General features: G+C 58.0%; 44 protein-coding genes. 20 read left to right on the forward strand and 24 right to left on the reverse strand.

Translation table 11 applies throughout. From position 1 onward, the window contains the following. The first annotated feature begins 243 nt into the window (after positions 1-243). Complete coding sequence (locus tag B3759_RS02675; RefSeq protein ID WP_291363383.1) at positions 244-1,143, forward strand: hypothetical protein; 900 nt, start codon at positions 244-246, stop codon at positions 1,141-1,143. 138 nt (positions 1,144-1,281) lie between these two features. On the opposite strand, the gene B3759_RS02680 is transcribed toward B3759_RS02675, so the two are convergent. Then, positions 1,282-5,475, reverse strand: coding sequence for a translocation/assembly module TamB domain-containing protein (locus tag B3759_RS02680; protein WP_291363385.1), 4,194 nt, complete (start codon positions 5,473-5,475; stop codon positions 1,282-1,284). Continuing rightward, complete coding sequence (locus B3759_RS02685; protein WP_291363387.1) at positions 5,475-7,529, reverse strand: autotransporter assembly complex protein TamA; 2,055 nt, start codon at positions 7,527-7,529, stop codon at positions 5,475-5,477. The genes B3759_RS02680 and B3759_RS02685 overlap by 1 nt, the downstream gene beginning before the upstream one ends. A gap of 173 nt (positions 7,530-7,702) precedes the next feature. On the opposite strand from B3759_RS02685, the gene B3759_RS02690 reads away from it, so the two are divergent. The 5 genes from B3759_RS02690 to B3759_RS02710 all read left to right on the forward strand — a co-directional run bounded on the left by B3759_RS02690 (position 7,703) and on the right by B3759_RS02710 (position 13,061). Next, positions 7,703-8,761, forward strand: a complete 1,059-nt coding sequence (locus tag B3759_RS02690; RefSeq protein WP_291363389.1) for a lysophospholipid acyltransferase family protein — start codon at positions 7,703-7,705, stop codon at positions 8,759-8,761. A 311-nt stretch (positions 8,762-9,072) separates the two neighbouring features. Continuing rightward, complete coding sequence (gene miaB / locus B3759_RS02695) at positions 9,073-10,413, forward strand: tRNA (N6-isopentenyl adenosine(37)-C2)-methylthiotransferase MiaB (protein ID WP_291363482.1); 1,341 nt, start codon at positions 9,073-9,075, stop codon at positions 10,411-10,413. A 68-nt stretch (positions 10,414-10,481) separates the two neighbouring features. Next, entirely contained in the window at positions 10,482-11,561 is a 1,080-nt protein-coding gene (locus B3759_RS02700) for a PhoH family protein (protein ID WP_291363484.1), read from the forward strand. After that, positions 11,542-12,135 (forward strand): rRNA maturation RNase YbeY, encoded by a 594-nt coding sequence (gene ybeY, locus B3759_RS02705; protein ID WP_291363391.1) that lies wholly within the window; start codon positions 11,542-11,544, stop codon positions 12,133-12,135. The genes B3759_RS02700 and ybeY overlap by 20 nt, the downstream gene beginning before the upstream one ends. Continuing rightward, the gene (locus B3759_RS02710) at positions 12,132-13,061 is read left to right on the forward strand and encodes a hemolysin family protein (protein ID WP_291363393.1); all 930 of its coding nucleotides are present in this window, start codon (positions 12,132-12,134) and stop codon (positions 13,059-13,061) included. Before ybeY ends, B3759_RS02710 begins: the two co-directional genes overlap by 4 nt. Before the next feature lie 97 nt (positions 13,062-13,158). Here B3759_RS02710 and B3759_RS02715 read toward each other — a convergent pair whose 3' ends face one another. The 8 genes from B3759_RS02715 to mutM all read right to left on the reverse strand — a co-directional run bounded on the left by B3759_RS02715 (position 13,159) and on the right by mutM (position 22,661). Further along, positions 13,159-13,821 carry a hypothetical protein gene (locus tag B3759_RS02715; RefSeq protein WP_291363395.1) on the reverse strand — a complete coding sequence of 221 codons (663 nt, stop codon included), beginning with the start codon at positions 13,819-13,821 and terminating at the stop codon, positions 13,159-13,161. Between the two features lie 138 nt (positions 13,822-13,959). Beyond that, positions 13,960-14,304 carry a hypothetical protein gene (locus B3759_RS02720; protein WP_291363486.1) on the reverse strand — a complete coding sequence of 115 codons (345 nt, stop codon included), beginning with the start codon at positions 14,302-14,304 and terminating at the stop codon, positions 13,960-13,962. Positions 14,305-14,374: 70 nt separating this feature from the next. Further along, a complete protein-coding gene (gene gyrB, locus B3759_RS02725) occupies positions 14,375-16,816 on the reverse strand; it encodes a DNA topoisomerase (ATP-hydrolyzing) subunit B (RefSeq protein WP_291363397.1) in 2,442 nt (813 codons plus the stop codon). Between the two features lie 138 nt (positions 16,817-16,954). Next, complete coding sequence (recF, locus tag B3759_RS02730) at positions 16,955-18,091, reverse strand: DNA replication/repair protein RecF (RefSeq protein WP_291363399.1); 1,137 nt, start codon at positions 18,089-18,091, stop codon at positions 16,955-16,957. Positions 18,092-18,122: 31 nt separating this feature from the next. Then, positions 18,123-19,247 carry a DNA polymerase III subunit beta gene (gene dnaN, locus B3759_RS02735; RefSeq protein WP_232878151.1) on the reverse strand — a complete coding sequence of 375 codons (1,125 nt, stop codon included), beginning with the start codon at positions 19,245-19,247 and terminating at the stop codon, positions 18,123-18,125. A 152-nt stretch (positions 19,248-19,399) separates the two neighbouring features. Continuing rightward, a complete protein-coding gene (dnaA, locus tag B3759_RS02740; RefSeq protein ID WP_232091972.1) occupies positions 19,400-20,809 on the reverse strand; it encodes a chromosomal replication initiator protein DnaA in 1,410 nt (469 codons plus the stop codon). Positions 20,810-21,353: 544 nt separating this feature from the next. After that, positions 21,354-21,623 carry a 30S ribosomal protein S20 gene (gene rpsT, locus B3759_RS02745; protein ID WP_010666416.1) on the reverse strand — a complete coding sequence of 90 codons (270 nt, stop codon included), beginning with the start codon at positions 21,621-21,623 and terminating at the stop codon, positions 21,354-21,356. 102 nt (positions 21,624-21,725) lie between these two features. Next, positions 21,726-22,661: a bifunctional DNA-formamidopyrimidine glycosylase/DNA-(apurinic or apyrimidinic site) lyase gene (mutM, locus tag B3759_RS02750; RefSeq protein WP_291363489.1), complete on the reverse strand. Its 936-nt coding sequence runs from the start codon at positions 22,659-22,661 to the stop codon at positions 21,726-21,728. Positions 22,662-22,689: 28 nt separating this feature from the next. Here mutM and B3759_RS02755 point away from each other — a divergent pair, with 28 nt between their 5' ends. From B3759_RS02755 to B3759_RS02775, 5 genes are all read left to right on the forward strand, one after another. Then, positions 22,690-23,484 carry a class I SAM-dependent methyltransferase gene (locus B3759_RS02755; protein WP_291363404.1) on the forward strand — a complete coding sequence of 265 codons (795 nt, stop codon included), beginning with the start codon at positions 22,690-22,692 and terminating at the stop codon, positions 23,482-23,484. Between the two features lie 3 nt (positions 23,485-23,487). Beyond that, entirely contained in the window at positions 23,488-24,900 is a 1,413-nt protein-coding gene (locus B3759_RS02760) for a bifunctional phosphopantothenoylcysteine decarboxylase/phosphopantothenate synthase (protein WP_291363406.1), read from the forward strand. 13 nt (positions 24,901-24,913) lie between these two features. Next, positions 24,914-25,405 carry a dUTP diphosphatase gene (gene dut / locus B3759_RS02765; RefSeq protein ID WP_408736439.1) on the forward strand — a complete coding sequence of 164 codons (492 nt, stop codon included), beginning with the start codon at positions 24,914-24,916 and terminating at the stop codon, positions 25,403-25,405. Positions 25,406-25,465: 60 nt separating this feature from the next. Next, positions 25,466-27,193, forward strand: a complete 1,728-nt coding sequence (locus B3759_RS02770) for an ABC transporter permease subunit (RefSeq protein ID WP_291363408.1) — start codon at positions 25,466-25,468, stop codon at positions 27,191-27,193. A 97-nt stretch (positions 27,194-27,290) separates the two neighbouring features. Beyond that, positions 27,291-28,664, forward strand: a complete 1,374-nt coding sequence (locus tag B3759_RS02775; RefSeq protein WP_291363410.1) for a nitrate/sulfonate/bicarbonate ABC transporter ATP-binding protein — start codon at positions 27,291-27,293, stop codon at positions 28,662-28,664. Positions 28,665-28,787: 123 nt separating this feature from the next. Here B3759_RS02775 and B3759_RS02780 read toward each other — a convergent pair whose 3' ends face one another. From B3759_RS02780 to B3759_RS02795, 4 genes are all read right to left on the reverse strand, one after another. Beyond that, positions 28,788-29,579, reverse strand: coding sequence for a class I SAM-dependent methyltransferase (locus B3759_RS02780; protein ID WP_291363412.1), 792 nt, complete (start codon positions 29,577-29,579; stop codon positions 28,788-28,790). Positions 29,580-29,641: 62 nt separating this feature from the next. Next, positions 29,642-32,386 carry a M16 family metallopeptidase gene (locus B3759_RS02785; RefSeq protein WP_291363414.1) on the reverse strand — a complete coding sequence of 915 codons (2,745 nt, stop codon included), beginning with the start codon at positions 32,384-32,386 and terminating at the stop codon, positions 29,642-29,644. 137 nt (positions 32,387-32,523) lie between these two features. Further along, on the reverse strand, positions 32,524-33,357 hold the full coding sequence (locus B3759_RS02790) for an SDR family NAD(P)-dependent oxidoreductase (RefSeq protein WP_291363416.1): 834 nt from the start codon (positions 33,355-33,357) through the stop codon (positions 32,524-32,526). A gap of 46 nt (positions 33,358-33,403) precedes the next feature. Continuing rightward, positions 33,404-35,824: a mechanosensitive ion channel family protein gene (locus B3759_RS02795; RefSeq protein ID WP_291363418.1), complete on the reverse strand. Its 2,421-nt coding sequence runs from the start codon at positions 35,822-35,824 to the stop codon at positions 33,404-33,406. 236 nt (positions 35,825-36,060) lie between these two features. On the opposite strand from B3759_RS02795, the gene B3759_RS02800 reads away from it, so the two are divergent. Then, entirely contained in the window at positions 36,061-38,004 is a 1,944-nt protein-coding gene (locus tag B3759_RS02800; RefSeq protein ID WP_291363420.1) for an OPT family oligopeptide transporter, read from the forward strand. A 22-nt stretch (positions 38,005-38,026) separates the two neighbouring features. Here the strand turns inward: B3759_RS02800 and B3759_RS02805 are convergent, their stop codons facing one another. Both B3759_RS02805 and B3759_RS02810 read right to left on the reverse strand, forming a co-directional pair. Then, positions 38,027-38,515: a pilus assembly protein gene (locus tag B3759_RS02805; RefSeq protein ID WP_291363422.1), complete on the reverse strand. Its 489-nt coding sequence runs from the start codon at positions 38,513-38,515 to the stop codon at positions 38,027-38,029. 59 nt (positions 38,516-38,574) lie between these two features. Then, positions 38,575-39,165, reverse strand: coding sequence for a TadE/TadG family type IV pilus assembly protein (locus B3759_RS02810; RefSeq protein WP_291363424.1), 591 nt, complete (start codon positions 39,163-39,165; stop codon positions 38,575-38,577). A 153-nt stretch (positions 39,166-39,318) separates the two neighbouring features. On the opposite strand from B3759_RS02810, the gene B3759_RS02815 reads away from it, so the two are divergent. From B3759_RS02815 to B3759_RS02825, 3 genes are all read left to right on the forward strand, one after another. Beyond that, positions 39,319-41,736, forward strand: a complete 2,418-nt coding sequence (locus B3759_RS02815; RefSeq protein ID WP_291363426.1) for a heavy metal translocating P-type ATPase — start codon at positions 39,319-39,321, stop codon at positions 41,734-41,736. Between the two features lie 96 nt (positions 41,737-41,832). Further along, complete coding sequence (locus B3759_RS02820) at positions 41,833-42,042, forward strand: heavy-metal-associated domain-containing protein (RefSeq protein WP_291363428.1); 210 nt, start codon at positions 41,833-41,835, stop codon at positions 42,040-42,042. Positions 42,043-42,200: 158 nt separating this feature from the next. Then, on the forward strand, positions 42,201-42,521 hold the full coding sequence (locus B3759_RS02825) for a hypothetical protein (RefSeq protein WP_291363430.1): 321 nt from the start codon (positions 42,201-42,203) through the stop codon (positions 42,519-42,521). Positions 42,522-42,527: 6 nt separating this feature from the next. On the opposite strand, the gene B3759_RS02830 is transcribed toward B3759_RS02825, so the two are convergent. Continuing rightward, positions 42,528-43,073, reverse strand: coding sequence for an HNH endonuclease (locus B3759_RS02830; protein ID WP_291363491.1), 546 nt, complete (start codon positions 43,071-43,073; stop codon positions 42,528-42,530). 218 nt (positions 43,074-43,291) lie between these two features. Between B3759_RS02830 and gluQRS the strand changes: the two genes are divergently transcribed. The 4 genes from gluQRS (at position 43,292) to B3759_RS02850 (ending at position 48,289) form a co-directional block, all read left to right on the forward strand. Further along, positions 43,292-44,170 (forward strand): tRNA glutamyl-Q(34) synthetase GluQRS, encoded by an 879-nt coding sequence (gene gluQRS / locus B3759_RS02835; protein ID WP_291363432.1) that lies wholly within the window; start codon positions 43,292-43,294, stop codon positions 44,168-44,170. Between the two features lie 105 nt (positions 44,171-44,275). Next, positions 44,276-45,583 (forward strand): glycoside hydrolase family 68 protein, encoded by a 1,308-nt coding sequence (locus tag B3759_RS02840; RefSeq protein WP_291363434.1) that lies wholly within the window; start codon positions 44,276-44,278, stop codon positions 45,581-45,583. A 265-nt stretch (positions 45,584-45,848) separates the two neighbouring features. Beyond that, positions 45,849-47,051 (forward strand): pyridoxal phosphate-dependent aminotransferase, encoded by a 1,203-nt coding sequence (locus B3759_RS02845; protein WP_010666436.1) that lies wholly within the window; start codon positions 45,849-45,851, stop codon positions 47,049-47,051. A gap of 17 nt (positions 47,052-47,068) precedes the next feature. Next, the gene (locus tag B3759_RS02850; protein WP_291363437.1) at positions 47,069-48,289 is read left to right on the forward strand and encodes a pyridoxal phosphate-dependent aminotransferase; all 1,221 of its coding nucleotides are present in this window, start codon (positions 47,069-47,071) and stop codon (positions 48,287-48,289) included. A 111-nt stretch (positions 48,290-48,400) separates the two neighbouring features. On the opposite strand, the gene B3759_RS02855 is transcribed toward B3759_RS02850, so the two are convergent. Then, the gene (locus tag B3759_RS02855; protein WP_291363439.1) at positions 48,401-50,005 is read right to left on the reverse strand and encodes a B12-binding domain-containing radical SAM protein; all 1,605 of its coding nucleotides are present in this window, start codon (positions 50,003-50,005) and stop codon (positions 48,401-48,403) included. A gap of 396 nt (positions 50,006-50,401) precedes the next feature. Further along, entirely contained in the window at positions 50,402-51,244 is an 843-nt protein-coding gene (locus B3759_RS02860) for a 2OG-Fe(II) oxygenase (protein ID WP_291363441.1), read from the reverse strand. A gap of 187 nt (positions 51,245-51,431) precedes the next feature. Here B3759_RS02860 and B3759_RS02865 point away from each other — a divergent pair, with 187 nt between their 5' ends. Continuing rightward, complete coding sequence (locus B3759_RS02865) at positions 51,432-53,114, forward strand: M3 family oligoendopeptidase (protein WP_291363492.1); 1,683 nt, start codon at positions 51,432-51,434, stop codon at positions 53,112-53,114. Positions 53,115-53,173: 59 nt separating this feature from the next. On the opposite strand, the gene B3759_RS02870 is transcribed toward B3759_RS02865, so the two are convergent. The 5 genes from B3759_RS02870 to rpsD form a co-directional block, all read right to left on the reverse strand. Further along, entirely contained in the window at positions 53,174-54,037 is an 864-nt protein-coding gene (locus tag B3759_RS02870; protein ID WP_291363443.1) for a DUF3108 domain-containing protein, read from the reverse strand. Positions 54,038-54,092: 55 nt separating this feature from the next. Then, complete coding sequence (locus B3759_RS02875; protein ID WP_291363445.1) at positions 54,093-54,902, reverse strand: IclR family transcriptional regulator; 810 nt, start codon at positions 54,900-54,902, stop codon at positions 54,093-54,095. Between the two features lie 155 nt (positions 54,903-55,057). Then, complete coding sequence (locus tag B3759_RS02880) at positions 55,058-55,231, reverse strand: hypothetical protein (RefSeq protein WP_291363447.1); 174 nt, start codon at positions 55,229-55,231, stop codon at positions 55,058-55,060. Positions 55,232-55,294: 63 nt separating this feature from the next. Further along, entirely contained in the window at positions 55,295-56,857 is a 1,563-nt protein-coding gene (locus tag B3759_RS02885; protein WP_291363449.1) for a peptide chain release factor 3, read from the reverse strand. 111 nt (positions 56,858-56,968) lie between these two features. Next, a complete protein-coding gene (gene rpsD, locus B3759_RS02890) occupies positions 56,969-57,586 on the reverse strand; it encodes a 30S ribosomal protein S4 (RefSeq protein ID WP_010666343.1) in 618 nt (205 codons plus the stop codon). Positions 57,587-57,671 lie beyond the last annotated feature (85 nt).

The raw sequence follows: 57,671 nt of genomic DNA on the forward strand, positions 1-57,671 counted from the left end.
AGCGACTTTTTCAACAGAATTGTCTCATTGCAGTCATAAATGCTCACTAGAATCCCTCCTTGTAGCGGACATAAGAAGCACAATCGAATTGAGCCTAAGAACGCCTATCATGCGATCACATCATTATCCTAAATGGCTCTTGTCCGTATTTCTATGGATTGACTGAAAATGGCCATTGTATTGTAATATGAATAACATCACCTTTCAAAAGTTTCTTATATATTGGATATATTGGAATTTTATATGTCCCTTCAGGCCTACGAAGACGAACAAAATAAAAAATTAGCTTTTAAAGGCATTGTTGATAATATACTTTACCAATACGGCCTTGGAATTACGGTTGATATAAATAATATTCATGCAATGTCTACGTTTTTTATTGAACTATCTTATGTTAATGATTTATCAAATGCCATTTTTGAATATATGTTTCAGAAAGAGACAGCTTTCATTACTGTGGACCATTATACCTCGCCTGAGGGATTTCGTGGTATCCTATCAAGCGAAGAACTGCGTTTGCACTCAGTAACAAAACGTCTTGGCCAAGGTGAATTAGACGAGTTTGCAAAATTTCATAATCTTAACGGATATCTTAGCCCCAGCACAAACGGTAAAGTATATGCCGAGCTTGCAGACGACCTTTTTTATACTTCATTCACAACAAGTTTAAACAAAGACAAACCATACTTATGGCGTTGCTTTGCCAAGCAGGGTACAGGCGTTCGCCTAACTTTTGAAGTCAAAGGGGGGCGGGCTGATCTTAGGCACATAAATTACAATAATAAAAACACCACAATATTAAAAGAAATCAATTATGCTTTGACGGACGCGGGACTTCCTCCTTTTACTCCATGGGGAATATCAAGGCTTGGAGCTTTTTATTTGCCCCCTACGTTACAAAATGAAGAAGAGGTTAGACTATTACTAAAGCGGTGGGACGCTTCTGCACCGAGCGGCGTTGTTGGTTCGTCTCCGAACTCTTATTGGCCGATTCCAATTGATGTGTCTAACAATTGTGCTGACATTAAATTGGTCGCAATAACGTTCGGACCAAAGGCCGATGTCGCAGATTTCACTTCATTAGTTAGCAATTCAAAATTTGCTAACGTTTCATGCGCTACAGCCAAATCAGACTCGGACTGATCACGATATTCAGGTAATTTTATTATTGTCGGCGCGGGGGTTTGCTAAATTTTCCTATCCTCATGATAGGCAGCTTCAAACAGTGTTTTTTCGATAACTGACTTTCGGCTTTCCCCCACAAGCCTACCCCTCCCCCCCTCAATACCGATACTGCCACAACACGCCCACACTACTCCCCGGATCGTTTTCCGGCGTGGTAAAGCCAGTCACGTTTCCGCCCGTGCCCACCGTTGTATTGAGTTTCAGGTGCTTGGTCAGATCGACCTGCACCTGCGCCTGCGTGCCGCTGCCGGAGGTCGCCTGCTTGGCGCCAACATAGACGCCTTTCATCACATACTTGCCCGCCTCGACACTAGCGCCGCCATTGCCGACGCCTGAGCCACCACCAATGGCGAGACGATCCAGACCGAGGGTTTTGCGGACGGTTCCGAGCGGGTCAAAACCTGCGCCGCCCGCAAGCGTCGCCAGAGCCGCGCCAAGTTCCGCCATCTGCGTGGTGGAGAGCGAATGCGCATCCGTTCCGAACAGAAGCATCGCCAGAACCTGATCCTGTGGCAGGGACGGAATGGATTCAAAGGTGATCTTCGGATCGCTGGCGTACCCGCCCACCTTCAGCATGGCCGTCTGGCCGCTGACACTGCGTTCCGCGACAAAGTCCAGCGTCGGGTCAAGTTTGTGGGTCACGCCCGTGCCATCAAACCCGACACGCCCTTTTGTAAAGTTCAGCGTAATACCACCAAGACTGAACAGGCCGCGCTTCATGTTGAAGCCGCCCTCCACAACTGGCTGCGCTGCCGTTCCCTTCACGCTCAGAAGTCCGGCCATTTCCGCATCCAGACCGTGACCGCGCACAAAGAACTCGCCCGGCGAAGTCAGTTTCAGATCCAGACCGATAACGCGTTCCGTGGCTTTCTTGTCGGTTTCCGGTGGCTTGTCGCCGGGACGGATCACGTTCAACGTGGCGACCGAACTCGGCATGGAGTTGGGAATATTGATTTCCACATGCGGCAACTTGACGTTTCCTACCACGTCGATGCGCGTGTCGGCCTGCCCCTTGACGTTAATGTCGGCATCCATGAGGGCCGTTAGTAGATCGCTGGCAATCGGCTGTGCCTTGTTCGCAGTCAGATGCAGATCGACCGGCATACCGGGCGCGAATACGCCAACCGTGCCGTTCAGAGCCATCGTGCCCTTGCCTGCCTGCGCAATGAAGGACTGGATGACCAGCCGATCATTTTCAGCCAGCACGTTTGCTTCGATATCCGAAAGATGCAGCCCCTGCGAGAAGTCCTGAATATCACCTTTGTGCAACGTCAGTGAGCCGCGAGCCGCCGGACGTGCAGCGGTGCCACCCACGATCATATCGAAATTGACCATCCCCAGCGCCTGTCGTCCGCTTGCGCCCAGCATGCCGTTAGCGAGGGACAGATCCAGATTGCCGCGCGTGTGCAGGTTGATCGGCCCAGTGCTGGATGTCGGCACGGTGCCGTCCGCTGACAGATTGACCTTCGGACCGGCGCTGGCATGGGCGTTCAGGCGTGCGGTCGTGCCTGCCAGATCAGCCGTCGCGGCGATTTCGGCGGGCGGCAGCGAAGCCGCGTCACCGGACAACATCCTCAGACCATGCCCGTCGAGACGAACGTTACCGCGAGGAGCCGCGAGCGTTCCCGTCACCTTGGCATCGGCGGACAAGGTGCCGGTTGCGTGCAGCGTTGGCGCGAAAGGCTTGGCCAACGCAGGTGTCACGTTCCTGATTGTTGCTGTCAGATTCAGCGCGGGTTTAGCTGTGCCGGCAATATCGATGCTGGCCGGAGCCACGCCGGGAGGCGCGACCGTGGCGCGAAGGCGGTCAACACCCAATGTCTTACCGTAAGAAACCTTGACAGGCGCTTCAAGTTTCAGGGATTCGCCCTTGGCGTTCGCCGTCAGACGGCTGACGCGCACACTCTGTTCCGGAAGATTGGCCACAGCCGCCAGATCGAGGGCTGCCGGAGCACCATACAGTTCAGAAAACTTCCCGTTTGCATCAACAGCAATCGCGTTCTGTGGTCCCTTGACCGTCGCCCGCAGACCGCCCGCAATGGAGGGCGCTGCAACCTTGTCGAGTTGCAAGGACAGGTCCGCACTGGGCGAGCCTTCGGGATCATTGACGAACCCGGTCAGCTTCAGCGCTCCGATACGGTAAGGGGCCATCGCCACATCGCCGGTGACGTTGATCGCGGCTTTCAGCGGGCTATTGTCAGTCGCCGCCGTGCTTTTCAGCGAGGCCGCAAGGGTGCCGCTGACAGGCTGGCCGATCAGGTTCTTCAGATCCGCCAGTCTGGCGACTTTCAGATCAAACGTGCCTAGCGGGATCTTGCGCTTGGAGGGCAGTTCCAGCGCGCCATCTCCATGCACGCTGTTCCAGTCCAGCTTGGTGATTTTCAAAGTGCGATTGCCGTCCTTGTCCTGTGTTGCGGAAAGGTCCGCTTTCAGAGGCGCTTTATCGAGCGTTCCTCCCGCAGTCAGATGCGCTGTTGGCGCGGAAGGCAGATGGTCGGCGTCAAGGTCGAGCGTGATCGGTCCACGCGGCATCGTGGCCGTGCCGAAGTCGCTGGCGAGATGCGCTTTTGCTGAAAGATCATCCGTCGGACCGGATGCGTCGAGATCAAGTTTCGCTGTACCACGCAGCATCTTTGCTGCTGCGGATAGATCTGTCAGCGACAGGCTGGCCTGCGCGGCCTCCAGCGTGGTCTTGCTGTCCTTTGTGTTCGCTGTGGCGTTCGCCGTCAGATGCAACGTGCGTCCATCGAGAGTGAACGTATCGAGATGAACGGTCTGCCCGTCATCCTTTTTGGTGAGGGTCGCGTGAGCCGCCAGCTTGCCGGTCGGACCGATCAGACCGACCGCCTGTTCCAGCCCTTTGAGGGCGGCAATATTACCAGTCAGAGCCACTGTCGTGGTGTCGCCGGAAGCCTCCGGCAACGCGAAGTTGGCCGCAAGGTCGGCATGACCTTCCAGCTTCTGTCCACCCACTGCCGCGAGAGGAGCAAGATCAGGCAGGTTCAGGGTCGCATTGCCCTTGATGGCTGGCTTCGTGTCGGACTGTGCGTTGAGCTGAAGCAGCGGGTGCGACAACGCCAGCACAACCGGCGCTGTCGGGTTGTTGGGGGCGTATCTGGCGTCCAGTTGCAAGGGCGCGCTTGCCAGCAAGGTCGGAGAACTGCCGGGAATGCGCAGTCCGGACGCCGTCGCATGCAGATGCAACTGATCGAGCGTCTCGCCCTGCCCCATCCCGTCGAAATTCACATCAAGCGCCCCGACCTGCGCGCCACCTGCCGCAAGCTGCTTCACGGACAGCGTTCCGGTTCCGGCGGGCGCGGTATAGGGACCACTCAGTTTTGCAGCGAGAGCGATGGACTGCCAGCCGATGCTATTGCTGAGCGACATGGCGGGCGCATTGAGAGCGGCGGCAACATCAGCCGTATTGGCGACGAGGTTGAGTTTACCCTTCACCGTGCTGGTGATGCTTCCAGCCTGTGCGCCGAAATCGAGAGCGGCAGCCTCCGTGGGACCAGCCAGATGCAGGGTCAGGGAGACGGGCGTGACCTCCGGCATCTTGCTCAGTCCTGCAACAATACCGTCCTTGCCGTCCTGCGCGGTCAGATCGAGCGTCAGGGCGCGTGACTGGGTTTTGGCCGCAACCTTCAACGCCCCGTCTGCATCGAGGCGTTTCAGATCGACGAGAATATCAGCCCTCGGAAGATCCTTGAGGGACAAGCCGTTGATCAGCGCATCCAGTTCCGGGGCGGCGGCATGACCCTGCAGGGAGAAGGCAGCCGACAGTCCGGCGACGGGGGCGCCAATCTCGATCCGTTTGGCGTCCACTGCCTTGATGTCGATCCCGAGACCGGTCTTTGTGGGGCCGCTGGAGGGCGTCGCCGGTTTGGAGGTGTCACTGACTGGCAGACGCGGCAGGGCCAGCCGGTCGCAGCTGAGCAGATCAACATGCACCGTGCGACCAACCATGCGGAGCGGTGACCAGTTTAGACGCAGATTCTCGATGGTGAGCCAGACGCCTTTTGTATCCCGCAACTCGATATGTGCGATTTTCAGGGCGTCTGGAAAGCGCCCGCTCAGGCCCGTCACAACAACGGTATTGCCCGTCAGCGACGCCGCTTCCCGTTCGATGAAGTGACGCCCCGGATCAATATTCGCACCGACAAGCACAACACCGACGACCAGCACGGCGAGCCCTGCGACCGAGGCGGCGGCAATCCCGCTTCCTCTGGCGATACGACGACCAAGGGAACGACGCGGCTTATGGGGAGTATCAGGTGTCGTTTCGGACATCAGAAGGTTTCTCCCAGACCGATATAGAGTTCCCACTTGTCGCCGCGCGGCTGACGGTTAAGCGGCACCGCGATATCGAGACGCACCGGTCCGATGGGCGTGAAATACCGCGCGCCCGCACCCGCGCCGACGCGCACCTTGCCGGTAAAGGGCGCGCTGCCCGATCCCACCTGTCCGGCGTCCATGAAAGCCGCTGCGCCCCAGCTTTTGAAAAACCGCTGACGAAACTCGACTGTTCCGGCATCCAGCGATGTGCCGCCGATCGCATATTTGGAATGAGGAAACTGCGGCCCGACACCCTGATACCGGAAGCCGCGGATGGTCGCCGTGCCACCGCCATAGAGCCGCTGATCGGGCGGAATGTCGTAAGTGGATGCTCCCTGCACGCTGCCGACAATTCCCCTGAACGCGAACACACTTCGGCCCGGCTGTGTCAGCCCCAGTCTTGCAAGATCGAAATAGGTCGAGGCGTTGGCCTGTAGCAGGGCGAAGAAACGAGTGCCGTGGTTGAAGGAGGCGGAGGGCGTTACACTCAGGGAGACGCGCGCACCGTGGGTCGCCGGATCAAGCGGCGAAGGCAGATCGGTGCTGTCATAGTTGGCGCTGAGCGGAGCAAAGATGAGCGAATAGTCACGGGTATCGCCGAACTGCTCGATCTTTTCCTGTTCCGCTGCAATGCCGTAGGACACATTCCAGCGCTTGCTGATCTGCCGCACGATACCGCCTCTCAGAATGATGGCTGTCTGGCGATAGGAATAGAAAAGCTGCCGGATACCTTCGACCCTGAAACTGGCGTTCTGACGACGACCGGGAAAATCCGGTTTGAAGAGATCGGCATACACATCATAGCCGAACCCCTGCTGGGCCGTGCCCCCAACACCCGTGACCAGAGCCGTGAGTTTCAGACGTTCGGCGTTACCAAACAGGTTGTGATGCGTCCATGACGCACCAACGCGCCCACCAAGATCAGTCGAATAGCCGGCTTCGGCTCCAACCGTGTGACGCTTGGCTTCCTTGAAACTGAAGGCCAGCGGCATGCTGCCGTCGGGTGCCAGCTTGGGCGCATCCTTCACGCCTACCGTCGAGAAGATGCCCAGAGAGGCCAGATCCTGTCTTGAATCCTCAATTCGGGAAGGCTGGTAAAGCTGCCCCGGCGCAATCGTCAGACGTCTGCGAACAAATCTGGGATTGGTGTAATCCAGCCCGTTCAGGGTGATCTTTCCGATATCCGCTTTTGGCCCGATGGTGACAGGATACATCAGATCGAGCGTTCTCGATGTCGGCTGAAGCCAGGCGGTCGGCACATCAACCTTGGCCAGCGGATGCCCTTCCTCCTTGAGCGTATCGTTCAGCTGGTTGGCGGCCTGCAGGACATCGCTCGCCACCGCAGGCGCGCCTGTCTTCATCCCGAACGCCTTCTGCTCACTTTCGGAAAGAGCCACAGGCTTTTTGGTGTCCGGTTCGACGAGCTTTACGGAACCGACATGGTAGAGAGGTCCCGTCTTAGCCGTGATCTTGATGGAGAGCGCCTGTCCTGATGGCATGGACGCCAGCCACAGCGGCAGGCCGATATCCTGTCCGTCCATCGATATCTGCGGTGGCATCTGAGCGTCCTTTGGACGGTCCACCGTGATGGTGATCTTGCCGTCATAAAAGCCGAAACTCTCCAGCGCAGTATTCAGGCGGCTGTATTCACTTCTGATTCGCCCGGCGAGAGCGAACGGACCCACTGCACGTGTTTTCTGAAGGCTCAGCAGATCGGATGAGGAGGTCAGCGCAGCGTCGACATCCGCATTGCCCGTCGGTTCGATCTTTGTCGTATAGGACACCGTCGGCCCTATCGGCTCCGGCGTCTTTTCCTTCTGCTTCTTGCTGTCTCCGCTGGCTGCAAAGGTGGGTTGCACTGCGCTCAGAAGGACCACGAAAGCAGACGCCACTTTCCACCAGGACCTGTCATCACGCAGCTTGCAGCGGCGTGCAGCGCTGGGCTCCCCCTGATCGCACATCTTCTTATGTGCACGGGAGACTTGCGGGGAGACTGCGGAGGCGGACATCAAATCCTTAATGACAAGAATTTTCCCGATCGACGAGATGACTCCGACCTTTTTTATAATGATCTGTGTCGTTTTTTTGGTCCGGCTGACATACGTTGTCGAAAATCGTGATTTGAGAGTATGGAAAGGGATGCACTCAGTACTCCTTCTTTCCCTCCCGGATGGAGAGGCATATGCACGCCTCCGCTAACCCCACTCCTTCCCTGTCCCACCTGAAAAGGCGAGGTTCTGCGTTCCGGATCGACGCCGAAGAACTCGACCGGATCGATGCGAAAGAACGGGAACAGGCGAAGCGCAGTCTTTTCCGGCGTATCCGCGGTGTCAGCAGACTCCTCGCCATCACTGTGTGGGTTCCGCTCTCCGTCGGGTTTGAAGCAGTGCTTCTTCTTGTTCCCGGCAACGCCAAGATCCGCTGGACGCGGGTGATCTGGGGCGTGCTGTGCCGTCTGCTGTCCCTGAAGATCAACGTCATCGGACGTCGGGCGGGCGGTGTCACGGGACCGAAATCGCGGGCACGCGGTGAACGGCCGATCATCTACATCTCCAACCATTCGAGCTGGATCGACGTGCCTGTTCTCGGCACGGTTCTGCCCTCCGTTTTCGTGGCCAAGGGCGATATCGAGCACTGGCCGATCATGGGGCTGATTTCAAAGATTGGCCGCACCATTTTCGTCAGCCGCCAGCGCAATACGACTGGCCGTGAGCGCGATGAGATGACGTCCCGTCTGGCTAATGGCGACAATCTCGTGCTGTTTCCGGAAGGCACGTCCTCCGACGGCTCGCGCGTTCTTCCGTTCATGTCAGCCTTTTTCGCCATTGCGAAGCCACCGCGCCTGCGGGAGCCGGAAGCGTCGCAGATGCTGCCTGATTTCCCGCCCGGCATGACGCCCCTGATCCAGCCCGTCTCGCTTGTCTATGACAGACTCGACGGGTTTCGCATCGGCAAGGCCCGTCGCACCGTATTTTCCTGGTATGGCGACATGGATCTTGGTCCCCACGTCTGGCAGCTGGTGAAACGGAAATCCATGCGGGCTACCGTGCTGCTGCATCCACCTCTCGACCCCGAAGATTTCCCGAGTCGGAAGGCGCTCGCGCAGGCCACATGGCGTGCCGTAACAAATGGCGCAGCCCGTCTGCGTCAGAATGACGAGCCTGCCCCAGCAGACTGGCAGGTGAGACTCAGGGGGCCAGCCAATTCATCACGGAACCGTGAAAACAAAAGGTTTTCTTGACAAACCCTTTGTATCTTTCGCCTGATGGTAGCTGAAGGTCTGGCCAAGTTCCCCTTGGCCGCGCCCCTAGCGTGAAGAGAGGTTCATGGCTTGATCGCCTTTCGCACTTCTTCTGCTTCTTCGTCAGGCGGAACCGATGTCATGAGCTTCTGCCCTTGACCCGGACGCCCGCAATCAGGATTCCTCCCCTCTGTCGCGCGGAATGGTCCGGCGGCGTGCCGGAACGAGCCTGAACTGTGACGACTGATCTCTCCACCACACTCCATAGCGCCAACGCGTCGGAGGTCCGCCCCAACACCCGTGGTCTGCATATGATCACATGGGGCTGCCAGATGAACGTGTATGACAGCGCCCGCATGACGGATGTCCTGCGCCCGCTTGGCTATGCGCCGGTGGATGACCCCGCGCAGGCGGACATGATCATTCTCAACACCTGCCACATCCGGGACCGCGCTGCCGAGAAGGTATTTTCCGAACTGGGGCGGCTGCGTCACATCAAGGAGGAACGGAGCACCGAAGGTCGCCAGACCGTTCTGGCCGTGGCGGGCTGTGTCGCGCAGGCGGAAGGCGAGCAGATCCTCAAGCGTGCGCCCTATGTGGACATCGTGCTTGGCCCACAGACCTATCACCGCCTGCCGGAGATGGTGGCCCGTGCCGCCCGCGCCGGTGGTTCAGTGATCGATACGGATTTCCCTGCCGAGCAGAAGTTCGACTTTCTGCCCGACAGTGAAGCGCCGCAGACCGCAGGCAATGTGACCGCGTTCCTCACGGTGCAGGAAGGCTGCGACAAGTTCTGCTCGTTCTGCGTGGTGCCTTACACCCGTGGTGCTGAAGCCAGCCGCCCCGTCGCCTCCGTGCTGGCGGAAGCCCGTCGCATGGTTGCAAGCGGTGTGCGTGAACTGACCCTGCTTGGGCAGAACGTCAACGCCTATCACGGCGAAGGTCCTGACGGCGGCACATGGAGCCTTGCCCGACTGGCTTACGCGTTGGCGGAGATTCCGGGTCTGGAGCGTATCCGCTACATGACCTCGCATCCGCGCGACATGGGCGATGACCTGATCATGGCGCACCGTGATCTGCCTGCGCTGATGCCCTTCCTGCATCTGCCTGTGCAGGCGGGTTCGGACAAGATCCTCAAGGCGATGAACCGGGGCCATACGGCGGACGAGTATCGCCATCTTGTGGATCGTCTGCGGGCCGTGCGTCCGGATCTGGCCCTGTCCTCCGATTTCATCGTCGGGCATCCGGGTGAAACCGATGAGGATTTCGAGGCGACCATGCAGCTGATCCGCGATGTCGGGTTCGCGCTGGCTTACTCGTTCAAATACTCGATCCGACCGGGAACTCCGGCGGCGGGCGCTCCGTTGCAGGTAGCAGAGGCCGTCAAGGACGAGCGTCTTCAAGCATTGCAGGCACTGCTGCGCGACCAACAGGATTCCTTCAACGATGCTGTTGTGGATGTTGTCGCGCCGGTGCTGTTCACAGGTCGGGGCCGCAAACCGGGCCAGATGGTCGGTCGGTCCCCTTGGCTTCAGCCGGTTCATGTCGATGGACCGGATGATCTGGTCGGCAGGACTCTTCCTGTCCTGATCACAGAACGACGCAGCAATTCGCTGGTCGGAACGCTTGTCGAGGAGTGTATGCCCGCTTGACCCAGCCCATCGCACCCGGAACCTCCCAGCCCCGTCACAAGGGCTCCTCTTCCTCTCCAGCGCGGGACATGTCACGAACGACAACCCTGCAGTTCGGAGATAACGCCCTTCTGGCGCAGTTGGTCGGCGACCATGACCGACATCTGCGTCACATGGCGGAAGCTCTGGGAGTGCGCATTGCCTGCAAGGGCAACCGGATTGCGATTGTTGGGGAACCGGGCCGCACGGCGCTCGCTCACTCCGCGCTGACGACCCTCTATCGCAAGCTGGAACGTGGCACGCCGATCAACACGGATGAGATCGACGCCGCCATCCGTCTTTCCGACATTCACGCCGCCCTGCGCGAGCAGGTGCCCGGTCAGGCGCCGGAGGCTGCTACCGAAGTCGAGACAAAACCGAGCAACGGCCCACGGCTGATGATCAATGATCTGCCAGCCATTCGGACCCGCCGGGGTGCTATCGAGCCACGTTCTCCGGGTCAGGCTGCCTATATGGAGATGCTGGCGCGCAACGAGATGGTGTTCGGCGTCGGCCCTGCCGGAACCGGCAAGACCTATCTCGCGGTGGCGCAGGCTGTCGCGATGTTGCAATCCGGTCAGGTCGATCGGATCATTCTGTCGCGGCCTGCTGTTGAAGCGGGCGAACGGCTGGGCTTCCTGCCCGGCGACCTGAAGGAAAAGATCGACCCCTATCTGCGCCCGCTCTACGACGCGCTGCATGACATGATGCCCGGTGATCAGGTGACCCGGCGCATGGCGACTGGCGATATTGAAGTCGCGCCCCTCGCCTTCATGCGTGGTCGCACGCTCGCACATGCCTATGTGATTCTCGACGAAGCGCAAAACACGACCCCCGCGCAGATGAAGATGTTCTTGACCCGCATGGGCAATGGAACACGCATGGTCGTCACAGGTGATCTCAGTCAGGTCGATCTGCCGTCCGGCACGATTTCAGGGCTGCAGGACGCGCTCGATACGCTGGAAGGCGTGCAGGGCATCGCCATCAATCGCTTTGACGCGAGAGACGTTGTGCGGCACAGACTGGTAGCGCGCATTGTTGATGCGTATGATGATAAGAAGACGGTGGAACGGGAGACCTCCCGCAACCAGAGATTCCGCCGGGAGCACAATGGAACCGCCAAGTACTGACAGCTGCGCTCTTCAGAGCGCGGCAGACGGCGAGCCCTCCCCTTACGGGGCTGGGCTCTTCCCCTTCCCTCCCACACAGTGGGAGGATGACACCGGAACAGGCGACAATGGTCCCGAGATCATTGTCGAAGACGCGGGGTGGCGCGCTGTCGTACCTCATGTCGAGCGACTGGTCCGACGCGCCAGCGACGCCAGTCTTGTCTGGATGGAGCGTCGCTTTTCCGGAGTGGCCCTTGTGCTTCCGGAAACGATCGTCCTGTCCTCGGACAGGGTCGTGAAGAAGCTCAATGCGCGTCATCGCGGTCGTAACAAACCCACCAATGTCCTGACATTCGAGCCGCCGCCCGGTTATCCCGGTGGTGAAATCATCCTTGCTCTGGGTGTCGTGTGCCGGGAGGCCCGGGCTGCGAAAAAACCTGTTGCGCATCATCTGGCGCACCTGATTGCGCACGGCATTCTTCATCTCAGCGGCCATGATCACCATGAAGCTGGCGATGCGCGGCGTATGGAGATGGAAGAAGCCCGTGTTCTGGCGATGCTGGGCCTTCCCAACCCCTGGAAATCCCGGATATGAGCGACACAGACCATTCAAGCGGCGTGAACGGATCACAGAAACCTCGCAAGGGTCTGCTCTCCTTTTTCAGCCGCAAAAAAGAACAGGGTGTCCGCCACTCCATCGCCGCACTGGTGCAGGAAGCCGCAGACGCGGGCGAAGGTGGAGACGCAACGCCTGAATTGGACCGTCAGGAGCGGGCGCTGATCGCCAATGTGTTGCGTCTGCGTGAAACCAGCGCGGATGACGTGATGGTGCCGCGTGCGGACATTGTGGCGATGCCTGCGGACATCAGCCTCGATGACGCGCTGGCGATGATGCGACGTGAGAATCACTCACGCATGCCGGTCTATCGCGGGCAGCTCGACGACATTGTCGGCATGATTCACGTGAAGGACCTGATCGCCTATGTCGGCACAAGTGAAGCGTTCAATCTGGAAACGCTGCTACGCCAGCCTCTGATGATCGCGCCGCAGATGCCTGTGCTCGATCTGCTGCTGATGATGCGGCAGCGGCAGGTCCATCTGGCGCTCGTGATCGACGAATATGGCGGTATCGACGGCGTTGTCACCATCGAAGATCTCGTCGAAACGATTGTCGGAGATATTTCCGACGAACATGATGAACCAACGGTCGCGATGATTGTCGAACGACCCGACGGCTCTTTTGATGTGGACGCCCGTTGCCCGGTGGAGACGTTCGAGGAGCAGATCGGCCCGATCCTGACGGAGACCGAGCGGGAAGCGGAGATCGAGACCATTGGCGGTCTGGTTTTCCGGCTGGCAGGACATGTCCCGACACGCGGTGAAGTTTTCAACCATGAAAGCGGTTTTGTGTTCCGCGTTTTGGATGCCGACGCTCGTCATATCCGTAAGGTGCGCGTGAGAAAGCCAGCGGAACTTCCGGCTACTCCCGCAGATACGGGCGCAAACAACAGCGAAAGCTGACGTGCCAATGTGATGGAAGGATGGAAACCTCATAACGAGGCTTTCATCCGTTGGCGCGAGATTGCCTTTCTCGAAAGTGAAGACCTTGCAGGCTCCCTTAATACAGAAGGTAGCCGCTGATTTCCGCTTCGGGCTCAAGATAATACGGCACGAAAAATTCCGGATACCCTTCGGAATAAACATGATCAACGCCGCTGGGCGCTACTGCCGGTTTTACGCCATGACTGGTGAGGCAGCTGTAAAGCGTGCTGCGCAACTGGTCGGAAGCAAGTCCTGTCTGCTTCGTTCCCTGAAACAGATCTTCTGCATACGGCATGCAGGGGGCAGGCGTATGAGCGAGCTTGTTGGCGATCTGCTTTTGCTTGTAGGCCGCGATATCAGCGTCAGATGCCCAGATTCTGAGCGTATCCGGTGACGAAGGCTGGAGCCACAGGTCGCGCCAGCCGATAGGCCCACCGTGGAAACGCGTCACAGCGATACCCGGCTCTTTGCTGCCATCTGCCCGCACCAGCGTGCCGTGGCATGCCAGAACCTGATAGTGGGAGCCGAAAAGATGGCCTTTTATTTTGCCATCCGTGAACGCTGTTGCCGAGCTTGCAGGTTTGCTGGTCACCACATCGGGCATTACCGTCGGCGCATTGGCAACCGCGACAATTGACTGATCCACTGCCGGATCGGCGCAATAATTCTTCAGCGGGTCAATAGTATAGGAACATCCAGCCAGAAAGACGGTCAGAACAACGGGAATATAAGATTTCATCGGTTTGACTCGCGGAAATATCCCTGTCAGGCCACAGGAGAAACCCCGCTGCCTTTTGACTGCGAGGCGACAAAAACCTGTTTCTGCCTAACCTTCGACTTCCGGCTGGTCAATCACTCATAGGGTGAGAGGAGCCATTCATTCTCCGGCAAGCTCTTTAAACCGCACAAAATCCGGCTGTCCATCGAACAGGAACAGCATGTAGTAATCGAGGTAATGGCGTCGGTTGCGCGCAACTTTCGTGTAAAACGGATAGACGTCAAACGGTCCCTGCATGTCTTCCGGTCGAGGCTCGCTTTCCAGAATACATTTCGCCCTGAACAGAGGGGCATAGGTGGCGGAATCCTCAACGTCCCGCCGACGCACATGATAAAGATTCTTCCGAAAATGCTTCATCCTGTCTGGCAGGATGAACACGATGCCTTTTTCAATGAAGGGACGAGGTAGATCCTTAGCCCTCATATAACGCAGGCTTTCCGGCATATCGCAGAACCAAGGATGATCCTGAACGATCACGGCTCATCCCCGGCCACAGCAACACCTTTCATCACACTCAAACGTCGAGATTGGCGACCTTGAGAGCGTTGCCGACGATGAAGTCACGACGCGGCTCAACCACATCGCCCATCAGCGTCGAGAAGACCGCACCAGCCTCTTCCATGTCCTCGACACGAACCTGAAGCAGGGTGCGGGTCGCCGGGTCGAGCGTGGTGTCCCAAAGCTGCTCGTCGTTCATCTCGCCGAGACCTTTGAAGCGGTTGATCGCCAGTCCCTTGCGTCCCTGCGCCAGCAGACGGGCAAACGCCTCTGCTGGACCAGCGACGGTGACTTCCGTGCCAGCATCCAGTCTGAGATGAATACCGTTGGAATAATCACGCAAGAACCGCTCCAGATTGGCGGCGAGCCAGCGGGCGTCATTACCGGCCAGCGTAGACGCTTCCATGCGATAGGTCTCACCGATCCCGCGCACGCTACGGCCCATTTCCAGACCGGAATCATTCAACGAGATTTTCCAGCCACGCTCGGATTCACGGGAGGCGGCATCCAGACGTCGCTGCAATTCCGGAACCTGCGCCAGAGCCGCATCACGATCCGTATTGAAGATTCCGGCAATGGCCGCCTGTTCAATGACCCAGAGCGGGATACGCGACGACAGACGTCCGATGACACGGGACGCATCCCGCATGAAGTTGATCTCTGCGAGCAGATCCTCGCCTTCCAGAACGCGCCCCGATCCCAGCGTCAACGCAGCATTTCCCAGCGCCTTGTCGAGCAGATACTGCTCAAGTGCTGCGTCATCCTTGAGGTAACGCTCTTCATTGCCACGCTTGGCGCGATAGAGCGGCGGCTGCGCGATGTAGAGATAGCCCTTCTCGATCAGTTCCGGCATCTGGCGGAAGAAGAAGGTCAGCAGCAGCGTGCGGATATGCGAACCGTCCACGTCAGCGTCAGTCATGATGACGATGCGATGATAGCGGAGCTTGCTGATATCAAAGCCGCCCTGATCCGCCTCGCCGCGCCCGATGCCGGTGCCAAGCGCCGTGATCAGTGTGCCGATTTCCGCAGAACCGAGCATACGGTCAAAGCGTGCACGCTCGACGTTCAGGATCTTGCCCTTCAGCGGCAGAATGGCCTGAAAACGACGGTCACGTCCCTGCTTGGCGGTTCCGCCAGCAGAGTCACCCTCAACGATAAAGACTTCGGCCTTGGAAGCGTCGCGCTCCTGACAGTCAGCCAGCTTTCCGGGTAGCGAGGAAATATCCAGCACGCCCTTGCGGCGGGTCAGTTCGCGGGCACGGCGGGCTGCTTCACGTGCGGAAGCAGCGTCCAGCACCTTGGCGACGACCAGCTTGGCCTCTTTCGGATGCGTCTCAAACCAGTGGCCGATCATGTCGGCCGCAGCCGTATGCACGACCGGCTGGACTTCGGACGAAACCAGCTTGTCCTTGGTTTGTGAAGAGAATTTCGGATCAGGCACCTTGACCGACAGCACGGCGGTCAGACCTTCGCGCATGTCCTCGCCTACCAGCGAAGCCGAATCTTTCTTTGCAATGCTTTCCGCGTATTTGCCCACGATACGCGTCAGCGCCTGCCGGAAACCGGCCAGATGCGAACCACCATCCCGCTGTGGAATGTTGTTCGTAAAGCACAGCATCGTCTCGTGATAGCTGTCGTTCCAGGTCAGGGCGAACTCGACCTTGATACCATTTTCCGGGTTTTCGAGACTGCCCGAAATGGGAGGCACAATGATCGGCGTGCGGGCACGATCCAGCCACTCCACAAACGCGATCAGGCCGCCGTCATAATGAAAGACTTCTTCCCTGAACGGCTCGGTGCGTTCATCACGCAGAGTGATTTTCAAGCCGGAATTCAGAAACGCCAGTTCACGGAGACGGCGCTCCAGCACAGGAAATTCAAAGATTGTCTTGGCAAATGTCGCAGCACTTGGCTTGAACGTAACCTGTGTGCCGCGCTCTTCATCCGACGGCCCAACGACCGTGAGAGGCTCAATACGCTCACCGTGGGCGAAGCGGATCACATGCTCCAGTCCCTGCCGCCAGATGCGCACTTCCATCCACTCGGACAGGGCGTTCACCACGGCGGCGCCGACGCCATGCAGACCGCCGGAGACCTTGTAGGAATTCTGGTTGAATTTGCCGCCTGCATGAAGCTTGGTCAGAACGACTTCCGCCGCGCTGATCCCTTCTTCCTCATGCATGTCGGTCGGAATACCGCGACCGTTATCGCGCACAGTCACGCTGCCATCGGCGTTCAGGATCAGCTCGCAGTGTGTGGCGAACCCGGCCTGCGCCTCGTCAACGGCGTTATCAATGATTTCAAAGGCCATATGGTGCAGACCGGACCCGTCATCCGTATCACCGATATACATGCCCGGACGTTTGCGTACTGCGTCCAGTCCCTTGAGCACCGAAATGGAGGACGCGCCGTAGTCGTCGTTTTCGGCGGAAGAAACAGAACTGGAAGTTTCGGTCATAACGGGATGAGTACTCCGGTCGTTCGCATAGGGTGCAGCGGAGGATGTTTATAGCCTCTTCTGGCGTTCACGACCAGCATATGAGACGTCTATGCACGTCTTCTTATGAGGTTTTTCCGCCTTTTCCCGGCGTATTTTTCAGTCAGTGCGCGCTGTGACAATCTGACCGTCCTGTAGCGTGACGAAACTGGCCTTATCTGTCAGTGGCGCAAAGGGAGAGCGGTCGGTCCCCGTCAACAGAACCGGCGTCTGAAAATCGAGCAACGTCTCAAGCAGAGCTTCCCGACGCCGCTGGTCGAGATGCACCAGAGGTTCATCGAGTAAAAGCATCGGCGCGGTTCCGGCGCCCTCACCCATCAGGCGGGCATGCGCCAGAATGATACCGATCAACAGAGCCTTCTGCTGTCCCGTACTGGCCTCCGCCGCCTGCCGTCCCGTCTCCAGATCCCGAAGCGTAAAATCGGTGCGATGCGCTCCGACAATCGCATGGCCACGTTGCCGGTCTGCTGTGCGCCCTTCCCGCAGAACGCTGCGCAACCAGTCTTCAACCGCAAGCGCCGGTTCATTATCGAGCCGATCAGCAATGGGACAAAGCAGGGAAAGATGTGCAGAAGGAAAGGCTCCCTGCGGATCAGCGCCCATGACGTTCAGGCGTGAAACCATCTCCCGTCTTGCCGCGACAACGGCCACGCCATGTCGCGCCATGGCGTCCTCGATCCCTGACAGCCAGACATCATCCGTCCGTCCTTCGGAAAGAAAACGATTCCGCTGCGCTGTCGCCCGTTCGCAGGCGGCCAGTTCAGGCGCATGTTGCGGCACCATCGCCACGACGAGGCGATCAAGAAATCGGCGGCGTCCGCTGGCGCTCTCGCCAAACAGCCGATCCATCTGAGGGGTCAGCCAGACAGCGGACAGATTGGCCGCCGCAATATCCCGCGCACGCATCTGCGCACCATCGAGCAGAAATTTGCGCGCACCGGACTGTCCGGCCTCCATGCCAGTGGAGACCTCGAAATCGCTTGTATTGTCAGAAAAACGGGCGGTAACGCCCCAACCTGTTAGAACGGGATCGCCGGAAGCTTCCCGCAAAGGAAGATCCGCATTTCTGGCCCCGCGAAGGCCTCGCCCCGGAACCAGCAGCGACAATGCTTCCAGAAGATTTGTCTTGCCGCTGCCATTCTCACCGGTGATCACAACCGGCGAGCACCCCGGCTCCCATACAAACCTTCGGTAATTCCGGAAACCGGCCAAAACGAGACGATCAAGAGACGTCATGGCTGCGACCGGTCAGAAAGAATGGTCCAGATCAGACCCGCATGGGCATCAGGACGTAAAGCGCCGAAGGGCTGTCCACGTCACGCACGATGGTCGGAGCCGAACTGTCGGCAAAGACAAACTCCACATCCTTGCTCACCTGATCGGTGATGTCGTTCAGATAGCGAGCCTGAAACCCGATCTCCATGTCATCGCCGTCATAGGTGACGCGCGTGTCGTCCAGCTCTTCCTTCGCTGTGCCCTGATCGGCGCTTGTGGCGGAAAGGATGAGCAGATCACGCGAGAGGACCAGCTTCACGGGGCGCGAACGTTCCTGACTGATGGCTGCGACGCGACCAACCGCGTCGGAGAAATCCTTCTTGCCAACGCGCAGGGTGCGGTTGTTGCCGGACGGAATAACCCGCTGATATTCCGGGAACGTGCCGTCGATCAGTTTGGATGTCAGGGTGATGGACCCCACGCCGAACTGGATGCGGGTGTCGGAGACAGAGACATCCACCTCATCCGGCGCTTCGTCCAGCAGTTTGCGGATTTCACCAATTGTCTTGCGTGGGATGATCACGCCCGGCATACCGGAAGCCCCAGCCGGAACCTCGGTCTCGACACGAGCCAGACGGTGTCCGTCTGTAGCAACCGCGCGCAACAGACCACCCGTTTCACCCTCTGTAACGTGCATGTAGATGCCGTTCAGGTAGTAGCGGGTTTCTTCCGTGGAAATGGCGAAGCGGGAGCGGTCGATCAGGGATTTCAGCACACCGCTGTTCAGCTTGAACTGATGCGGCAGATCACCGGCGACCATGGAGGGGAAATCATCGACCGGGAGAGCGTTCATCCGCGTCGTGTAGCGACCAGCGCGGAGATCAAGCTGCGCCTCGCCACCGGGATGGCTCAGTTCGACCTCAACACCGTCCGGCAGCTTGCGGACGATTTCATACAGCACGGCTGCAGGAGCCGTCACCGCGCCTGGCGTATGGATTTCAGCTGGCACTTCCTCAACAACGGCGATTTCCATGTCTGTAGCGGTCAGACTCAAATGGCCATTATTGGCGTCAATCAGCACATTGGCGAGGATGGGAATTGTGTTCCGCTTCTCGGCAACGCTCTGAATATGTGCAAGAGCCTTGAGCAGCGTTGCGCGATCGGCCGTAAACTTCATCGACACCAGTTCCCCTGTCCTGCGGACTTTGTTTCCGCGTTCCAACCCTGATCAAGCAGATCGGAAATCAAGGCAGGCAATCTAGCAGGGGACACGTCCCGGGCAAAGAGTCGCAGCCCGGTTTTCTTTGTGAAACAGCGTGTTTTCTTGCGTCAGCTCTCGAGCATCCGCCGCAGAAGCTCGACATCCTCGGCAAACGCCGTGTCCCGCTCCATAAGCTCCTGCACGCGAGAGACGGCATGCATGACCGTCGTGTGATCGCGGTTGCCGAATTTACGTCCGATTTCCGGCAGCGAGCGGCTGGTCAACTGCTTGGCCAGATACATGGCGACCTGCCGGGGACGCGCAACGGCCCGGGCGCGACGGGCGGAAGACATGTCGGTCAGACGAATATTCCAGTGCTCGGAGACCTTGCGCTGGATTTCCTCGATCGTCACGCGGCGGTCATGGGCCTTGAGAATATCGTGCAGAACGTCCTGGGTGGATTCCAGCGTAATCGGACGCCCGAACAGGTTGGCGTGAGCGATCAGCCGGTTCAGTGCTCCCTCAAGCTCACGCACATTGGTGGTGATCTTGTGAGCAAGGAACTCCAGCACCTTGCCCGGCACAACCACGCCCGAGGCCGTGGCTTTCGCTTCCAGAATGGAAATACGAAGCTCGAACGTCGTGGCGTGAATGTCCGCAACCATGCCGCAGCCGAGCCTCGTCCGCAGACGATCCTCAAGACCGGACAGATCGGACGGTGACTTGTCTGCTGACACGACAATCTGTCGTCCCGCATCGACCAGTGCATTGAACGTATGGAAGAACTCTTCCTGCGTATTGTCCTTGCCGATCAGGAACTGAAGATCATCAATCATCAGCACATCGACCGAACGCAGATGGTCCTTGAACTCGACAGTCGACTGGGAGCGGATAGCCGCAATGAAGCGATACATGAACTTCTCGGCGGACATATACGCCACCGAGATACCGCCCCGACGTATCAACTCAGCACCAATGGAGTGCATGAGATGCGTTTTACCAAGACCAACACCGCCATACAGAAACAGCGGATTGAAGCCGACGCTGGACGGTTTCTCGGCGACACGGCGCGCGCAGGCGTAGGCAAACTCGTTGGGCTTACCGACGACGAACGTATCAAACGTGAAACGCTGATCAAGCGGAGCCACCAGATCGGATCTTGTGTCCGAGACACGATCACTCGGAGCAGAAGCAGCGCGAGCCGCTGGTGCGGGCGTCACTTCAGCAGGCGCAGCGGACGCGCCACCTTCCCCATCAGCCGCAGGAGAGGCGGCGACCACATCCCCCGGACGCATGACCTGAAGTTCGACGCGGCGAATGGCAGGAATTTCCTGATTCCACAGCGCACTCAGCCGATCACCATACTGACTCCGGACCCAATCCCGCAGAAAGCGTGTGGGGAGCATCAGGGTGACTTCATCACCATCGACAGGACCAAGAACAATCTGCTGAAGCCAGGTCCGGTATTCGACGTCCCCGACTTCGGCCCTCATGCGGCCTGCAATCCTGTCCCACGCCTCTGTGAGCAGGCCTGACATACCACCTGAAGCAGACTGCGATCCGGCACCTTCATCTGAACTCAACGGCATTTCGGAGGATGGGGTTACCGGCATCGTTTCTGCACACTCACTTCCCCGGATCATTGCTGGATCAGAGCGGCCCTGCAAAGCCATCCCAGCACGTTCGGCGACCAAATCATAAAGACACGCCCGCATTGCGGACAAAACACACCTTCAGGGAAAGCCCCGAGGTTCATTTCGGACAAAAACAGCCGGATAACGGCAGCATGTTGAATTCGGAAACAAGCCTCCCTGTCGCCAGAGAAGGACATGCATTCACGGTCCCAGCGAAGTTTTCAGACTAGGCAAATGCACCTGTGAAAGCAACGCATTTATGCCTGCAAACCTTCCCGAAAAATCATCATTTATTCTGAAACCCTCTCTTGCCTGACGGCAGGAAAGGCCTTGCCCATAGAGCAAAAATAAGCCGGATTCCTCATACGGAAATCCGGCTTATTTCTTGGGCATCCCAGATGCCGGAAGAAGAGCAGACTGTTTCAGGAAAACAGTTCGTGCCGCTTCTTCAGGCTGCTGCGATCGCCTTGATGCGAGCAGACAGACGGGAAATCTTGCGAGCCACAAGGTTGTGGTGCACCACGCCCTTGGTTGCTGCGCGCTGGATTTCCGGCTGGGCGACCTTCAGGGCTGCCGTTGCCTCTTCCTTGTTGCCGCTTGCAATGGCCATCTCGACCTTCTTGATGAAGGTGCGCATGCGGGACATGCGAGCGGTGTTACGGGCAGTGCGGCGTTCCGTCTGACGGATGCGCTTACGGGCAGATGCGATATTCGCCATTGTGTCTATCTGATCCAGAAGTCGATATGGTTACACGCGCTCCACCCGAAAGCGGTCGCGCTGAATTAGGTGCGGTTCTCTAAGCCAACGAAAGGCCGCGCGTCAAGCAGAGTTCTTGCTTTTCCGCGAGATTCTGCCCTGCCTGTGGCCTGTATCCACACTCACCGCAGGCCCGTTATCCACAGCAGGCTGGTGTTGTGGACAAAAAAACGTGGAGCGTCCGGCCTGCGTGATCTGCGCCACGCCCGGACATCCCGGGTCGCCCTTGCAAGCAGGGCATGGCTGTCCGGCCCGTCCGTAAACGCGCCAGGCGTGCTGAAAATAGCCGAGTTCACCATCCGGCTGGACATAATCCCGCAGACTGGAGCCACCCGCGTCGATCGCTTCCTGCAACACGGCCCGAATGGCGACTACTAGCCGCTTCAGCGCAGGACGCCCAAGCAGACCTGCTGGCGTTTCCGGGTGAATACGCGCACGGAACAGGGCCTCGCACACATAGATATTACCCAGACCAGCCACAATCCTCTGATCCAGCAGCATCACTTTCACCGGGCTGCGTCGTCCCGCGAACGCCTTCAAAAGTGTATCAGCAGTGAAAGCGGGATCGAATGGTTCCGGTCCCATGGCTGCAACCAGAGGATGCCGGTCCTCAGCCTCCGTCTCGACAAGATCGAGCGCCCCGAACCGACGCGGATCGACCAGCCCGAAGCGCTGGCCGCCCTCCGTAGTGAAGGCGACATGCTCATGACGCAGCTTGCCTTCCCCCACTTCCAGCGTTGAATCGGCGTCATCCAGCATCACCCGACCGGACATACCGAGATGCAGCAGAACCGACTGCCCACCAGAAACACGGATGAAAATATATTTCCCTCGCCGACGGAAACTCTCGATCGTCCGGCCTTTAAGAGCCTGACCGAGGCCGGGCGGCAGAGGCCAACGGAGGTCTGGACGACGCACGACGATGGCGTGGATACGTTCGCCAAGAAGACGTCCCATCATTCCACGCATCACGGTTTCTACTTCGGGGAGTTCTGGCATGACGCTAAAGACGCTATAGAGTGCAGCCATGACCGACAATGCCCCCCATGACCTCCATGCCGCGCCGCATTCCACCGGGACTGCTGCCGACGACACCGCCGATTTCGGCTTCCGCGCTGTGCCCAAGGAAGAGAAGAAACCTCTCGTCCGTGCGGTCTTCGACAGTGTTGCGAGTCGCTATGATGTGATGAACGACCTCATGTCTCTGGGGATTCATCGAGTCTGGAAACGGATTTTCAACGCCGAGCTTGCACCGCAGCCCGGCCTGAAACTGCTCGATCTCGCAGGCGGCACCGGTGACGTGACGTTCGGCTGGCTTGCAGGTGGCGGCGGACCGGCGATCATGACGGACATCAACGCCAATATGCTGTCGGTTGGCCGTGACCGCGCCATCTCGCGTGGCTATGTGTCGGACCTGTCCTTTTGCGTGGTCGACGCCGAACAGATCCCGCTTCCCGACCGCTGCATGGATCGCGTGACCATCTCGTTCGGCCTCCGCAACTGCACGGACAAGCTGGCCGTTCTGAAGGAGGCCCGCCGTGTGCTGAAGCCGGGCGGTCGTTTCCTCTGCCTCGAATTCTCCCGCGTGCAGGTTGCGGCTCTGGCGCCCATTTACGATGCGTGGTCGTTCAAGGTTCTCCCGACGATGGGCTCTCTCATCGCCAAGGATCGTGACAGCTACCAGTATCTGGCCGAGAGCATCCGCATGTTCCCTGATCAGGAAACGCTCGCGGATATGTTCCGTGAGGCCGGATTCTCCCATGTCCGCTACCAGTCGCTGTCCGGGGGCATCGCTGCAATCCATTCCGGCTGGAGGCTCTGATCCATGGCTGCCGCGACGACACAGACGCAGCCGTCCCGACGGGTTCTGCTCATCGTCAGCGGCGGCATTGCAACTTACAAGGCGCTCGAACTTATTCGCCTTCTGAAAAAGGCCGGAGTTGGGGTCCGATGCGTCCTCACGCGCGCTGCGAGTGAATTTGTCACACCACTGTCGCTACAGGCGCTTAGTGGCGACCCCGTCCATCAGGATCTGTTTTCCCTGACCGATGAGCAGGAAATGGGGCACATCGCCCTCTCCCGCTCGGCGGATCTTGTGGTTGTCGCACCGGCCACGGCCAACATCCTGGCCAAGATGGCGTCCGGTCTGGCTGACGATCTGGCCAGCACCCTGCTACTGGCCACCGACACGCCTGTGATGGTGGCTCCGGCCATGAATGTACGCATGTGGGAGCATCCTGCGACGCGTGCGAACATGAACACGCTGCGCCAGCGCGGTGTGATCGTCGTTGGACCTGACGAAGGCGAAATGGCGTGCGGCGAATACGGTCCCGGTCGACTGGTCGAGCCGGAGGTGCTGCTTGAAGCTATCCTTGCTCGCCTAGACAAGGATTCTTGCGTCAACTCCAACGAGCACTCGTCCGCCTCTGTCCCGAGTCATTATCAGAATGCACCTTCGCAGATGCACAACGCCTCTGCTGTCAGCCTGCGCAATGGGTCTGTGTCACACTGCGAACAGAGCGCCTCCCCGGAAACTTCCTCTCACTGGCGTCCTCTGGTCGGTAAACATGCACTGGTGACGGCCGGGCCGACACATGAGCCAATTGATCCGGTGCGCTATCTCGGCAACCGCTCATCCGGCCTGCAAGGCTACGCCATTGCGAGTGCGCTTGCCGATCTGGGCGCACAGGTGACACTGATCAGTGGACCGACCTCCTTGCTTGCTCCGTCCAGCGTTTCCCTGATCCGGGTCGAGACGGCACAGGAGATGGAAGCAGCCGTCATGAGCTCACTTCCGGCTGACATCGCTGTCTGCACGGCGGCTGTGGCGGACTGGCGCGTGGCTGATCCGGTCTCATCCAAGATCAAGAAGCAGGCTGGCTCTCCTCCTCCCTCTCTCGTTCTCGAGCCGAATCCGGATATCCTCGCCCGTATCTCCCGACCGGGTCCAATGCGCCCCACGCTGGTGGTCGGCTTTGCTGCCGAGACCGATGATGTCGAGGTCAACGCTATCGCCAAGCGTCAGCGCAAAGGTTGCGACTGGATCGTCGCTAATGACGTCTCGACCGGCACGAATGTCATGGGTGGCACGGAAAACAAGGTGATCCTGATCACTGAAGATGGTGTGGAGCATTGGCCTCTGATGGCCAAAACGACTCTCGCTCTCAATCTGGCCCGCCGCATCGCCCTGCGTTTTGGAGCGCCTGCTCTTGCAACTGCGGAAGAAGGCCGCCAATGACGCTTTCTTCTCCATCACTCTCGGAAACGGATCTCTTTTTGTGAATGCACCGGTTGTTCAGGTCGCCGTCCGCCGCCTGCCCCGCTCGGAAGGGCTTCCCCTTCCATCCTATGCCACCGCCGGTGCCGCGGGCATGGATCTTCTCGCCGCTGTCGATAGCACGGTCACGGTGCCTCCCGGGGAACGGGCCCTGATTCCAACGGGGCTCTGTATCGCCCTGCCCGCCGGATACGAGTTGCAGATCCGTCCCCGATCCGGCCTTGCCCTGAAGCATGGCATCACCCTGCCGAATTCACCCGGCACGATAGACGAAGATTATCGTGGTGAATTATGCGTTATTCTGATGAACACCGGACAGGAAGCCTTTACGGTGGAACGGGGCATGCGGATCGCGCAAGCAGTCGTTGCTCCTGTTTTTCGGGTTGCATGGAATGAGGTTGATGACCTTGATTCGACGGAACGTGGCGCTGGTGGCTTTGGCAGCACAGGCACGCACTCTTCCTGACAAAGACATGAAACGGCCCTGCCGCACCGGACGACATCGCATCAGACGACATACGTTCCGATGAGCAGTACATCCCTTTTTGCCGATGCGGCCGGACTCAGCAGAAGAATCAGTCACGACTCTCCCCGGCTGGCGATGATTGTGGCGATGCTCTGCGTCGTGGGCGTCATGCTGGGCTTCGGCTCAAACGCCACGACATGGTTCGGCATCGTCTTTTCCGGGACACAGCCGCAGCCCACGCAGGCTTTGCCGCTTACTGCATTGCCCTTCGCGCTGGTGGTCTCGGCTGCGCGCGTCATATGCTGGTTTGCTGTGTCCTTTCTGTGCGCCCTCGCCGGTGCAGCGCTGGTTTTTGGACGGGAAAAACCCGGACGAGTCGCCCTCGCTCTCTTGGAAATCGTGCAGGCCGTTCCGATTCCGGCATTCATGGTGCTCGCCCTGCCTGTCTGTTTCGGCGCTCATGGGTGGCTTGCCGGACATGCGCTCGCGGGCGAGGTTCTGATTGGGGCTCCCGCCTTTGCAGCCCTCACCTTTCCCATGATGGATGCCGCCATCCGTGCCCATCAGGAAGTGCCGTCGCACCTTGTCATGGCGGCCCGCAGTTTCGGCCTCAGACCGTGGCCGCGCTTCTGGCGACTTTACGCACCATTTGGTCTGCCCGCAGTTGTCCGCAGTATCGGACATGCCATGCCGAATGTCTGGCTTGGCCTGACTTTCGCCGAAGTCTATGCGGGCATGAAGCAGTTGCCTCTCTCTCCGGGACTGGGCGGTTATGCGGTCTCTTCCATCAGAGACCATGCTTCCATAGCCTTCGCGCTGACACTTCTGGCCACGGGATGCCTTGTCATGGCGACGGATTTTCTGATTGTCCGCCCCATGAGAAAATGGGGCCAGCGTTTTGAAAAAGGATCGTCCGTACGGTCCGCATCCGCCGCCTTCGGGGATATTCCTCTACTCGGACGCATGTTCACCGACGGGTCGCGATTACTGAGGATTGTCGGCAATCTGCCACTTGGCCCTGCACCACGGGCCACCGTTCTGGATGATCCCGAGAAAACGCCACGGATTATCGCGCTGATTATCCCTGCTCTTCTGGGTATTGCGGGTCTTCTGGAGTGTGCAGCTTCCCCCAAAGGTCTTCCTGATCCCGACGAATGGTTACGCGCCGGCCTCCTTGGTGTCGGCGAGATGCTGACGTTACTTGTGCCGCTGGGCATCTGCTCCGTTGTTCTGCTTCCCATCGCTGTTGGGCTGAAGCACTGGGCTGATCCGATCCTGCCAGTCTTCCGCTTTTTAACACTTTTCCCGGCGGTTCTGCTGTTTCCGCTGGTCGTTGCGCTGCTTGGTCCTGAATCCGCCTTGTCTCCTCTACTGTTTGTCGGGCTACCCTTTTTCCTCGTCTTCCATCTGCTCATTGGCGTTCGGGATTTCCCTCGGAATTTGCAGGAAGTTACACGAGCCTATCGTGTACGAGGCTGGCTCAAATGGAAGGCCATCCTTTTGCCGGGCCTTGCGCAATCATGGCTCAGAGGCGTGCACAGAGCATTCTTCTGGGGCTGGAACGCGGCTATCGCTGCTGACATGACGTTATGGGGCACGCACATTTCCGAACACGGCCTGATCGGTCGCGCCATCATCGACGCTACCAGCAGAGGCGACATGGAGCAGGCTTCTCTCGGCATCATGGTCATGACGCTGCTGGCCATGGGGAGTGAAGCACTGATCTGGAGACCTCTGGGTCTTTACGTCAGACGCCGCACGACCGGACAGACGATGGAGACGCCCTGAGCATGCGCTCTTCCCGTATTCGGGGTTTTTCAGCTCCCAATGACTTGTTAGGCTACGGTCAGATGAGTTCCAGACATCAACGTGCAGGATAGGCACCATGTTTTCCGCTGACGCGCTGCCCTCTCTGGAAGAAAAATCTTCCTCTGCACCCCAGTCTGGTGCGTCGCTGTTATCGCTGCGCGACGTGGGCCAATCCTATCATCGGGATTCCTCAACGGATGTTCAGATCCTCGACGGAGTTTCTCTGGATGTAAAACCCGGTGAAATTGTCGGGCTTCTCGGTCGCTCCGGCTCGGGGAAGTCGATGCTGCTGCGCATCATGGCCGGCCTTCTCATTCCCAGCAGCGGCACTGTGCTCTGGCGTGGCGTTCCGCTGAAACGTCCCGTGGCCGGACTGGCGATGGTGTTTCAGTCCCCTTCCCTGTTTCCCTGGCTGAATTTGCAGGACAATGTCGAACTGGCTCTTGAAGCAGACGGCATGAAGGGAAAAGACCGAAAACAACGGGCGGAAGAAGCCATCGATCTGATCGGTCTCGGTGGTTACGAAAACGCATGGCCGCACGAACTGTCAGGTGGCCTTTCCCAACGAGCAGGACTGGCGCGTGCGCTTGCTGTTCATCCCGATCTTCTTCTGATGGACGAGCCTTTTTCCTCGCTGGATGTTCTGACAGCGGAAAATCTTCGCACGGATCTTGTCGAACTGTGGTGCGAGAAGAAACTGCCGGTGCAATCGATCCTGATGGTGACACACAGTATCGAGGAAGCCGTGCTGATGTGTGATCGCATCCTTGTCTTTGCGGCCAATCCGGGTCGCATTGAGCATGAAGTCATTGTTCCTCTTGCCCACCCCCGCCTGCGCGACGATCCTTCATTTCTGGAAATTGTTGATCATATCTACACATTGATGACACGACGCACGCCTGTCATCTCGGAAGCCGATCTGCCCGATATGACGGTCGTACAGACTGCTCAACCGCAGCATCTTCCAATCGCCGCAGTTTCGGTAGGCAGTATGGTGGGATTGATCGAAGCCTTGGCTGCACCACCGGTAAATGGTCGGGCCGACCTCCCTCTTCTCGCCGCCAAAGCGCATCTCGAACTCGATGAATTATTTCCTCTTGTCGAGGCGCTGCAAATTCTCGAACTGGCAGAAGTTGAAGATGGCGATCTGCTGCTGACACACGAAGCCCAGCGTTTCGCGGAAAGCGACTTTGACGAACGCAAGACAATCCTGCGTCACGCCCTGCTGAATGCCATACCTTTGGTCAAAACCATCTGTACTGCGCTGGATGAACGTCCAAGCCATACCGTTGGAGCGGATCGTTTCCGGGAGGAACTGGGCGAAAGTATGTCAGCAGCTTACGCCCAGCAGACCCTGCAAACCATTATCTCCTGGGCGCGCTACGCGGAGTTGTTTGATTACAACGAAGAATCAGACCAGCTTTTTCTGAACAAGGACAGTGCGACCTGAAACGTCTGGTAAAGTGTTATTGAAACCAGACAACACACGTCCCATTACAATCGGTTAAAGCGTGATATTACCATGCAGTCAGCATATATCACGCTCTGATAAGGTTTTTTATAAAACGACTCTTTATCGGGCAGGTTTACGAAATTTGTAAACAACCTGATCCGTATGTCCTTTTATGGTCTCATCGAAGACAGAAGCGGAATGCGCATCCTGTGCATTTCGCAGTGCACCACTTTCACTTTCAAAAACAAAGCCTGCCTTTTCCACCTGTGCACGAATCAGCGCAGGATCAATACGATGCAATGTCTTTGCTGTTTCCGGAGTGCTGCCGGAAGCTGCCACATGATCAATCACCATATACACGCCACCGGGCCGGAGAAGATTGAACACGGAGCGGTCAAAAGCCAGAGCAGCATCAGCGCCACGACCGTAAACGTCATGATAGTTCTGAGAAGTCCAGGCCATATCAACAGGTTCAGGAAGCGACAGAGCCAGCATTGATTCCGTCAAAACCGAGACATTGGAAAATGCGGGATCGGCGGCAATCGCCTTCACGGCATCAGCAGCATCGGGTTTTTCAGCGACGCGTTCTGCGGCAACGAGCGCGTAGACATGCCCCGACTTTCCGACAACATTACTGAAAATACGCGTAAAATAGCCTTGTCCCGGCATGAGGTCAGCGACTTTCATGCCCGGTCCCATTCCGGCAAACGCCAGTAATTCACCCGGCTTGCGGACCTTGTCCCGTGCACGATCAGAATCAGGACGATCCCTGTCAGAAAGCGCTGCTGCAATCGGCAATGTTCTGACCTGACTGCCCTTGAAAGCAGGTTGCGCCTGTAGAGTCTGCGTGACGCTCAGGCCCGTTCCAGCCAGCAGTCCCATGACTGACCACATGATAATCTTTCTGCGCATTTTTATCTCCTCCCGAATCAAAAAGCCCCGCCTCAATGCGAAGCAGGGCCGTTTTCCTGAAATTACCAGCGTGGCTGTGGTCCTTTGACAATCTCGGACAGATCATCCGGCCGGACCCATTTGCTGAAAGCTGCCTGCACATCGGCAGCTGTCGCCTTGTAATAGGCATGCGCCGCAATATCGGGTGTATCGAGAGGCAGTCCGAGTTCGATCAGACGCAGATACTCGCCTGCGATAGCTCCAAGACTGGCTCGTCCCAGCGGAATGCCACGCAAGAGCGACGATTTGGCGACAATCAGTTCATCATCTGTCACCGGCGATACCTGCATGGCGTGAATATCCCGCAGCGCCGCTTTCCGTGCATCCCCTACCTTGTCAGGATCAGCGCCGTAGGAGACCGAATAGGCTCCCCGGTTACGGCTCCAGTCGAAACTACTGCTGACGGAATAGACATATCCCGTTTTCACACGCAGATCGCGATACAGACGGGATGAGAAGCCGCCACCGAGCACCTCGTTACCAAGTGTCAGCAGGAAATGGTCCGGATTGGTCGGCGTCAGACCAAGACTCTCCGGCAGGACAACCGTATCCTGCACATTGCTCTTGTCCGGCACATGGGACCGCGAGGTCTTGCTGTCCGGTCGCGTCGGCAGATCAACAACCGGCTTCGGCCCGGTTGCCTTCCATGATCCGAATGTCTTCTCCACAACCGTCCGCGCCTGTCCCGGCGTGATATCGCCGGTTACGACAATGGTCGTCATGTCCGGCCGCCAGACTGCGCCATAATAGGCTTTTACGTCATTGAGCGAGAGGCTCATCAGTGTTTTCGGCGTGGCTTCACGCAGACTTGGATCACCCTTCGGCGAGACGGCCCCCATGATCGCGCGACCGAAGAGATAGCCGGGTGACTGCAACTGCCCTGCCTGTTCCTGCGCCGCCTGCTGGCGAACAATCTGGAACGCCTGATCCGGGAAGGCAGGCTGGAGTTCGTTCTCCGCCAACAGGCTCATGCCCTGTTCGAATTTGTTCGACGGCACACGCAGCGAAAATTCCGCTCCGGCGCTCTCCCACGCAGGCACATCGTCCAGCGCCTTGCGGAATGCCAGACGGTCATGCTTCTGGGTGCCATAACCGAAGAGTTCCTCCACAACGTCGGAAATCCCTTCCTTGCCTTTCGGCTCCTGAAGGTCCGAGTTGTGACGGATCAGACCGGCAACCTCGATTGTCTGGCTGACGTGCGACGGATGCACGATCAGGGTCAGACCATTAGGAAGCGTCTGCACCACCGGCGCTTTGGCCGGTTCCGGAATATCCAGACGCGCCAGCGCTTTTTCAGCCCAGTCAGGCAGTTTGACCGGTTTATCAGGAGCCGAAGCGAAAGATTCAGCGCCACCAAATCCCTTGCCTTCGATCGGCTTGCCGGAGTTTTCCGGCGTCAGAATAGCCGTCACAGCACGATCCGGATCCAGCAGTTGCGCGGCCATCCGGTTGACATCTTCCGGCGTGACAGCGCGATAGGCTGCGATCATGTCTTCAGGCGACTGAAGATTTTTGAAAGCCAACGCTTCCGACCAGCTTTCGGCAAGACCGCTCACAGAGTTTGCCGAGAAACCGAGTTGAGCGATTTCCTTGGTCTTCGCCGCTTCAACAAGTTCGGCTGGAACACCATTTTTGCGGATATCCGACAGGATGGTGCGAACGTCCGTCAGTACCTTGCTAGAATCGCCACCCTTCGGGAATGCCGCAAGCGCCAGTCCGAAACCGGCTGATTTCTTCGGCGCAAATTCAAATCCGGCAAAAAGTGCCTTACCCGCAGGAACCAACTGGTAGAGCGCGCCACGCTGGCTTGCCAGCACATCGGAGAGAATATCAGCGGCTGCGAAATCCTTCGCATTCTGTCCCGGCATCGGGAAAGCGATCGTCGCAAAACCAACCGGATAATCCGTCGGAAAAGTCAGGGTCTGCGCGGGAGCCGGTGCGGGCTGCACAGCTGTACGTTCAGGCAATGTCTTGCTGGGAGTAGACCCGAAGACATCACGCACCTTGGCGATTGTTGCGTCCGGATCGACATCACCCGCAATCACGAGGATGGCGTTATTCGGAGCATACCACTGTTCGTAAAACTTCCTAAGCAATGCAGCATCCGTCTTGTCAAAGGACGGACGGGTTCCCAGCGCGTCATGCTCGTATGGCGTTCCCTTGAACAGGATCGACTGTAACTGCGAAATGTAGCGATAAGCCGGGCTGGAGAGATCGCGAGAGACTTCCTGCTCGATCGCGCCACGCTCCTTGTCCCAGTCTGCCTCGGACAGGGTCAGCCCCTTCATGCGTAGGGCTTCAATCCTCAGCAGCACGTCCAGATCCTCGGCGGGTGCTGTGTAGAAATACTGCGTGACATCTTCCGTCGTGTCGGCATTGTAACTGCCACCGATACGGGCACCGAGAGCGGCAAGCTGATCCTTGTCCAGCCCTTTGCTACCGCGGAACATCATATGTTCCAACGCATGCGCCGTTCCGGGAAAACCGGCCGGCGCTTCGGATGAACCAACCAGATAATTCAGCTCAGTCGTCACAACCGGAGCCAATTTGTCCTGCACGACCACAACACGCAGACCGTTCGGTAGAGTGGCTCTGGTGACAGACGGCGCCTGTCGGGTAGCGGCCTCCGGTTCACGAGCGATCGCCTGAGAGAACAGCCCAACCCCGCTCACCATACCGGCTTCCGTCAAACACCCGCCGAGCGTGGTTCCGGCGAGCAGCGCAGTGCAGAAGAGTGGACGAAATGAGCCGAAGGTCTTGAAAAACATTGTGCAGTTGCAATCCCATAGCATCTAACTGCGCGGGATCATGCAGTCTGCTGACTGATCTGTCACCTCTTGGAGTCTGCTAAAGCCCGGTCATGAAATATTGTTCATGAAGAGCAAAAACACAGCCCAGTGAGCGTTCAGAGCTTCTTTTTCAGCCGGGCATGCTTTTTCACGCCTCTTTTTCCAATCCATGTGAATAGAGGAAGCACAAAGCGCAGCAATTCCGGCCAGCACATGCAGATCCGGCCGAATACACCGTCAATCGCAGGCCGGAAATACTCTCCACCATGAGAGCGACCAATCGCCTTGATGACAGTGGCCGCCACGCTTTCCGGCGTTGCAGGTGGATTGACGAAGTTCAGAACAGAGCCACCGCTTTGCATCTCCTGCTCCAGCATTGGCGTGTCCACAGCACCGGGAAAAACCGATGACACAGAAATTTTCCGAGACTTGACCTCAATTGTCAGCGCCAGAGCAAAGCTGCGCAGAGCCGCTTTTGCCGCGGCGTAAACAGAACTTTCGGGAAGAGGGTAAACGGCCGCCAACGAGTTCACGAACGCGATATGCCCACCACGCTTCATAAGTGGCAGCAGGAGAGAGGTCAGGAAAATCGGAGCGGTGAGATTGACAGCGAGCTGTCTCTGAAGAGCGTCGGCCTTCAGACCTTCAATGGCCCCCGGTTCAATGATTCCCGCACAGTGAACAAGCGCCAAAATCGGCACCTTTGCCTTCACGATTTCTGAACAGGCACGCTCAATCTCGTTTGTATCGGCCAGATCGCAGACAATATGGCGCAGGCGTGAATCAGACAGCGGCGGCGCACGACGACTTAGCGCCACGACTTCATAGCCACGTTTGAGCAGGTCACGGACAACAAGATGCCCGATTCCCCCTGATCCTCCGGTTACCACCGCACGGGGCAGTTGCGCCCCGGAGCGCGGTGTTTCGCAGAAATCAGTCGCCTTGGTCATAATCCGTCCCTGAAAAACCGGGCTTTATGTCCGGTCGGAATGCACCTTAGCCGCTGCTTTCCTGACTGGCGACTATTCCATTTTTTTCAAGCGCATCCCAGACGGCCAGACGGGCCTTGTTGGCAATGCCGTCGACGCTCCGCGGCGAGGACGTGGTGCCGGAAACCTTCACGACCACCCTGTCAAACTGGATATCGGCAATGGTGACGGAAGGAGGCGGTGTTGTCAGCAGCCCGTCTACCTTCTCCAGAGCCTCGGCCATCACGGGGATGCTCTTCGACAGATCCGTTCCAAGAGGGAATGCAATGGTGAAGGACATCGCTCCGGAGGGACGACCAAAGGTCGCATTTCTGACAGCGGAGGTAATGAACTGTGAGTTCGGCACAATCAGGGTCGAGCCGTCAGACAGGCCAATATCCGTCGAACGGACACTGATGCGCCGAATGTCGCCGGTCTTGCCTCCAATCTCCACCAGATCACCGATGGTCACAGGACGCTCTGCCAGAAGGATGATACCGGACACGAAATTCTGCACGATTGACTGAAGACCAAAACCGATACCCACCGACAGGGCGCTGACGACCCATGTCATGCTGCTGACCGTCACGCCGATGGACGACATGACAATCAGAATGATCCCGATCCATGAAGCATAGGTAAAGATTGTGAGGATGGATGTCTGACCACCCTTATCCAGCGCCGTAGTGGGGAAAAGGCGCTTCGTCAGCCAGCGTCTGACAATCTTGATGAAATAGTGACCGACAATCGGAATCACGAGGCATTTCAGCAGAACGTCAAACGAAAGCGTGACGCCGCCGATGCTCTGACCCAGCACGACCTTGCCGATATTCCCGAAAATCACGTCGAAATCGAAATCACCACCTGACTGCGCCACTGCGACCGCAACGAAGAGCAGGAAGACGCTGAACAGACCGGACATCACGGTCATCATCTGATCGATGATCCGGTCAGGCATTCCCATGGAAACAAAATAACGGCCGATACGCCCGGTGCTCAGCAACTCCGTTTTGGAAAAGTCGTTGACCAGCAGATAGACCAGCGCAAGGCCAAAAAGCGTGATGATCATGGAGCAGACCCAGGACAGGATCGTATAGCCCAGCGGAATATAGCCGATCAGCATGGCGATGATGCTGAAGACCGACACGAGGGACAGCAACACGCGCGTCACCCGACCCAGCATGCTCTGGCGCACGACCCCGCCCTCCGCGATCGGAGCCGGATGGCGTTCGATCTGGAGCGGGATCGACAGAAGCAATGGGGCGGCGAGGACGATAAACCCGGCATCCAGCAACTGCACCGTGGTCTGGCCCAGTCCGGCTTCCATATCAAAATACCGCAGCACACCACGGAAGAAGATCAACAGCGCGAACCACACCACGTGCCAACGGAGCGCTTTCGCCGCATTGTCGCTGATCGGGAGCACACGCCAGTCGGGATTGGTGGGAGAAAGCGTGGCGAAGCCCGCCCCCAGAATAAAGCCGACCAGTGGAATCTGCGTGCTGATCCTGCTCGCCATACTGGCAAGAGCGCTTCCGTCCGGCATGTCTCCGCCAGTGAGACCGAGCCACAACGCAGCGGCGGACAGCGTGGCGCACAGGAGGCAGAGCGGTGCGAAAACCGCCGCCGCCGTGACACGCCGTAATCTTCCATTTGGCAACACTCTGGCGGCTGCCCGTCTGACCTGCCGCAAAAGAAAAAATGGGGCTGTGATCAGACAGCCAATAGCCACGAGAGCCCCAAGCAGACGGGCGATCCGCCAGCCTTGCAAATCCTGGGCGACGGTTCTGAGCGTTTCCGAATAGAGCGTCAGGAGACTTTGTTCGGTAGCGGAAAACTCATTCGATACACTCAGCCAGAATGCTGGCGTGACAGGCGAAGCGAAGCTCTGAAGAAGCAGAGCCTGCTGCACGGCGTCAGTCCTCTGACTGAGGATTTCCGCAAGGGCATGCGCCTCCAGCACGTAAAGACGCGCACGCATGAGACGGCTGTGCAGGTCACTCTGAGCCTTCAGGATCAGTTGACGTTGTCGGGTGATCGACGCCGGTTCCGACGGCGCATCCTTCGCGGGAGCCGTCCCGAGAACATCCAGCAGATTTTTGTAGGTTTTCTCGTATGGCTCGAGCTTGGTCACCATACTCTGGGCGGAAACCTCGTCCGCCGCAGCCTGCTGCGCCAGTTCATTCACAGTGATCTTGTGAACACCAGTTGTTTTCTTCACATCGATTCGAGCCTGATAAACACTCCGGATGGATGTTTCCAGACTGTTCAGGGCGTTGTCCGAAACGACGGTCGCGGGAACGGCGATGAGGGAATCCTGATCGGGCGCGTCATCCGCAAATGCCGGAGACATCATGAACAGCGCCATCAGACACAGGAGAAGGGCTGGTATCAGACCATTTCTCAGCCGAACATTCTGCTCATCCTGCTGCGTGCGTATTCCAGACATCAACACCCCTACCTGCCCGTTCCCATTCTCACAGATGTTTCTGACCTGAGGGTCACACACATCAGATGATCTCATTGATAACTCACAGAAAGCATTTTCGTTCGCTGAGAACGTCCAGTCATTCCCACAGGCCGGTCTTTTCGTCATGATGAGCGCTGTCTCACGAAAGCGTGGTTGCAACGTGCGGACGGGTGCCCGCTGGCGCTGACTTTCCTTCTGTCTGGCTGGGAGGCCCGATGCCGCATTCCGATACGTCGCGCGAACTGACTGTGCGTGGCCTTGTCCTAGGTGCCCTGATCACCGTCGTCTTCACTGCCTCCAACACCTATCTGGGTCTGAAAATCGGACTGACCTTCGCCTCCTCGATCCCGGCTGCCGTGATTTCCATGGCCGTCCTGAGGCTGCTGGGAGGCGGCAGTCTTCTTGAGAACAACATGGTCCAGAGTCAGGCTTCCGCCGCCGGGACCATCTCGACCGTCTTCGCCGTGTTCCCTGCCTTGATCCTGATCGGGCACTGGAACCATTTTCCTTTTCTGGAAACGGCGGGTCTGACGGCTGTGGGTGGGATGGCCGGTGTTCTGTTCACTATTCCGTTGCGTCGTGCATTGGTGAACGACAGTCCTCTCCCCTACCCCGAGGGAGTCGCAGCCGCTGAGATCCTGCGAGCGGGGCATGAAAGTGCGTCCGGTGAAGCATCGCATCGCGGTCTGACCGCCCTGATCAATGGAGCTGCCGTATCCGGCGCGGTTTCCTTTGCTTCGGGAGGGCTGCGTCTTCTTGCCGATAGTGCAACCACCACCTTCACTGTAGGAGCGGGTGTTTTCCGCCTGTCCACCGGCTTCTCACTCGCGCTTCTTGGCGCGGGTTATCTTGTCGGCGCGGCAGGTGGACTGGCGATGCTGTTTGGTTACATCCTGTCATGGATCGTGGCCGTCCCTTGGTTGACCGCCATCACGCCCAATACGGACCATCTCGACGCGGCATCGTTTGCAACATCGGTCTGGGTGCATAAAGTCCGGTTCATCGGGGCGGGCGCCATTGCAACCGCTTCCCTATGGACGCTTGGAGAACTGGCGCTTCCGGTTTTCCGGGGCATCAAAGGCGCGCTCGGCAGCACTGCAATCGGCACAGATACTGGAAAAGATCTGTCACCGCGCACAATCATAATCACAGGCGCACTACTGTCAGTCGCCCTGTTTCTGCTGTTCAGCCTTTTTCTTTATCCCTTCACCTCACATTTTGTCGTGCCTGCGCTGTTCGGCACGGCTTTTCTGGGTGTGTTCGGTTTTCTGACAGCCGCAACCTGCGGTTATATGGCGGGACTGGTCGGATCTTCCTCTTCTCCCATCTCCGGGATCGTGCTGCTGGCGACCGTTCTGGTCTGCTCGCTTCTCATGCTGATGGAGCATCTCGCGCTCCTTCCCTCGGTTTTCGCAGCTAACGATCACCATCTGGCCATCGCCTTTGCGATGGTCATTCTCTCGGCAATTGTGGCGGCGGCTTCCATCTCCAATGATAATCTTCAGGATCTGAAAACGGGGCAACTGGTCGGCGCATCCCCCTGGCGGCAGGAGGGCGTCCTCCTGCTGGGCTGCGCCATAGGCGCTCTCGTTGTGCCACCCGTTCTGAACCTGCTGTATCAGGCCTATGGTTTTACCGGCGCGATGCCGCGGGCGGACATGGACCCGACGCATGTTCTCGCGGCCCCTCAGCCTGCCATCGTCACCATGATCGCTTCCGGGATTTTCCGGCAGAATCTCGACTGGAGCATGCTCTCGATTGGTGCCACCACCGGCATGGCGCTGGTGGCGCTGGACCGGATGCTGCGTTTTCGCAAACTGGCTCTACCGCCGCTGGCCGTCGGGATTGGCATCTATCTGCCGCCCTCCGTCTCGACGACACTCGCCGTGGGTGCCTGCCTCGGATGGGTCGTGAAAAAAATGGCCTCCCGGCGGGCTGACCAGTCGGATGAAGGCACCATGATCGCCTCCGGACTGATTGTGGGCGAAAGCCTGACAGGCGTTGCGCTTGCTGCCGTTTCCGGGCTGACAGGAAACGATGGAGCGCTGGCGTTTGGCGGAGGACTTTCTGCTCCCTGGAACGGCATTGCCGGACTGATGGTCTTTATTGCCGTCTGCCTGTGGTTTGTCCGTCGTATCCTGAAACCTTCGGCATCATGAGAAGGACACTCTCCGAAAATGATCAGTCGGACGACGACGATCCGAGCGGAATGGAAGTGGAGCGCCGGGGCACCATGAAAAGGCTTTGGTAAAATGTAATTCCAGGCACAATGTTGTTTGCGACACGGGGCGTATAATTATAAGAAATCTCTCCCAAAATCAGATATGTATTATCGGAAGTTGACGTGGTGGAACCGGCTGGAATTGAAACGGTCGAACCCACGCCACGAGGATCCGTATTGAGAGCCTGACTCCACACTACGGTGCCTGCCCCTCCATTTGGCGGAACCATGATTTCAGAAACCGTCATTTTGGCAGTTGTGGAAGGATAAGGCTCCAGCACCAATGTGGATGCCTGTAGAACCAGAGAAAGATCCGTCGTCGCCACGGACGTATACTGTGTCGTCACGTCGGCAATGGCATGGGCTGCTGCCGTCACCTTGCGTGATACCACCACAGCCTCTTCCAGTGCTGTGCCGCCAATCAGCATGATCAGCAAAATGGGTGCCATGAGTGCGAATTCAAGGGCTGCGACCCCTTCGCGTGCTCGAAGAAATGTGGGCCGGCGCATCACGAGGACGGTTCCACCTTGATCACGGACGTTGAAATGATCAGTCGCGATCCGTTGGTGAGCGTTGCTGCGGCGAACCCGTCGAAAGATTTCAGGACAGGCAGCATATACATCAGCTCAAACACGACGACGCTGCCGGCAGTGCCCGGGTCATAACTCATGGAGTTTGTCACAGCCCCGGAGGAATCAAATGACAGTTGTGGAGCCGTCGTGCTGGCGTCCGCGAAACTGCTGACAGACCGCACATTCACCAGAAGATTGGAACAACTCATATATGACGGCAGAATCGCGCAAGCCTGATTTTTGAACTCCCCCGCATTTCCCGATGCCGGAGCCTGTCCTGTCAGAATTTCCCGAGACATCTGGTCAGAAACAGCATCGAGTGCGCTTTGCGTAAAATAGACGATGCTCATGACCAGCGTGGACAGCATCAGAGCGAAAAGCGGCAGGCAGATGAGGGCAAACTCAAGTGCGACAACCCCCTTCTGATCGGAAACCCCTCTCCGCACCTGACCGAACAACCGGTGAGGATGCATTGTCCCGGTTGTGCAACCGGATTTATCGACGAGAGATTCTATCTGACTGTTCATGCAGCATTCCAGACAATGACCCTGTGAAAGCGCACGGGATAAGACTACCGTTTTATTGAAGCAGAGCGTTTATAATCCCCATATCCCTTAACAATGGGTTTACGACCGCCGGACAGTCTGCATTCCGAAAGGAATCAGTCTGAGGACACACATATGATCAACGCCGCAGACACCCCGCAAAACAGACTGGAACCAATGCCCACAGCATTAGCTTTGCCGGTGGAAGGCATGACCTGCGCAGCCTGCGCGGCACGGCTGGAAAAGGTCCTGAATCGCCTGCCGGGTGTGTCTGCTCACGTCAGTTTCGCAACGCACAAGGCAGCGGTCACGCTCGCTCCCGACCACGTGGCTTTGAAAGATGTGACAGACGCCGTGGCGCGGGCCGGATTCAGCGTCGTTCCGGAACACGTCACTCTCGCCATTGAGGGCATGACCTGCGCTTCCTGCAGCGCCCGACTCACCAAGGTTCTTGAGCGTCAGGAAGGCGTGACCGCCAATGTCAATCTGGCGACTGGAAAGGCTGACATCGACTTCATTCCCGGCGCTGTCTCGATCAATGATCTGATAGGCACCGTCACAAAAGCCGGTTTCAGCGCCACGGTTGCCGGGACTGACGACACGGCGCGCAAGACGCGACGCGAGCAGGAAAAACGTCGTCTGCAACTGGAACTGACCGTTGGCATCTTGCTGACCGCGCCACTGCTTCTGGACATGGTGGGCGGCATGCATCTCATGCTGCCGCGATGGATACAGCTTGTGCTGGCCACGCTGGTCCAGTTCGGTCTCGGTGCGAAATTCTACCGGGGCGCCTGGGCGGCGCTGCGTGGGGGCGGCGCCAACATGGATGTCCTCGTCGCCCTCGGCACAACGGTCGCGTGGTTCGCCAGCGTCGTGATCACCGTGTTCGGACTGCCCGAGCAGGTTTGGTTCGAGTCCGGCGCGACAGTTCTCACATTGGTCACGGCAGGGCGGTTGATGGAGACCGGCGCACGCAACCGGGCGGCGGCGGGCGTGGAGCGACTGGCCCACCTTCAGCCGGTCACGGCGCATGTCGAAACGCCGCAGGGTGTGCAGGATCGCGCGGCTGCGTCTCTCGTTGTCGGCGATGTGTTCGTCATCCGTCCCGGTGAGGCCGTGCCGACAGACGGCGTGATCCTGACCGGCGAGTCCAATCTCGATGAAGCCATGCTGACAGGGGAAAGTATTCCGGTTGGTCGTGGTCCCAATGATCCGGTTCGGGGCGGCACCATCAACGGTGCTGGCGTGCTGCGAGTCCGGGCCACGGCGGTCGGAGCGGACACGGCGCTGGCGCGGATCACCCGCATGGTGGATGAGGCCGAGGGCTCCAAAGCACCAATAGAACGGCTGGTTGACCGGGTTTCCGCCATTTTCGTGCCGGTCATTCTTGTCATCGCCCTGCTGACGCTGGCAGGCGGCTGGCTCGTTACCGGGTCATTTGATCGCAGTCTGATCAACACCGTGGCCGTGCTGGTGGTGGCCTGTCCCTGTGCGCTGGGCCTCGCCACGCCGACGGCGATCATGGTGGGTGCCGGTCGTGGAGCAGCGGCAGGGCTGCTGTTCCGTTCCGCCGAAGCGCTGGAACAGACTGGGCGTATCGGTGTCCTGCTGATGGACAAGACCGGCACCCTGACGGAAGGACGACCACAGGTTTCAGGCGTATTTCCGCAAGGGGACACGACAGAAACCTCTCTGCTTGCTTTGGCCGCAGGGTTGGAAGGAGACTCCTCCCATCCTCTGGCCAGAGCTGTGCGGGAAGCGGCCACTGCTCAACAGATTACGCCGGATGTGATTGAGGGAAACAGGGCCGTAGCCGGACATGGTCTGGAAGGTGTCCATCAAGGTGAAGCGGTCAGACTGGGTTCGGCTCGCTTCCTTGGGATAGCCCCCTCCGGTGAAGCCGAAGCCGCGATGATGTCAGGACAGACGCTGATCGGCGTGGAAAAGGGTAGTCAGCTTCTGGGCTGGATCGCTGTTGCCGACACCATCCGTCCGGATGCGGCTCAGGCCATCTCTCTGCTGAAACGCTATGGTATTCGCCCGATCATGGTGACCGGCGACACACAGGCCGCAGCACGCCGGGTCGCGGAAGCCGTGGGGATCGTCGACATACGAGCCGAAGTTCTCCCCGGCGACAAGGCGGACGCCGTGAAACAGACGCGAACTGACGCTGCCCCCGGCACGCTGATAGGTATGGTCGGCGACGGCATCAACGACGCGCCTGCCCTTGCCAGCGCCGATGTGGGCATCGCGATGGGCGGCGGCACCGATGTTGCGCTGGAGACAGCGGATGTCGTGCTGATGCGATCCCGGCTTCTGGCGCTGGTGGATGCCGTCAGTCTTTCGCGAGCGACATCGCGCAAAATACGGCAGAATCTCTTTTTCGCCTGCATCTACAACGCGCTGGGCGTTCCCCTCGCCGCCTTCGGCGTGCTGCCGCCCATGCTTTCGGGTGCCGCCATGGCGATGAGTTCCGTTTCCGTCGTGACCAGTGCTTTGCTGCTGAACCGCTGGAAGCCGCTTCCCACCCCGAAGAATGGTCATCCAGAATAACGGGTCGCGCTCAGGAGTAGACAAGGCCGCCCTGTCTGTGGATGCTTGCCGGAAGCTCATCGCAAGATCGAGCAACAGTTTTCAGGGAGAATAATCATGGAATCCACGACACTCATGGTGGAAGGCATGACCTGTGAGGGATGCGTGACGTCCGTCAAACATGCGTTGGAAGGTATTCCCGGTGTGAAATCCGCTGAGCCGTCTCTGGAAAAAGGCACCGTTAAGATCGAGTATGATCCCAAGGAAACGGGGCCACGCAATTTCCCGCCCTCCATCGAAGCCGCGGGCTTTGAAGTGGTCGGCTGACTTTCGGTCGCCAGAAACTATAGCGTCATGCGAACAGCACGCGGGGGGAATGCCGTCTGCCGTCTTCCCTGAGGGTGGCAGTCATGGCAAAAGCCGTGAGACGATGGGCGTGAACGCAAGCCCGGCTTGCCCGACCAGAATTTCGAGACGAACGAGGAATGACTGTGGCGTCTTCAACCAGTTCCAGCCTGCGCAGAAACGTCAGAAAGTGGCTTGTTCCGGGCGTAATTCTCTGTCTGTCGGGCTGCGCCGCCGAGACCGGCCGGATGTGGAACGACACGGACATATCCTGCCTGCACAAACAGATGGGCAGCGCTGTCCATCTCTCGTTTCCTCTCGCGGCCAATACCTGCCAGCGCATGACCAATCACGGCTTCATGTTTGGTGAAGCGACCGCAAAGCCTATTCCGCTGGAACTGCACAATGCGCCAGACCTGCAGGCGCTGGCGGAAGAATACGGCTACAGCTACAAAAAATAAGCCGTTTCAGCTTTCCAGTTCGACATCCCAGTAGAGATAATCCCGCCAGCTATCGTGAAGATAGTTCGGTGGAAAGGCACGCCCGTTATCCTGCAATTCCCACGAAGATGGCTGGGCAGGCTGCCTGCGGGGGAACATACGGATCTCGTGCGGCATCCGCGATCCTTTGAGCAGATTGCAGGTGCTGCACGCGGTCACGATATTTTCCCATGTTGTCCGCCCTCCCCGGCTGCGAGGGATGACATGGTCGAATGTCAGATCGTGAGTGGGAAGCTGGTCATTGCAATACTGGCAGGAAAAATTGTCCCGCAGGAAAAGATTGAAGCGGGTAAAGGCCGGTCTGCGTGCTGTCGGGACATATTCCTTCAGCGCAATGACGCTTGGAAGCCGCATGCTGCAGCTTGGAGAATGCACTTCCTCGTCATATTCGCTCAGCACTGAGACGCGGTCGAGGCAGACAGCCTTGATCGTGTCCTGCCATGACCAGAGCGAGAGCGGAAAGTAGGAAAGTGGTCTGAAATCTGCGTTCAAAACGAGCGATGGATAGTGCATACTGCCAGCCGACAAGGCGCGCTTCCTTTTCCCGGAGACGGCTCATGATCCGCATTTGGCAAACTCGAAACTGCACACCAAAGGGTCACGCGTCGTCGAGAAGTGTTATTAAAGTATAAGCGCAGCTTTTTTCAGACTGCAAGGAAAGTTCGCGCCGCAAGACATGAGGTTTCTGTGACAGCCGGTCGTGACAACAGCTTTCCGTTGAGCGCCGAAGCATGACGGTTCCCACTTTTTGCAAGCAGGACCATTGGGTTACACGCTTTGCGCCTAGCCCCACCGGCCCTCTGCATCTCGGTCACATCGCCGCTGCTTTTTTTGCCCGACGTCATGCGGATCATGGCGGGCGGTTCCTGCTGCGTATCGAGGATATCGACACCGTGCGCTGCCGTGAGGTCTTCATTCAGGAAGCTTTCGACGATCTGGCGTGGACGGGGCTGCACTGGGAAGCAGGCGTGCTACGGCAATCGGAACGGTTCCCGCTCTATCAGCAAACCCTTGATGCTCTCAGGCATAAGGGATTGGTCTATCCCTGTTTCTGCTCACGGGCAGATGTAGCGCGGGAAGCGGCAGCGGCTTTTTCCGCTCCCCACCACGCCCCGGACGGCAGCCTTCTTTATCCCGGAACCTGCCGCCATCTAAATGATGCCGAGCGGGCGCAGAAGATTTCCGCCGGAGCACCCTACGCGCTTCGGCTGGACGTGCAGAAAGCACTGGACAGGTTGAGCGCTCCGGCCCTCACCTATCAGGAGCTCAATCGCGGGCCTGTGGTCTGTCATCCCGGTCTGTTCGGAGACGTCGTGCTGGCGCGCAAGGATACGCCCGCCTCCTATCATCTCTGCGTCACCCATGATGATGCGACTCAGGACGTAACACTGGTGACCCGTGGAGAAGAACTCCGGGATGTCACGGCCGTTCATCGTCTGTTGCAGGAACTGATGAAATGGCCTGAGCCCGTTTATGCCTTTCATCCGTTACTGGTAGATTCGGCAGGCAAAAAACTCTCCAAACGCGACGGGGCCCTGTCGATTAAAACTATGCGGGAAAACGGCATGAGTCCGGAAGAAGTGCGCAAGGCGGCGGGCGTTACGCTCTAAGGATCTGCGATCTCTTACACAGAAACACTGAAATCGTGCGTAAGGACAGTCATTCTCCGCCGTGTCGTAACCCGACATGATTTAATCCGGAGATTTAAGAGTTAAATGACTTCCTACACGTCACGTTGGACTATTGCAGACGCCCTCAAGGTACACGCTGACGATCCGACTACAACCATGCCCGTGATTGCCCAGAACTTCCCGACAATGGATGAGTCGGTGATGATCTGGGACACGGGTGCACTTCGCAACATTCACGGCCAGACCGTCACATTTAAGGGGTGGCACGTTATCTGGTCTCTCGCGGTCGACAAGATCGACCTGAACAATGATGACATTTATGACGAATGGCATTCCCGCAACGACCGCGCCTATATCGGTTACTGGTATTCCCGCACAGGTAATGGCGCTGACTGGCAGTGGGGCGGCCGTCTTCTGAACACCTCCGCCGATCTCCGCCCGCATGAATGGTCCGGTGGACTGGTCATGCGCGAAGGCACGGGCAATGTCGTTGACATGTTCTATACATCCGAAGCGGACTCCCCGATCAACCAGTCCGTTCCATCCGTTTCCACCGGTCAGATCTTCGCCGATGCAAACGGTGTCTGGTTCGGAGGTTTCAAGACCACAACAGAAATGTTCTCGGCAGATGGCATTCACAACGCCAATTCCCAGCAGGACGAATATTTTGACTTCCGCGACCCGCATCCGTTCGTAAATCCGGCCGATGGCCGCGTCTATTGCCTCTATGAAAGCAATGTCGCCGGTATGCGCGGTGAGTTTACAATTGGCAGCGAGGAACAGGGCGTTCTGCCTCCCGGTTTTGCTGTCGATGCCGGCGCACAGTATGGCGCTGCCTCCATCGGCATCGCGGTGCTGGATGACGGCGCATACAAGAGCGGCGACTTTTCAACCGCACGCTGGACACAGCTTGACCCGCTGGTCACGGCTCTGGGCGTGAATGATCAGATGGAACGGCCGCACATCGTGTTCCGTGACAACCTGACGTATCTGTTCACGATCAGCCATCACAGCACCTACAGCGGTGGTCTGTCCGGTCCGGACGGTGTTTACGGCTTTGTTTCCGAAAACGGTCTTTTCGGTCCCTACAAGCCGCTGAACTCTTCCGGTCTGGTTCTGGGTAACCCGTCCAGCGCGCCTTACGAAACCTATTCCCACTTTGTGGACCCGGATGGTTACGTGCAGGCGTTCATCGACACACTCCCGGCCCCGGGTGAAGATCCCAACAACCCGGAAAACTTCCGGATTGGTGCGACCCTTTCACCAACTGTGAAGATCGAACTCGACGGTGACCGCACCTTCCTGTCGGAAGTTCATGGTTATGGTCAGGTCTATGCACAGACCGCGTGGCCGGTAGGCAATGCGTGGGATCATCGTCCGGCCACGGTCTGATCTTTCAGCATCATTACAGCGGGTCATGATTCCGTGATCTGACTGTGTTTTTCATAAGAACCGGAGACCGGCGTTGCCCAGCAGCGCCGGTTTTCTGGCGTTTATTGAATCCTGACGACGTGTTTCCCGCTGGTCGCTACATCACGCCCCTCACAGGAACCGGTTCCTCATTGCGGAAAAAACCTCTATCGTGCTGCGCCGTCGGCGTGGGGCCGACCACCGGAGCCGCAAGAACCCCGGACTTCATTTCCCAGGATCAAAACCTATGTCCTTCATTGCCGACCGCCTGAACAAGATCAGCCCGAGCCAGACCATTGCCATCTCGGCAAAAGCGCGCGCTCTCAAGGCGGAAGGTCGGGACATTATCAGCCTTTCCGCAGGCGAGCCTGATTTCGACACGCCCGCCAGCATCAAGGCAGCGGCCATCAAGGCGATCGAAACCGGCCAGACGAAATACACGGACGTCGCGGGCACCCCTGCCCTCCGCGCCGCCGTCGCCGAGCGCTTCCGTCTGGATTCCGGGCTGGACTACAAGCCCGAGGAAATCATCGTTTCCACCGGCGGCAAGCAGGTGATCTACAACGCCATGGTCGCCACCATCAATAAAGGTGACGAGGCGATCATTCCGGCTCCGTGCTGGGTGTCCTATCCCGACATCGTGGCGCTGGCTGACGGTATCCCCGTGATCGTTCCGTGTCGTGCGGAGAACGGCTTCAAACTGACCGCCGAAGATCTGGAAGCAGCCATCACACCGAAGACCAAATGGTTCTTCCTGAACTCGCCCTGCAATCCGACGGGTGCGACCTATTCGGCTGAAGATCTGCGTCCCCTGTGCGACGTGCTGCTGAAGCACCCGCATGTCTGGGTTTTCACTGACGATATCTACGACAAGCTGGTCTATGACGGCTTCAAGCCCGCGACCATCGTACAGGTGGAACCGCGTCTGCGTGATCGCACCGTCACCATGAACGGCGTGTCCAAAGCCTACGCCATGACCGGCTGGCGCATCGGTTTTTCCGGCGCACCGCTGGAACTGACCAAAGCGATGAACAAGCTACAGGGACAATCCACGTCCAACCCCTGCTCCATCGCACAGGCAGCGGCGCTTGAGGCTGTCAGCGGCCCGCAGGATTTCATCGCCACGATGTGCGAGACCTATCGCGAGCGCCGTGATCTGGTTGTGTCGATGCTCAATCAGGCTTCCGGCATCACCTGCGGTCGTCCGGAAGGCGCGTTTTATGTCTTCCCGTCGATGAGCGGCTGCCTCGGCAAGCGCACCCAGAAGGGCGTGATCATCGACAGGGACGAAGCGTTTGTGACGGCCCTGCTCGACGAAGAAGGTGTCGCCGCCGTGCATGGTTCTGCGTTCATGTTCGCCGGACATTTCCGTGTGTCCTATGCGACGGATACAGAAAGCCTGCGTGAAGCCTGCACCCGCATCCAGCGCTTCTGTGCCAGCCTGAGCTAAAGGGAGACAGGCTCGCCATGACCGTTACCACCACCGGGCCAACGCTCGCCCATCGTCTTGAAGGACTTCCCGCTCCCGCGACCATCGAAATGGCGCGACGGGCCAGAGAACTGAGAGCCGAGGGACACGAAGTCATTTCGCTGGCGCTCGGCGAGCCTGATTTTCCGACGCCGGCCGTTGCGATTGAAGCAGCGCATCAGGCAGCGCTTGCAGGCAAGACGAAATATCCGCCAGTGGACGGCACACCGGAACTGAAGGCAGCCGTCGCCCGCAAGTTCAGCCGTGAAAACGGTCTGGACTTTGCTGCCGACGAGTTGATGGTCTCAAACGGCGGCAAGCAGGTGATCTTCAACGCCTTCATGGCGACGATCAATCCCGGTGACGAGGTGGTCGTACCTGCCCCTTACTGGGTGAGCTATCCCCTGATCGCCAGAATGTTCGGGGGCGTGCCGGTCCATCCGGTCTGCGATGAGGCAGATGGCTTCAGCCTGAAACCCGAACGCCTCGCCGCAGTCATGACGCCACGTACCAAATGGCTGGTGCTGAATTTTCCGAACAATCCGACAGGCGGGCTGTGTTCGGAAAACGACCTGCGCGGCATTGCCGAAGTTCTTCGTGCTTATCCGAATGTCTGGATTCTCTCTGACGAGATCTATGAACATCTCGTCTTCGACAATAATCGTTTCACTTCTTTCGCTGCGATTGCGCCGGATCTGAAAGACCGCATCGTCACCATGAATGGTGTCGCCAAGGCTTACGCCATGACCGGCTGGCGCGTGGGTTATGCTGGCGGTCCCAAGCGTCTGATCGCCGCGATGCGCAGCGTCCAGAGCAACGCGACATCAGGCGTCTGCACAGTCGCGCAGGCCGCAGCAGCGGCGGCGCTGGACAGCCCGCCAGACCTGATCCGGGACATGGTCGCGACCTACGAGCGTCGCCGTAATCTGATGGTTGCCGCATTGCGCAATATTCCCGGTCTGACCTGCGCCAATCCTGCGGGCGCTTTCTATGTCTATCCTGGTATTGCCGGATGCCTTGGTCGCGTCACAGCCGGAGGGAGCAGACTGAACACGGATACCGATTTTGCCATGGCGTTACTGGAAGAGGCTCATGTCGCTACCGTACCGGGCAGCGCGTTCGGGCTTGCGCCTTATCTGCGGCTGTCCTGTGCAACAGCGGATGCAGCGTTGAAAGAGGCATCCGCCCGTATAGAAGGATTTATCCGCACGTTGAAATAACGGCTGATGCCGTGCGGGATAGGTAGACGGTCCGTTTTCAGGATGTCGATGTGCCAAACGGGCGTTTGCCTACCCCGATAGTTATCCGAAGAATAGAATCCGGACCATAAATCAGGCGGCGGGAAGAAGCTCCAACTCGTCAGACTTCTGCTGAAGAGGTGGAGGCTGCCAATGTCCTTGATCAATATTGGCGATTTCCCGATCGATATCGCCAATGACCTGTCGCGAAAACGGGCCGAGATGCAGATAAAGCGCACTTGTCATGATCACATAGGGCAACGCTTTTGGATTATGCAGGGCGCAGTCAAGCAACATGCGCCAGAACTGTCGTCCGGTTCCCGGTCCGGCACGATGAATCCGGAATAGCAGACGAACGAAGCTGCGAAGATCACCGCGTATCATCCGGTGAGCACGCTTGCGACCGAGCATCCGGCCCAGCCTGCGAACACGATCGAAATAAGCAGCCGGTTCGTAAATTGCCTTTAGCACCGTCCTGTAATCATCCAGAACATCACGACGTGGCCGTTTAGTCTCGAAGTTCAACCCTGCGGTACACTGATCCCCGGATTGAGGCTGTCGGTCGTCTGAGAAGAGCCGCCCTTCATCCAGCAGACGACGCGTGAGCTGGGTCGTTGGCAGCGCATAAAGCAGGCCGACCATGCAGACCGGGATCGCCGTGTCTTCGATACAGTCGATCATGCCAGCCGCAACGCTGCCCTTCTCACTGTCAAAACCGACAATGAAGCCAGCATTTACGAAAATTCCGGCTCTGTGAATCGTGGCGATGCTCTGTTGCAGACTGCGGCGGGTATTCTGCTTTTTCTGCGTCATGACCAAAGTGTCTGTGTCGGGACTCTCGATCCCGACGAACACGGCGAAGAAATTGCTTTCGGCCAGATCATCCAGCAGTTCGGGATCATCAGCGAGGTTGATTGATGCTTCGGTCGAGAACTCGAACGGAAAACGTTTGTCGTCCTGCCAGCGTTTCAGGTCGGGCAGAAATTTCCTCAGCGCCTTCTTGTTGCCGATCAGGTTATCATCGACGAAATCGACATGTCCGCGATAACCGAGCGCGTACAGGGCATTCAGTTCGGCCAGAACCTGTTCATTCGTCTTGGTGCGCGGCACTCTGCCATACAGTTCGATGATGTCACAGAATTCGCAGTTGAACGGGCACCCGCGCGAGAACTGAACCCCGACATGCAGATACTGATCCAGCTTCAGCAAATCAAAACGCGGTAACGGACTCAGGGTCACATCCGTCTTGCCCATGGGAGCCTTGAAAACGCCGCGCCTGAGACCATTCCGCCATGCCATAATGAAGTCGGCCATAATCTCCTCGGCTTCTCCGAGAACCTGAAAATTCGCTGCGGCATAGATATCCGGGCTGGATGTAACATCCGGGCCGCCGACCACCACCGGTTTTCCAGCAATGCGGCATCTCTCAATAATCTGCACGGCGTCGTTTCGCTGGGGAAGCATCCCGCCGGTCATCACCATGTCGGCCCAGGCGAAATCCGCATCCGTCAGGAGCTCAGTATTGCGATTGGTCAGTCTGATCTCCCAATTTTTCGGGAGCAATGCCGCGACGGTGATCAGCCCAAGCGGTGCTGCCGGATAGCGGGCACCAGCCAGATCACAGGCTTCCTTGTAGTTCCAGAATGAACCGGCGTTAAAAAGCGGAAAGATCATCAGGACCTTGCAGCTGTCAGTCATCACGGAAAGATCCTTTGATAAACAGCTGATCACGCTCAAAGCAGGAGATTACTCTTTTTGAGCGAAAGCGCGCCGGACCGCGAAACGGCCTCATTCAGTTTTAAGAAATTTGGTATGCCGCGAGCGCCTTTTATCGGCGTCGGCTCAGGAAGTCCGAACGGCAACATCCTGACAAAAGGTCAGTCACATGACCCTCTGCTCAAGGGAATAATCTTTTATAAGCCCAATATTCCGAGATGGCGATAGAGCAACGACAACGGCGCTACTCTCTATGTCCCGTGGACGCGCCAATGTAATCAGCACTGCTCACGTTGCTCGTAACGGTCCAACAAGGTCTATTGCCCCCCCTTCTCCTGACGAGTTGTCAGCAACATATGTCCTGAGAAAATATCCTCGTTATTTCAACTTGCGGTGGACAAAATGTGACCGAAGACGACGAAGCGCTGACACGGCAGGCTTCGGCAGATAATCCCGGATCGCCATCTGTAACCGTCGATCCGCGGGCAGACCCGGTCGCCGCAGATAATGTGTGCTTTCGAACTGTCGTTCAAACACATGTAGGTCATGTTTGTAAAAATACGTAATCAAAGCGCGTCGTGATCCGGTGGTCAGCGGGTGCGGATAACCGTGAAGCGCGATTTCTGACTGTTCCATGATCAGCGTGCGACCGAACAGGGGAGCAACCTGAACCTCCGGCCGACAGGCAAAAGCGTCCCAGAGTTCCAGTTCTCCCCCATCTCCTTCCTGCCATCCTTCGTTGAGGTAGGTAATCACCACCAATGCATTGCGCAGTTTGGTATCCGGATGCTTCTGAAAATCGACGTGAATTTCAAAATGTCCATCATGGCGGGCTTCATGAAGGCCGCCACCATATAGCGTCAGGTCAGGCTGAAGGCCGGAAAGGCCGGTCAGCGTTTCAAGAAAAGAAACAAAGGCGGCGGAATGGAGGGTCTCGAAATAAGCCAGCATCGCAGGCGGCATATCTTCAAGGCTATTCAGAATTTTCTTGCTCTGCAGGCGCGTATAATGCGGTTCCCACGCCTCATGCCGGATATGCGGACTTTCCTTCAGAACGGCTGACAGATGGGCTGGATCAAACAGGCGATCCATCACAAGATGCGGATAAGGCCGGGCTGATCGAAACTTTTGCGCATATGCAGCAGTCAAAGCCGGGTCAGGAGGAGTCCACAGACTGTTCCTGATCTTGCTGCACTCTGCTGCGGATAAAATCGTATTCATGTACGCCCGCCTCTCGGCCTTATCATTTCTGCACGGGCTTTCCTTCAGAGACGAACATCCCGTCCTGACCGGCAGCACCACAAATATTTTTTAGACAACAGATATTAAAAGAGAACGTAAACGATCGTATCAATTGTCACTAAAAATCAGGATGGACGGCAGGCCCTCATCCATGCACGATTACACCATGACCCAAAGCTTCGCATCCCTGTCTTTTCCTCGCCCAACGGAAGCCAGCCTCGCTGATGGTTTCGGTTCTGTCGCTGTCCTGCTCGATAAAAATGACCTTAAGGGCGCTCTATCGAGCTTCGACCGTGAACGCCGCACCTTTGAAAGCTGGGCGGCGCTTGTCTATCTACGTTTTGCTCAGGATACGACAAGCGAAGAAGCAAAGCAGGATCGCGATTACGCGGATCGCCTGACTCCCAAGGCGACGGCGCATGAAGTCACTCTGAAAAAGCGTTTCCTCTCTGACCAGTTCCATGACGCGACAGTCGCCATTGTCGGTCCGCACGTCATCGCCCTCTGGAAAAGCGACGTTACGACATTCGACCCACGGATCGAGAGCGCACTCGAAGAAGAAGCGCGTCTGACAAGCGAGTACACTGCCCTGCTCGCCTCGGCCCGAATCGAAATCGAAGGACAGACGGTCAACCTGTCCGGCCTTGCGCCCTGGATGGAGCACCCTGACCGCGCCATACGCCACGCCGCCGAGCAGGCTAGATGGGCGTTCTTTGCCGAACATGGAGAGACACTCGACACACTCTTCGGACGACTGGTCGAACTGCGCACGGATATGGCCCGCACGCTTGGCTTCGAGACCTATACGCCGCTTGGCTACCGTCGCCTGCGCCGCGTCGATTACAGCCCGGAAGAAGTCGCCCGTTTCCGCGAGGAAGTCGTCACGCACGTCACACCACTGGTCGCGTCGCTGCTGGAACAGCGTCGAGAAGAGATGGGCTGGCCCACCCTGCATTACTGGGACGAGAGCTTTGTAGACCCCAGAGGCAATCCGAAGCCCGCCGGCGACTATGACCTGCTCATCGAGCGCGCCCAGACCATGTTCGACCGCATGTCAGGCGATCTCGGACCGTTCTTCAAGAGCATGGTGTCGGGTGGTTACGTCGATCTCAAGAACCGGGACGGCAAGGCAGGCGGTGGTTTCTGCACCGCCTTCCCCGATGTCGGGATGCCGTTCATTTTCGCCAACTTCAACGGCACGCATGGCGATATCAATGTCTTCACGCATGAAATGGGACACGCCTATCAGAACTGGCGCAGCCGCGACCTGCCGACCATCGACGAATTGTGGCCAACCATGGAAGCGGCGGAAATCGACTCCATGGGGCTGGAATTCCTGACATGGCCGCACATGGAACTGATGGTTGAGGAGGGCGCTGCCGACCGTTTCCGCCGGATGCATCTGATCGGGTCGCTGAGCTTTCTGCCCTATGGCGTGTGCGTCGATCACTTCCAGCATGAAGTGTACGCCAATCCCACCATGACAGCACAGGAGCGTCACGAAACATGGCGGCGTCTGGAACGCCATTACATGCCGTGGCGTGATTATGGCGACCTCTCCTATCCAGCGCACGGCGGACGCTGGCAGGCGCAGGGGCATATCTACCGCAACCCGTTCTATTACATCGACTATACGCTGGCTCTCTGCTGCGCGATGCAACTCTGGCTTCAGTCCCGGCGCGATGAACCGGCGGCGATGAAAGCCTATGAAGGGCTGTGCGCGCAGGGAGGATCAGCGCCATTCACCGGACTGATCGCCAAGGCCGGACTTGTTTCACCGTTCGCTTCCGGCGTGCTGGCCGACGTTGTTCAGGAAGCGGCTGATTTTCTGGAAAACGGTCCGCGTTAAGGCTCCAAACCTTCGGCACCTGCGTTAGATCAAACGCCTGACGCAGGGCCTCACAGTTTTCAGCCTGCGCCTTTCTCAAGCTTATCCAGCTTGACGGTCAGATGCCCCACCTTGGGGTGATCGATTTCCGTCCGTACCGGCACCGGTCCATACCCATCCACATTGATGAACCACACCGTCCCGCCGTGAGGCTCACGCAAGGCTTTCGCCTGATGTCCCTTGATGAAGCCTGCGGTCTGATATCCGGAAAATTCGCAGCGCATCGCCGGAACCTTCCGGTCCTGAAAGACGTCCGGTTTCATGTCCTGTCCCGTTGTCTTCAGCGTGAAATGTGACACCCTGATTCCATCGAACACGTCATATGTGCCATCACAATGACCTGTCTTCCGCACCGTCAGAATGACCTTCGCCATGGTGCTCAGGATATCGGTTCCACGTTGCCGCAGTTCATCCGGAACCGGCTCACGGTCTGTCTCTTTCGGCTCCTGCAAGGTGACGACAGGCTGGCCATGCTGATAATCCAGAACAACGTGACGCTGGGCCGATCGGCTCAGACCCTGACTGTCATAGCGAGACGGCACCACGACATCGTTCTGAATGGCACCGGTCGCGACAGACTGGATACGCAGTCTGGTGAAGATACTGAGCAGCCCTTCGGCCCGTGCCTGCATGGTAACGTTATAATGCGTCTGTTCGAGCAGAAAGCTGGTCTCCAGCTTCATCACCGGGAGCCAGTGCGTATAAATCGTGTATTTGATGTGGATCGCGCTGTTAGCAGCGGGAGAACTGGCTTGCGATGCCTCCTGCGCATGCGCAGAGCCACCGACCAGAAAACACAGACAGCACGCAGGTAGCAGCAATCGTCTCGCCGTCATCCTGTTGCGCAGGAAAAGGCTGCCGGTTCGGGGATGATTGTCGCTCAAACTGTTCACCGAGTGCTGTGATGGAAAACTTTCCTTTACATAAAACCAGAATCTTTCATTCGCCAAGTCCGCCCCAGCGTCCACGGTATCCCAGCCGCCCTGACAGGGTCTGGGCAATCGAGACCACAAGCCGTCCCATCACCTCTGCCTGTTTCAGGGTATCTTTCGGTTTGGGCTGACTGATCCCCAAGCCCGCAACGACATTCCCGGCAAGATCATGGACCGGTGCGGCAAAGCACCAGACGCCCACCTGTACCTGCTCGTCATCCACCGCATATCCGCGACGCCGCACCCCGGCGATCTCATCCATCACGGCGACAGGAGCGGAGGCGCCCGTCGTGGTTGGAGGGGCAGGCCAAGATGACATCGGGTAAAGCGTGAGCCATTTTCTCAGTGCGGCTCCCTCCATCGCCCCAAGCTGGGCCATGCCCGTCGCGGTGTACATGGCAGGCAGACGAAGCCCTACATTGTAGTGGATGCCAAAACCCTTCTCGTTTGCTCGGCTGGCGACATACACGACATCCTCGCCTTCCAGCGTGCTCAGACTGACGGTGTAAGCGCCGAGTTCCGGCCTTTCACCAATCAGCTGATGAAACGCATTCAGGAGATCCTGTCTGGGACTGACCTGCACCGCCCAGTCGAGCAATCTGGAACCAAGTCGGAAACCGCCTCCCCCCGATCCTCCTGTAGCTTCCAGAAGCCCCAGTTCGGCCATCACCGTCACCAGCCCATGCGCCGAACTGCGGGGAAGATCGAGGAGACGGGCTATTGCTGCGGCATTGGGGGGCGTATCCTGCGTGCTGACAAGATCCAGAATTTTCACTGCACGCCTAAGAGCCGGAACCGACTCACTCTCTTTCATCATTATCACCCATGAGTGTCCTTGACGTCGCTCTCAAGAATCGGATATATCCGAGATACGGGATCGTGTTCAATATAATGAACAACAAAAACCAGAACACGGTCTCGTCTAATACGCTGATAGAAGACTGCAAAAGCAGCTGTCTCCCCTGATATAGATCAGCCGATTTCAGACAAAAGAGCGATCATCTCCTCCCCGTCCCGCTTGCAGTCCTGCATGCTGACCGGAGACGTCAGGCGGTCCGTCCAGCCCATCAGACTCTGAAGCCCCCCCTCTGCGGGCAAGGCTCCAATAGTTTCGCTATGCCCACAACAGGAAGATATATCCTGCACGCGCCAGCACCCTTCCTTCAGCAATCATGATTGAAACTGACGAAAGAGCGCTACCCGTCGGGCTTATCCGATTTCGATACCGATCTGCTTGACGTCATGGAACGACAGATCCGGGTTCATCTCCTCAGTGCGGCGCATCATGAAGCCCGAACTGGCCAGGAACACCGGATCGCCATCCAGATCATCCGCCATCGACGAACGGTTCGTCAGCATGAACGTCTCAAGTTTCGTCCGGTCACCCGTCACCCAGCGCGCCAGTGAGAATGGTGTGGAATCGAACCCGATGGCCACGCCATATTCGCCTTTCAGGCGCTCCTGAAGCACGTCCAACTGAAGGGTTCCCACGACACCGACGATAGGCTGTGCCCCATCCTGTGGCCTGAAGAGCTGCACGACACCCTCTTCCGCCAGTTCGGTCAGAGCCTGCCGCAGCTTCTTGGCCTTCATCGCATCATCGAGCCGCACGCGCCGCAGGATTTCCGGTGCGAAATACGGAACGCCGGTAAAGCGGATGGACTCACCTTCCGTCAGCGTGTCGCCGATGCGCAGGGTGCCATGGTTGGGAATACCCACCACATCGCCGGCAAAGGCTTCCTCGGCAAGCTGACGATCACGGGCGAAGAAGAACTGCGGCGTATGCAGCACAAAGCTCTTGCCCGTCCGCGTATTCAGCAGCCGCATCCCGCGGGTCAGTCTGCCTGAACAGACACGGGCGAAGGCGATGCGATCCCGGTGATTCGGGTCCATGTTCGCCTGAATCTTGAATACGAGCGCCGTCATCTGCGCCTCGTCCGACGTGACCGTGCGACTTTCAGTGTTCTGGGCACGCGGTGCAGGCCCGAAGGCGACCAGCGCATCCAGCAGATCCGTAACGCCAATCTCTTTCATGGCGCTACCGAAGAACACCGGTGTCAGATGCCCCTCATCGAACGACTCACGGTCGAATTCCGGAAGAGCGGCTTCCACGAGTTCAAGCTCCTCCCGCACCTGCACCATGCGCGGATCGCTTTCCTCGACAGGCACCGTCGTGTGAATCTCGCCATTTCTGATGTCATACGTGCCGATAAAGGTCGCGGCCCGACCGATCGGCCATGTCAATGGGGTCGTATCAAGCGCCAGCGAGGAAGAAATTTCGTCCAGTATTTCGAACGGATCACGCGACTCACGATCCATCTTGTTGATGAACGTGACGATGGGAATGTCGCGGAGACGGCAGATCTCGAACAGCTTGCGTGTCCGGTCCTCAATACCCTTGGCGGCGTCAATCACCATCACGGCGGAATCAACAGCGGTCAGCGTCCGGTAAGTGTCTTCCGAGAAGTCTTCATGGCCCGGTGTGTCCAGCAGGTTGAAAACACAGCCACCATATTCAAAGGTCATCACGGACGTGACGACAGAAATGCCACGATCACGCTCGATGCCCATCCAGTCAGAACGGGTCCGACGCCTCTCACCTTTTGCCCTGACGTTCCCCGCCATCTGGATGGCGCCGCCCGCTCGCAGTATCCGCTCTGTCAGCGTCGTTTTACCGGCGTCAGGATGGGAAATAATAGCAAAGGTACGTCGCCGACTGATGGCTCCGGCAAGAGAAGACAGGGGCGCGGGGCCGTCATTGATGTCTGTCATGGCGAGAGAGGCTCTGAACTGGGGGAGAAAAAACAGGAACGCCGGACAGAGAGTGTCTCCGCCCGGCGTCTGAAAAAGCACCTGGCCCGCAAGAGCCAGAGCGTCCTGAAATCAGCGAGAGTAGAACTCGACCACCAGGTTCGGTTCCATCTGCACCGGATATGGCACATCGGACAGCTTCGGAGCGCGCAGGAACGAGCCCTTCATCTGGCGGTGGTCCACTTCCATGTATTCCGGAACATCGCGCTCGCCGCTCTGCGAGGCATCCAGAACAGCGGCAAGCTGCTTGGACTTTTCGCGAACTTCGATCACGTCACCTTCGCGAACGAGGTAGGACGGGATGTTCACTTTCTTGCCGTTAACCAGCACATGACCGTGGTTCACGAACTGACGTGCAGCAAACGGCGTTACTGCGAACTTCAGACGGTAAACAACGGCATCCAGACGACGCTCCAGCAGACCGATCAGGTTCTCGGAGGTATCGCCCTTACGACGAACAGCCTCTTCGTAGTATTTACGGAACTGCTTCTCGCTGATGTTACCGTAGTAACCCTTCAGCTTCTGCTTCGCCATCAGCTGGACGGAGAAGTCGGAAGGCTTGCCCTTACGACGCTGACCGTGCTGACCCGGACCGTATTCCCGCTTGTTGACCGGCGACTTGGCACGGCCCCACAGGTTTACGCCAAGGCGGCGGTTAATCTTGTACTTGCTCTCAAGGCGCTTGCTCATGGGCGCGCTCTACTTTCATAAAACAGCCACACCCGACATTGCGGTCTGATATGGCTTGTGACGCCGATAGTCCCCAGTCCGGAAC

The organism is Acetobacter sp. UBA5411 (genome assembly GCF_002409645.1).
Lineage (GTDB): Bacteria > Pseudomonadota > Alphaproteobacteria > Acetobacterales > Acetobacteraceae > Acetobacter.

Excerpts from the sequence above, each read along its gene's own strand:
- B3759_RS02675 (WP_291363383.1), top strand. The coding sequence starts at position 244 with ATGTCCCTTCAGGCCTACGAAGACGAACAAAATAAAAAATTAGCTTTT.
- B3759_RS02680 (WP_291363385.1), bottom strand. The coding sequence starts at position 5,475 with ATGTCCGAAACGACACCTGATACTCCCCATAAGCCGCGTCGTTCCCTT.
- B3759_RS02685 (WP_291363387.1), bottom strand. The coding sequence starts at position 7,529 with ATGTCCGCCTCCGCAGTCTCCCCGCAAGTCTCCCGTGCACATAAGAAG.
- B3759_RS02690 (WP_291363389.1), top strand. The coding sequence starts at position 7,703 with ATGCACGCCTCCGCTAACCCCACTCCTTCCCTGTCCCACCTGAAAAGG.
- miaB (WP_291363482.1), top strand. The coding sequence starts at position 9,073 with ATGATCACATGGGGCTGCCAGATGAACGTGTATGACAGCGCCCGCATG.
- B3759_RS02700 (WP_291363484.1), top strand. The coding sequence starts at position 10,482 with ATGTCACGAACGACAACCCTGCAGTTCGGAGATAACGCCCTTCTGGCG.
- ybeY (WP_291363391.1), top strand. The coding sequence starts at position 11,542 with ATGGAACCGCCAAGTACTGACAGCTGCGCTCTTCAGAGCGCGGCAGAC.
- B3759_RS02710 (WP_291363393.1), top strand. The coding sequence starts at position 12,132 with ATGAGCGACACAGACCATTCAAGCGGCGTGAACGGATCACAGAAACCT.
- B3759_RS02715 (WP_291363395.1), bottom strand. The coding sequence starts at position 13,821 with ATGAAATCTTATATTCCCGTTGTTCTGACCGTCTTTCTGGCTGGATGT.
- B3759_RS02720 (WP_291363486.1), bottom strand. The coding sequence starts at position 14,304 with ATGCCGGAAAGCCTGCGTTATATGAGGGCTAAGGATCTACCTCGTCCC.
- gyrB (WP_291363397.1), bottom strand. The coding sequence starts at position 16,816 with ATGACCGAAACTTCCAGTTCTGTTTCTTCCGCCGAAAACGACGACTAC.
- recF (WP_291363399.1), bottom strand. The coding sequence starts at position 18,091 with ATGACGTCTCTTGATCGTCTCGTTTTGGCCGGTTTCCGGAATTACCGA.
- dnaN (WP_232878151.1), bottom strand. The coding sequence starts at position 19,247 with ATGAAGTTTACGGCCGATCGCGCAACGCTGCTCAAGGCTCTTGCACAT.
- dnaA (WP_232091972.1), bottom strand. The coding sequence starts at position 20,809 with ATGTCAGGCCTGCTCACAGAGGCGTGGGACAGGATTGCAGGCCGCATG.
- rpsT (WP_010666416.1), bottom strand. The coding sequence starts at position 21,623 with ATGGCGAATATCGCATCTGCCCGTAAGCGCATCCGTCAGACGGAACGC.
- mutM (WP_291363489.1), bottom strand. The coding sequence starts at position 22,661 with ATGCCAGAACTCCCCGAAGTAGAAACCGTGATGCGTGGAATGATGGGA.
- B3759_RS02755 (WP_291363404.1), top strand. The coding sequence starts at position 22,690 with ATGACCGACAATGCCCCCCATGACCTCCATGCCGCGCCGCATTCCACC.
- B3759_RS02760 (WP_291363406.1), top strand. The coding sequence starts at position 23,488 with ATGGCTGCCGCGACGACACAGACGCAGCCGTCCCGACGGGTTCTGCTC.
- B3759_RS02770 (WP_291363408.1), top strand. The coding sequence starts at position 25,466 with ATGAGCAGTACATCCCTTTTTGCCGATGCGGCCGGACTCAGCAGAAGA.
- B3759_RS02775 (WP_291363410.1), top strand. The coding sequence starts at position 27,291 with ATGTTTTCCGCTGACGCGCTGCCCTCTCTGGAAGAAAAATCTTCCTCT.
- B3759_RS02780 (WP_291363412.1), bottom strand. The coding sequence starts at position 29,579 with ATGCGCAGAAAGATTATCATGTGGTCAGTCATGGGACTGCTGGCTGGA.
- B3759_RS02785 (WP_291363414.1), bottom strand. The coding sequence starts at position 32,386 with ATGTTTTTCAAGACCTTCGGCTCATTTCGTCCACTCTTCTGCACTGCG.
- B3759_RS02790 (WP_291363416.1), bottom strand. The coding sequence starts at position 33,357 with ATGACCAAGGCGACTGATTTCTGCGAAACACCGCGCTCCGGGGCGCAA.
- B3759_RS02795 (WP_291363418.1), bottom strand. The coding sequence starts at position 35,824 with ATGTCTGGAATACGCACGCAGCAGGATGAGCAGAATGTTCGGCTGAGA.
- B3759_RS02800 (WP_291363420.1), top strand. The coding sequence starts at position 36,061 with ATGCCGCATTCCGATACGTCGCGCGAACTGACTGTGCGTGGCCTTGTC.
- B3759_RS02805 (WP_291363422.1), bottom strand. The coding sequence starts at position 38,515 with ATGGCACCCATTTTGCTGATCATGCTGATTGGCGGCACAGCACTGGAA.
- B3759_RS02810 (WP_291363424.1), bottom strand. The coding sequence starts at position 39,165 with ATGAACAGTCAGATAGAATCTCTCGTCGATAAATCCGGTTGCACAACC.
- B3759_RS02815 (WP_291363426.1), top strand. The coding sequence starts at position 39,319 with ATGATCAACGCCGCAGACACCCCGCAAAACAGACTGGAACCAATGCCC.
- B3759_RS02820 (WP_291363428.1), top strand. The coding sequence starts at position 41,833 with ATGGAATCCACGACACTCATGGTGGAAGGCATGACCTGTGAGGGATGC.
- B3759_RS02825 (WP_291363430.1), top strand. The coding sequence starts at position 42,201 with ATGACTGTGGCGTCTTCAACCAGTTCCAGCCTGCGCAGAAACGTCAGA.
- B3759_RS02830 (WP_291363491.1), bottom strand. The coding sequence starts at position 43,073 with ATGCACTATCCATCGCTCGTTTTGAACGCAGATTTCAGACCACTTTCC.
- gluQRS (WP_291363432.1), top strand. The coding sequence starts at position 43,292 with ATGACGGTTCCCACTTTTTGCAAGCAGGACCATTGGGTTACACGCTTT.
- B3759_RS02840 (WP_291363434.1), top strand. The coding sequence starts at position 44,276 with ATGACTTCCTACACGTCACGTTGGACTATTGCAGACGCCCTCAAGGTA.
- B3759_RS02845 (WP_010666436.1), top strand. The coding sequence starts at position 45,849 with ATGTCCTTCATTGCCGACCGCCTGAACAAGATCAGCCCGAGCCAGACC.
- B3759_RS02850 (WP_291363437.1), top strand. The coding sequence starts at position 47,069 with ATGACCGTTACCACCACCGGGCCAACGCTCGCCCATCGTCTTGAAGGA.
- B3759_RS02855 (WP_291363439.1), bottom strand. The coding sequence starts at position 50,005 with ATGACTGACAGCTGCAAGGTCCTGATGATCTTTCCGCTTTTTAACGCC.
- B3759_RS02860 (WP_291363441.1), bottom strand. The coding sequence starts at position 51,244 with ATGAATACGATTTTATCCGCAGCAGAGTGCAGCAAGATCAGGAACAGT.
- B3759_RS02865 (WP_291363492.1), top strand. The coding sequence starts at position 51,432 with ATGACCCAAAGCTTCGCATCCCTGTCTTTTCCTCGCCCAACGGAAGCC.
- B3759_RS02875 (WP_291363445.1), bottom strand. The coding sequence starts at position 54,902 with ATGATGAAAGAGAGTGAGTCGGTTCCGGCTCTTAGGCGTGCAGTGAAA.
- B3759_RS02885 (WP_291363449.1), bottom strand. The coding sequence starts at position 56,857 with ATGACAGACATCAATGACGGCCCCGCGCCCCTGTCTTCTCTTGCCGGA.
- rpsD (WP_010666343.1), bottom strand. The coding sequence starts at position 57,586 with ATGAGCAAGCGCCTTGAGAGCAAGTACAAGATTAACCGCCGCCTTGGC.